49 protein-coding genes and 3 rRNA genes (2 of these 52 cut by a window edge) are annotated in these 57,362 nt (G+C 68.8%); 19 read left to right on the top strand and 33 right to left on the bottom strand.

Going from position 1 to position 57,362, the window contains the following annotated elements; translation table 11 throughout:
• The 3 genes from PKE84_RS08240 to PKE84_RS08230 all read right to left on the bottom strand — a co-directional run.
• Positions 1–301, bottom strand: partial view of a carbohydrate ABC transporter permease gene (locus PKE84_RS08240; RefSeq protein ID WP_271176746.1) — the 5' portion only. It extends 533 nt beyond the left edge of the window; only the first 301 of its 834 coding nucleotides appear in the window; the start codon lies at positions 299–301; its stop codon lies beyond the left edge, outside the window.
• Positions 298–1,242 (bottom strand): carbohydrate ABC transporter permease, encoded by a 945-nt coding sequence (locus PKE84_RS08235; protein ID WP_271176745.1) that lies wholly within the window; start codon positions 1,240–1,242, stop codon positions 298–300. The genes PKE84_RS08240 and PKE84_RS08235 overlap by 4 nt, the downstream gene beginning before the upstream one ends.
• Before the next feature lie 115 nt (positions 1,243–1,357).
• Positions 1,358–2,665 carry an ABC transporter substrate-binding protein gene (locus tag PKE84_RS08230; RefSeq protein WP_271176744.1) on the bottom strand — a complete coding sequence of 436 codons (1,308 nt, stop codon included), beginning with the start codon at positions 2,663–2,665 and terminating at the stop codon, positions 1,358–1,360.
• A gap of 318 nt (positions 2,666–2,983) precedes the next feature.
• On the opposite strand from PKE84_RS08230, the gene PKE84_RS08225 reads away from it, so the two are divergent.
• The 5 genes from PKE84_RS08225 (at position 2,984) to PKE84_RS08205 (ending at position 8,526) form a co-directional block, all read left to right on the top strand.
• Positions 2,984–4,003 carry a LacI family DNA-binding transcriptional regulator gene (locus PKE84_RS08225; protein ID WP_271176743.1) on the top strand — a complete coding sequence of 340 codons (1,020 nt, stop codon included), beginning with the start codon at positions 2,984–2,986 and terminating at the stop codon, positions 4,001–4,003.
• Positions 4,004–4,315: 312 nt separating this feature from the next.
• Complete coding sequence (locus PKE84_RS08220; protein WP_271176742.1) at positions 4,316–5,218, top strand: nucleotidyltransferase domain-containing protein; 903 nt, start codon at positions 4,316–4,318, stop codon at positions 5,216–5,218.
• Positions 5,219–5,285: 67 nt separating this feature from the next.
• Entirely contained in the window at positions 5,286–7,799 is a 2,514-nt protein-coding gene (locus tag PKE84_RS08215) for an alpha-L-rhamnosidase-related protein (protein WP_271176741.1), read from the top strand.
• 109 nt (positions 7,800–7,908) lie between these two features.
• Entirely contained in the window at positions 7,909–8,166 is a 258-nt protein-coding gene (locus PKE84_RS08210) for a glutaredoxin family protein (RefSeq protein ID WP_271176740.1), read from the top strand.
• A 72-nt stretch (positions 8,167–8,238) separates the two neighbouring features.
• Positions 8,239–8,526, top strand: a complete 288-nt coding sequence (locus tag PKE84_RS08205; RefSeq protein ID WP_271176739.1) for a hypothetical protein — start codon at positions 8,239–8,241, stop codon at positions 8,524–8,526.
• Positions 8,527–8,643: 117 nt separating this feature from the next.
• On the opposite strand, the gene PKE84_RS08200 is transcribed toward PKE84_RS08205, so the two are convergent.
• Complete coding sequence (locus tag PKE84_RS08200) at positions 8,644–9,276, bottom strand: MBL fold metallo-hydrolase (RefSeq protein ID WP_271176738.1); 633 nt, start codon at positions 9,274–9,276, stop codon at positions 8,644–8,646.
• Between the two features lie 166 nt (positions 9,277–9,442).
• On the opposite strand from PKE84_RS08200, the gene PKE84_RS08195 reads away from it, so the two are divergent.
• Together PKE84_RS08195 and PKE84_RS08190 are read left to right on the top strand one after the other, a co-directional pair.
• Positions 9,443–10,414, top strand: coding sequence for an aldo/keto reductase (locus PKE84_RS08195; RefSeq protein ID WP_271176737.1), 972 nt, complete (start codon positions 9,443–9,445; stop codon positions 10,412–10,414).
• A 26-nt stretch (positions 10,415–10,440) separates the two neighbouring features.
• Positions 10,441–11,301 carry an aldo/keto reductase gene (locus PKE84_RS08190; RefSeq protein WP_271177135.1) on the top strand — a complete coding sequence of 287 codons (861 nt, stop codon included), beginning with the start codon at positions 10,441–10,443 and terminating at the stop codon, positions 11,299–11,301.
• A 126-nt stretch (positions 11,302–11,427) separates the two neighbouring features.
• Here PKE84_RS08190 and PKE84_RS08185 read toward each other — a convergent pair whose 3' ends face one another.
• The 12 genes from PKE84_RS08185 to PKE84_RS08130 form a co-directional block, all read right to left on the bottom strand.
• Entirely contained in the window at positions 11,428–13,116 is a 1,689-nt protein-coding gene (locus PKE84_RS08185; protein ID WP_271176736.1) for a beta-N-acetylhexosaminidase, read from the bottom strand.
• Entirely contained in the window at positions 13,113–14,072 is a 960-nt protein-coding gene (locus tag PKE84_RS08180) for a MurR/RpiR family transcriptional regulator (protein WP_271176735.1), read from the bottom strand. The genes PKE84_RS08185 and PKE84_RS08180 overlap by 4 nt, the downstream gene beginning before the upstream one ends.
• Positions 14,062–15,033, bottom strand: a complete 972-nt coding sequence (murQ, locus tag PKE84_RS08175) for an N-acetylmuramic acid 6-phosphate etherase (RefSeq protein ID WP_271176734.1) — start codon at positions 15,031–15,033, stop codon at positions 14,062–14,064. Before murQ ends, PKE84_RS08180 begins: the two co-directional genes overlap by 11 nt.
• On the bottom strand, positions 15,026–15,955 hold the full coding sequence (locus tag PKE84_RS08170) for an N-acetylglucosamine kinase (RefSeq protein WP_271176733.1): 930 nt from the start codon (positions 15,953–15,955) through the stop codon (positions 15,026–15,028). The genes murQ and PKE84_RS08170 overlap by 8 nt, the downstream gene beginning before the upstream one ends.
• Positions 15,952–17,220, bottom strand: coding sequence for an anhydro-N-acetylmuramic acid kinase (locus tag PKE84_RS08165; protein ID WP_271176732.1), 1,269 nt, complete (start codon positions 17,218–17,220; stop codon positions 15,952–15,954). Before PKE84_RS08165 ends, PKE84_RS08170 begins: the two co-directional genes overlap by 4 nt.
• Positions 17,217–18,764, bottom strand: coding sequence for a glycoside hydrolase family 3 protein (locus PKE84_RS08160; protein WP_271176731.1), 1,548 nt, complete (start codon positions 18,762–18,764; stop codon positions 17,217–17,219). The genes PKE84_RS08165 and PKE84_RS08160 overlap by 4 nt, the downstream gene beginning before the upstream one ends.
• Entirely contained in the window at positions 18,761–19,588 is an 828-nt protein-coding gene (locus PKE84_RS08155; RefSeq protein ID WP_271176730.1) for a carbohydrate ABC transporter permease, read from the bottom strand. Before PKE84_RS08155 ends, PKE84_RS08160 begins: the two co-directional genes overlap by 4 nt.
• Positions 19,585–20,559 (bottom strand): carbohydrate ABC transporter permease, encoded by a 975-nt coding sequence (locus tag PKE84_RS08150; protein ID WP_271176729.1) that lies wholly within the window; start codon positions 20,557–20,559, stop codon positions 19,585–19,587. Before PKE84_RS08150 ends, PKE84_RS08155 begins: the two co-directional genes overlap by 4 nt.
• A gap of 3 nt (positions 20,560–20,562) precedes the next feature.
• Positions 20,563–21,852 carry a sugar ABC transporter substrate-binding protein gene (locus PKE84_RS08145; protein WP_271176728.1) on the bottom strand — a complete coding sequence of 430 codons (1,290 nt, stop codon included), beginning with the start codon at positions 21,850–21,852 and terminating at the stop codon, positions 20,563–20,565.
• 151 nt (positions 21,853–22,003) lie between these two features.
• Positions 22,004–22,873: a LysR family transcriptional regulator gene (locus PKE84_RS08140; protein WP_271176727.1), complete on the bottom strand. Its 870-nt coding sequence runs from the start codon at positions 22,871–22,873 to the stop codon at positions 22,004–22,006.
• A gap of 56 nt (positions 22,874–22,929) precedes the next feature.
• Positions 22,930–23,472 carry a hypothetical protein gene (locus PKE84_RS08135; protein ID WP_271176726.1) on the bottom strand — a complete coding sequence of 181 codons (543 nt, stop codon included), beginning with the start codon at positions 23,470–23,472 and terminating at the stop codon, positions 22,930–22,932.
• A 41-nt stretch (positions 23,473–23,513) separates the two neighbouring features.
• On the bottom strand, positions 23,514–24,191 hold the full coding sequence (locus tag PKE84_RS08130) for an MOSC domain-containing protein (protein WP_271176725.1): 678 nt from the start codon (positions 24,189–24,191) through the stop codon (positions 23,514–23,516).
• 106 nt (positions 24,192–24,297) lie between these two features.
• Between PKE84_RS08130 and PKE84_RS08125 the strand changes: the two genes are divergently transcribed.
• Positions 24,298–24,576: a DUF3072 domain-containing protein gene (locus tag PKE84_RS08125; protein ID WP_271176724.1), complete on the top strand. Its 279-nt coding sequence runs from the start codon at positions 24,298–24,300 to the stop codon at positions 24,574–24,576.
• Between the two features lie 12 nt (positions 24,577–24,588).
• Here the strand turns inward: PKE84_RS08125 and PKE84_RS08120 are convergent, their stop codons facing one another.
• From PKE84_RS08120 to ddaH, 3 genes are all read right to left on the bottom strand, one after another.
• Positions 24,589–26,067 carry a peptide MFS transporter gene (locus PKE84_RS08120; protein ID WP_271176723.1) on the bottom strand — a complete coding sequence of 493 codons (1,479 nt, stop codon included), beginning with the start codon at positions 26,065–26,067 and terminating at the stop codon, positions 24,589–24,591.
• Between the two features lie 173 nt (positions 26,068–26,240).
• Complete coding sequence (rocD, locus tag PKE84_RS08115) at positions 26,241–27,539, bottom strand: ornithine--oxo-acid transaminase (RefSeq protein ID WP_271176722.1); 1,299 nt, start codon at positions 27,537–27,539, stop codon at positions 26,241–26,243.
• 11 nt (positions 27,540–27,550) lie between these two features.
• Entirely contained in the window at positions 27,551–28,411 is an 861-nt protein-coding gene (gene ddaH, locus PKE84_RS08110; RefSeq protein ID WP_271176721.1) for a dimethylargininase, read from the bottom strand.
• A gap of 215 nt (positions 28,412–28,626) precedes the next feature.
• Between ddaH and PKE84_RS08105 the strand changes: the two genes are divergently transcribed.
• The 5 genes from PKE84_RS08105 to PKE84_RS08085 all read left to right on the top strand — a co-directional run bounded on the left by PKE84_RS08105 (position 28,627) and on the right by PKE84_RS08085 (position 32,250).
• Positions 28,627–29,064, top strand: a complete 438-nt coding sequence (locus PKE84_RS08105) for an Lrp/AsnC family transcriptional regulator (protein WP_271176720.1) — start codon at positions 28,627–28,629, stop codon at positions 29,062–29,064.
• Positions 29,065–29,139: 75 nt separating this feature from the next.
• Positions 29,140–29,571, top strand: coding sequence for an SRPBCC domain-containing protein (locus tag PKE84_RS08100; RefSeq protein ID WP_271176719.1), 432 nt, complete (start codon positions 29,140–29,142; stop codon positions 29,569–29,571).
• A 93-nt stretch (positions 29,572–29,664) separates the two neighbouring features.
• Positions 29,665–30,357 (top strand): response regulator transcription factor, encoded by a 693-nt coding sequence (locus PKE84_RS08095; protein WP_271176718.1) that lies wholly within the window; start codon positions 29,665–29,667, stop codon positions 30,355–30,357.
• A 7-nt stretch (positions 30,358–30,364) separates the two neighbouring features.
• On the top strand, positions 30,365–31,879 hold the full coding sequence (locus PKE84_RS08090) for a sensor histidine kinase (protein WP_271176717.1): 1,515 nt from the start codon (positions 30,365–30,367) through the stop codon (positions 31,877–31,879).
• Positions 31,876–32,250, top strand: coding sequence for a GntR family transcriptional regulator (locus tag PKE84_RS08085; protein WP_373877127.1), 375 nt, complete (start codon positions 31,876–31,878; stop codon positions 32,248–32,250). Before PKE84_RS08090 ends, PKE84_RS08085 begins: the two co-directional genes overlap by 4 nt.
• Before the next feature lie 6 nt (positions 32,251–32,256).
• Here PKE84_RS08085 and PKE84_RS08080 read toward each other — a convergent pair whose 3' ends face one another.
• Together PKE84_RS08080 and PKE84_RS08075 are read right to left on the bottom strand one after the other, a co-directional pair.
• Positions 32,257–33,084: an aldo/keto reductase gene (locus PKE84_RS08080; protein ID WP_271176716.1), complete on the bottom strand. Its 828-nt coding sequence runs from the start codon at positions 33,082–33,084 to the stop codon at positions 32,257–32,259.
• 35 nt (positions 33,085–33,119) lie between these two features.
• Positions 33,120–36,821: a proline dehydrogenase family protein gene (locus PKE84_RS08075; RefSeq protein WP_271176715.1), complete on the bottom strand. Its 3,702-nt coding sequence runs from the start codon at positions 36,819–36,821 to the stop codon at positions 33,120–33,122.
• Between the two features lie 177 nt (positions 36,822–36,998).
• Here PKE84_RS08075 and PKE84_RS08070 point away from each other — a divergent pair, with 177 nt between their 5' ends.
• From PKE84_RS08070 to PKE84_RS08060, 3 genes are all read left to right on the top strand, one after another.
• Positions 36,999–37,916, top strand: coding sequence for a LysR family transcriptional regulator (locus PKE84_RS08070; RefSeq protein ID WP_271176714.1), 918 nt, complete (start codon positions 36,999–37,001; stop codon positions 37,914–37,916).
• Positions 37,913–39,514, top strand: coding sequence for a phytoene desaturase family protein (locus PKE84_RS08065; protein ID WP_271176713.1), 1,602 nt, complete (start codon positions 37,913–37,915; stop codon positions 39,512–39,514). Before PKE84_RS08070 ends, PKE84_RS08065 begins: the two co-directional genes overlap by 4 nt.
• A 128-nt stretch (positions 39,515–39,642) precedes the next feature.
• The gene (locus PKE84_RS08060; RefSeq protein WP_271176712.1) at positions 39,643–40,209 is read left to right on the top strand and encodes an SRPBCC family protein; all 567 of its coding nucleotides are present in this window, start codon (positions 39,643–39,645) and stop codon (positions 40,207–40,209) included.
• A 105-nt stretch (positions 40,210–40,314) separates the two neighbouring features.
• On the opposite strand, the gene PKE84_RS08055 is transcribed toward PKE84_RS08060, so the two are convergent.
• Complete coding sequence (locus PKE84_RS08055) at positions 40,315–41,295, bottom strand: DNA-3-methyladenine glycosylase family protein (RefSeq protein WP_271176711.1); 981 nt, start codon at positions 41,293–41,295, stop codon at positions 40,315–40,317.
• Between the two features lie 77 nt (positions 41,296–41,372).
• On the opposite strand from PKE84_RS08055, the gene PKE84_RS08050 reads away from it, so the two are divergent.
• Positions 41,373–42,743, top strand: a complete 1,371-nt coding sequence (locus tag PKE84_RS08050) for an FAD-binding oxidoreductase (protein WP_271176710.1) — start codon at positions 41,373–41,375, stop codon at positions 42,741–42,743.
• 76 nt (positions 42,744–42,819) lie between these two features.
• Here PKE84_RS08050 and PKE84_RS08045 read toward each other — a convergent pair whose 3' ends face one another.
• The 3 genes from PKE84_RS08045 to PKE84_RS08035 all read right to left on the bottom strand — a co-directional run bounded on the left by PKE84_RS08045 (position 42,820) and on the right by PKE84_RS08035 (position 45,647).
• A complete protein-coding gene (locus PKE84_RS08045; RefSeq protein ID WP_271177133.1) occupies positions 42,820–43,365 on the bottom strand; it encodes a thioesterase family protein in 546 nt (181 codons plus the stop codon).
• Positions 43,366–43,483: 118 nt separating this feature from the next.
• On the bottom strand, positions 43,484–45,298 hold the full coding sequence (menD, locus tag PKE84_RS08040; protein WP_271176709.1) for a 2-succinyl-5-enolpyruvyl-6-hydroxy-3-cyclohexene-1-carboxylic-acid synthase: 1,815 nt from the start codon (positions 45,296–45,298) through the stop codon (positions 43,484–43,486).
• Positions 45,291–45,647 (bottom strand): PLD nuclease N-terminal domain-containing protein, encoded by a 357-nt coding sequence (locus PKE84_RS08035; RefSeq protein WP_271176708.1) that lies wholly within the window; start codon positions 45,645–45,647, stop codon positions 45,291–45,293. The genes menD and PKE84_RS08035 overlap by 8 nt, the downstream gene beginning before the upstream one ends.
• 42 nt (positions 45,648–45,689) lie before the next feature.
• Here PKE84_RS08035 and PKE84_RS08030 point away from each other — a divergent pair, with 42 nt between their 5' ends.
• The gene (locus PKE84_RS08030) at positions 45,690–45,995 is read left to right on the top strand and encodes a DUF4229 domain-containing protein (RefSeq protein WP_271176707.1); all 306 of its coding nucleotides are present in this window, start codon (positions 45,690–45,692) and stop codon (positions 45,993–45,995) included.
• 37 nt (positions 45,996–46,032) lie between these two features.
• Here the strand turns inward: PKE84_RS08030 and PKE84_RS08025 are convergent, their stop codons facing one another.
• From PKE84_RS08025 to PKE84_RS08015, 3 genes are all read right to left on the bottom strand, one after another.
• Complete coding sequence (locus PKE84_RS08025) at positions 46,033–47,010, bottom strand: 1,4-dihydroxy-2-naphthoate polyprenyltransferase (protein ID WP_271177132.1); 978 nt, start codon at positions 47,008–47,010, stop codon at positions 46,033–46,035.
• Between the two features lie 26 nt (positions 47,011–47,036).
• On the bottom strand, positions 47,037–48,212 hold the full coding sequence (locus tag PKE84_RS08020; RefSeq protein ID WP_271176706.1) for an AMP-binding protein: 1,176 nt from the start codon (positions 48,210–48,212) through the stop codon (positions 47,037–47,039).
• A 61-nt stretch (positions 48,213–48,273) separates the two neighbouring features.
• Positions 48,274–49,185 carry a 1,4-dihydroxy-2-naphthoyl-CoA synthase gene (locus PKE84_RS08015; protein ID WP_271176705.1) on the bottom strand — a complete coding sequence of 304 codons (912 nt, stop codon included), beginning with the start codon at positions 49,183–49,185 and terminating at the stop codon, positions 48,274–48,276.
• Between the two features lie 57 nt (positions 49,186–49,242).
• Here PKE84_RS08015 and PKE84_RS08010 point away from each other — a divergent pair, with 57 nt between their 5' ends.
• Positions 49,243–50,235 (top strand): o-succinylbenzoate synthase, encoded by a 993-nt coding sequence (locus tag PKE84_RS08010; protein WP_271176704.1) that lies wholly within the window; start codon positions 49,243–49,245, stop codon positions 50,233–50,235.
• Positions 50,236–50,245: 10 nt separating this feature from the next.
• On the opposite strand, the gene PKE84_RS08005 is transcribed toward PKE84_RS08010, so the two are convergent.
• The 5 genes from PKE84_RS08005 to PKE84_RS07985 all read right to left on the bottom strand — a co-directional run.
• Positions 50,246–51,268 carry an HAD-IIA family hydrolase gene (locus PKE84_RS08005; protein WP_271176703.1) on the bottom strand — a complete coding sequence of 341 codons (1,023 nt, stop codon included), beginning with the start codon at positions 51,266–51,268 and terminating at the stop codon, positions 50,246–50,248.
• Entirely contained in the window at positions 51,243–53,081 is a 1,839-nt protein-coding gene (locus PKE84_RS08000) for a hypothetical protein (RefSeq protein WP_271176702.1), read from the bottom strand. The genes PKE84_RS08005 and PKE84_RS08000 overlap by 26 nt, the downstream gene beginning before the upstream one ends.
• Positions 53,082–53,225: 144 nt before the next feature.
• Positions 53,226–53,342 (bottom strand): 5S ribosomal RNA (gene rrf, locus PKE84_RS07995).
• A gap of 135 nt (positions 53,343–53,477) precedes the next feature.
• A 23S ribosomal RNA gene (locus tag PKE84_RS07990) occupies positions 53,478–56,592 on the bottom strand.
• Between the two features lie 436 nt (positions 56,593–57,028).
• Positions 57,029–57,362, bottom strand: a 16S ribosomal RNA gene (locus PKE84_RS07985); it runs 1,188 nt beyond the window's last position.
• The 16S, 23S and 5S rRNA genes sit together here, the layout of an rRNA operon.

Raw genomic sequence — 57,362 nt, 5'->3', positions numbered from 1 at the left:
TGCGGGCCAGGATGTAGCCGGCCATGGCCGAGATGATCACCATCAGCAGAACCGAGAAGATCGTGAGCACAGCGCTGTTGATGATGGCGCGCCCGATGACTCCGTCGTTCGAGGTCAGGGTGTCCACCAGGTTCTGGAAGAACATGAACTGCTTCGGCCAGGAGAAGGCGAGGTCCGAGGCCTCCGACGGCGACTTGGCGGCCTGCAGCAGCACGAACGCGAACGGGACGAGGAAGACGACGATGGAAACGAGGATCGCGATGGTGCCGACGATCCAGGCCCTGGTGCGTTCGCGGGTCACAGTTCCACCTGCTTTCGGTTGAGGAAGTACGAGAGCGGGACCATGATCACCGTGACCACGAGGAACAGCACCACGTTGCCGGCGGTCGAGAGGCCGAAGAAGCCCGCCTGGTACTGCTTGTAGATCACGGAGGCGAGAACGTCGCTGGTGAAGCCGGGGCCGCCGCCGGTGGTCGCCCAGATGATGTCGAACGACCGGAGGCCGCCGATGAGCGACAGGATGATCACGGTCGCGGTCGCACCCCGGGAGAGCGGGATGGTGATCTGGCGCAGGATCTTCCAGTACCCGGCGCCGTCGATGCGCGCCGCCTCAAAGTACTCGGTCGGGATGGCGACGATGCCGGCCATGAAGATGAGCGTCGCGATTCCGACGCCCTTCCAGATGTCGACACCGGCGATCGTGTAGAGCGCGAGGTTCGGGTCGGTGAACCAGCCGGGCTGCGGGAGCCCGAAGAAGCCGAGCACCGCGTTCACCATTCCGTGGAACGGGTCGAGGAGCGACTTGAACATGATGCCGACGCCGATGGTCGAGATCAGCACCGGGAAGAAGACGACGGCGCGGAGGTAGCCGCGGCCGATGACGGGGCTCGTGAGGAGCAGCGCCAGGAAGAACCCGATGATCACCTTGGCGCCCGACGTGAGCACGGCGTAGATCAGGGTGTGGATGAAGCTCGTGTACAGCTGGGGGTCACTGAAGAACTGCACGAAGTTGTCGAACCCGATGAACGTCGAGTCGAATAGCGACCAGCGGGTCAGCGAGAAGTAGAACGACGAGAATGTCGGGAGAGCGAAGAAGACCACGTACAGCACCAGGGCCGGTATGAAGAACCAGGTCGGGTAGTACGACTTGATCGGTCGCCGCTTCTTGGGGCCGTGAGCGACGCGCCCCTCTGTGACGATGTCGGCCGCTTGGATGGCGGTCGCAGGTGTTGCCGTCGACATGTTTACTCCTCGTCGAGTATGGATCTGCGGTGCGTTGCACCATGGGCCACGGCCGGGTGGCCGTGGCCCCTGGTGCTCAGACGCTACGCCCGGAGGCGCTGCATCGGTGTGAGGCTTACCAGCCCTTGAGTCCGAGCTGCTGGGCCTGAGCCTTCACGTCGTTGTCGTAGAGGGCCGCACCCGCCTTACCGGTGGAGATGCCGGAGCCGACCTGGATGAGGATCTTCTCGAGGTTCGGTCCCTTGATCGGGGAGAGGAACTCGAGCGCCAGACCGGTCTTCTTGGCATCCTGGTACGCCAGCTCATCCTTCACGAGGCCCGGCGCGTCATCCGGGACCGTGCAGGTGCTGATCGCGAACGGACCGGCCGCTGTTGCGGCCTTGTTCTGGATGTCGCAGCCTGCGGGAGAGTTGATGAAGGCGACGAGCTTCTTCGCCGACGTCAGTTTGTCACCGGTCGTCGACTTCGGGACGTAGGCGCCGCCCGGCTCCCACACGGTCGCGCTCGGGTCGCCCGACTCGGTCGGCATGGCGAAGTAGCCGATGTCGTTGACCTGGTCGGGGTTGGACTGCAGCACGTTGCTGATCACCGCGGTGATCATCGGGTACTGGGCGCCAGCACCGGTCGCGAGCATCTTCAGTGCGTTCACGTTGGTGAGCGACGCGTAGTCCTTGTTCATCAGACCCTTGTCGAAGATCTCCTGCGTGTGCGTGAAGCCGGCCAGCGCGGGCGGGTTCGAGTACTTCGCCTTGTTGTTCGTGTAGTCGTCGGCCCAGTTCGGGTCGGCCGCACTGATGTTGGCGAAGTCGGCGAGCACGAAGAGCTGGCTGGTCCAGGTGTCTCCGTACGACTGGATCACCGGGGTGATTCCGGCGGCCTTGATCTTCTCGCTGTTGCTGATGAACTCGTCCCAGGTCTTGGGAACGGTGAGCCCGAGCTTCTCGTAGACCTTCTTGTTGTACATGACGCCGCCGTCGAAGGAGGTGCCCGTCGGTGCGCCGTAGGTGGCCTTGTCGGTGCTGACCGTCTTCTTGAAGTCGTCCGTGATCTTCTTCACCCAGGGCTCGTCGGTGAGCGGCTGAAGCTGGGTGTCGGGGTGCAGGGCCTGGAACAGCGAGCCCGAGTTGTACAGGAATACGTCGTCCATGGTGCCGGTGGACAGCCGGGTCTTGATCAGGTTGTCACCATCCGTACCGGCCGGACGCGTGTTCACCTTCACCTTGATCGAGGGGTTCTCCTTCATGAACCCCTTCGCCAGCGCGTTGGCGAACGATGTGGCGGCCGGATCGTTGCCTCCGGCCATCAGCGTGATCGAGGATGAGCCCGAGCCACCGCTCGATGAACACCCGACGAGGGTGAGGGCCGCGAGGGCCGCACCACCGAATATGGCGACAGCGCGCGCCGTCGTCTTACGAGAGAACATGAATACCTCCTTGTATTGGCGCCGCAGCTCCCGATGGGGGATTCGGGTTCGCATTGAAACGCTTCATTTGAAGATAGGTGCGCCCTGGATGTGCGTCAAGAGTGAATTGTAACGATTCAGCAACGGAGGAATTCTCCGTTTAGGGATGGTGCGGAAGGCCGCACCGCGTGGCGTGCGGGCCCGGCCAGGGCGGGCATCCGGCCGATAGGGTGTTCAATGAACGGATCGCCAATAGGTGCGCGCCACAACAAATGAAGTTCGCGGCCGTTAACGTTTCAATGCTCGGGCCACCTAGAATGCGAAGCGGAAAGGACGGCTATGGTTTCGCCCAGCGTCAAGGACGTCGCAGCACTCGCTCGCGTCTCGATCGGCACCGTCTCGAACGTGCTCAACCGTCCCGAGATCGTCTCCCCCGACACTGTCGAGCGCGTCACGCTCGCCATGGAGAAGCTCTCCTACGTGCGGAACGAGGCCGCCAGGCAGCTGCGCGTCGGCCACAGCAACGCGCTCGGCCTGATCACGCTCAGCGGCAGCAACCCGTTCTTCACCGAGCTCACGACGGCCGCGGAAGACAGCGCGGCCTCCGCAGGCTACTCGGTCATCGCCGGCAACAGCAACGAGAAGAAAGACAGGGAGTCGGGCTACCTCAACCTGTTCGAGGAGCTGCGCGTGCGCGGCGTGCTGATCTCGCCGGTCGGCAATGTGGTTCCACGATTGCGCCGGATGCGGCAGCGCGGCATCCCCGCCGTGCTCGTCGACCGCGTGAGCAACGACCTCTCCTTCAGTTCGGTCTCCGTCGACGACGTCGCGGGTGGCGCCCTCGCGGTCACGCACCTCATCGAGTCGGGGCGGCGGCGCATCGCGGTCGTCGGCGGCCCGACGGAGATCCGCCAGGTGAGCGACCGCCTGCAGGGCGCGCGACAGGCGGCCGCCGCGCATCCGGGCGTCACGCTCGAGGTCATCGTCGTGAACGGGTTGACGGTGCAGGAGGGCCGACGAGCAGGCGAGGCGATCGTGGAGCGCGCACCTTCAGCACGGCCCGACGGTATCTTCGCCGCGAACGACCTGCTTGCGATCGGCCTGCTCCAGGCGCTCAACATGCAGGGCGAGATCGCCATCCCCGACGAGATCGCGCTCGTCGGCTACGACGACATCCTGTTCGCCAGCGCTTCCGTGGTCCCGCTGACCTCGATCCGGCAGCCGAGCCGGCTGATCGGCGAGACGGCGGTGCAGATCCTGCTCGAAGAAGCGGAGGACCCCGACCTCGAGCCGCGGCAGATCCTGTACCAGCCGGAGCTCGTGGTGCGGGCGAGCAGCGCGAGCGCGCCGCCGGCGTAGAGCGGCCGGCGCGGTGCTGACGCGCACGGCGCGCGGCGCTTGCCTCTCGCGCGCGGCTGTTTCGTGGCAGCAGTCGACTCTGACCGCGCCATTCCCGTGCATTGCCACAAATCGTCGGCGCGGCTCGGGCGGCCGGGATCGTGCGCGCTAAAACGAATCAATCGCTCGGCCATACGCACGGGCGCGGCACGGGCGCTCGCAGCCCGAATCGCAGTGAATCCCTGGGAGCGCAGACACTTGACGTATGCGAACGACCCGGCTCGTTCGTCATCGCGATCATTTGAACGATTCAAATTCGCCACGATCTGCGCTATGGTGATCGCGCAACGATGCATCGAGCGGAAGGAACGTCGTGGTCGAACCGCTGCGACCGTCGAGGTCGGACACCTGCCGATGGGCCATGCGCCGACGACCGGAACGGGGTCGGCCGTGAAGCACCACGACGAAGCGCTCGACCGCTACGTGCGCCGCGTGGCGTCTGACCCCGGCACCCTCGGCGTCATCGTGACCGGCTCGCTCGCGCGCGGCACCGAGCGCCCGGACTCCGACGTCGACCTCTACCTGGTCGTGACCGAGGAGCGCTGGGACGAGGCCTACGGAGTGAACCGTCTGATGTTCACGGAGACAGACGGGATCGACTACCCCGACGGCTACTTCGACGTGAAGCTCGCGACGCTGTCGTACCTCGACGACGCCGCCGAGCGCGGCGACGATCCGGTGCGCGCCTCGTTCGCCACCTCCCGCATCGTCTTCAGCCGCGTCGACGATCTCGCCGAGCGCGTCGAGCGCATCCGGTTCGTCGCCGACGACGGCTGGGATGCGCGCGTCGCCTCGTTCGTCGCGCAGGCACGGCTGCACGGCGGCTACTTCCTCGATCAGGCGAGCGAGAGCGGGGACGCCTTCCTCCTCCACCACGCCGCGGTGCACCTCGCGCTGTCGGCCGGACGCGCCTTCCTCGCCCGCGAGCACACGTTCTTCGGCGGCCCGAAGCAACTCATGAAGCAGGTGCGCGAGCTGCGGGCTCAGCCGGAAGGGTTCGCCGCCGACCTCGTCGCGCTGGTCGAGCATCCGACCCGCCGAACTGCGGACCGGGTGCTCGCCGCGCTCGAAGACGCTGTCGGCGGCGCACTGCCCCGCGACGAGACGCTGTCGACGTTCATCCTCGACAACGAGCTGGCCTGGCGCTATCGCACCAAGACCCCCGAGTACTCCTGACCCCTCCTCCCGCCCCACCTTCGACGGTCAACCCCACCCTGACGTTCAACGCAGAAAGCAGGCCACCATGACAACCGAGACGCTGGAATCCACCCGCGCGACCATCGCCTCCCCTGCCTCCGCCTTCGGCGGGATCGGCTGGCGGGCGCACTGGATCGGCGCCGACCCGTCGGGCGGCGGCTCCGAGGTCGGCCTCGGCACGTCCGATGCCCGAGCGCCGTTCCACCGCTCGATCTTCCGGAGCACCGTCTCGCTCGACGCCGTACCGTCGACCGCGCCGGCGCGCCTCACCGCGGACTCCCGCTACGTGCTCTTCGTCAACGGCGCCGAGGTCGGGCGCGGGCCGGCGCGCTCCCAGCCCCGCCGGTTGCGGTACGACGAGTACGATCTCGCTCCGTTCCTGCGCCAGGGCACGAACACCATCGCGGTGCTGGTCACGTTCTACGGCGACGCGACGGCGTTCTGGCAGCCGGCTGCCGCCAACGGCGGGCTCGGGCTGGATGGCGTGCTCGTGTTCGAGGCAAGGCTCGGTGACGACCGGCTCATCTCCGACGACACGTGGCTCGTGCACCGCGCGACCGCGTGGACGGCGCCGTCGCTCGAAGGGCTCGACGGCGTTCCGGTCGAACTGGTGGATGCGCGGGCCCTCCCTGTGGACTGGGAACAGCCCGACTTCGACGACTCCGGCTGGCCGACCGCCCACCTCCGGCCCGCGAGCCACATCGGCGGCTTCGGCCGCACGCAGCCGCCGACCGACCCGTACGGGGCGCTCATCCCGCGCGGCACCGCTCCGGTCGGCGGGGCGCTCGTCACCCCGGCCGTGGTCCGGGTGAGCGCGGCCCTGCCGGTCACCGATGCCGCGGACGAGCATCCGGTGTCGCGGGTGCGTCGGGCTCTCGATGGCCGTGACGTCTCAGCCGACGCGACCGCGTCCCTCCCGGTGCCCGTGCCATCAGGGGCTGACACCGGCACGATCGTCAGCCTCGACTTCGGTCGCGTCGTCGTGGGTACCGTGCACGTGTCGCTGCGCGCGGCCGCCGGAACCACTGTCGACCTGCTGTACCGCGAGCGCCCGCACCGCTCGGACGAGGCGGAGAGCTTCTCGATCCCGAAAACGGGCGCCCGCTACATCGCGCGCGGGCACGACGACCGCTTCGACGCGTTCGAGGTCAACGGCATGCGCTTCGCACACCTCCTGGTGACCGGAGGCGACGCGGAGGCCGTGATCGACGGCATCGAGGTGCAGGAGCGCCTGTACCCGCAGGTCGGAGCGGCCTTCTTCCGCTCCGACGACCCGGAGATCGACGCACTCTACGCGGCGGGCATCCGTACGGTTCAGGCGAACGCGCAGGATGCGTTCACCGACTGCCCTACGCGGGAACAGCGTGCCTGGGTGGGCGACGGCGTGGTCCACCAACTCGTCCACCTCACGACGAACGACGACTGGCGGATGGCCCGCAACTACATCGCCCTCGGCAACTCGCCGCGCTACGACGGGATCCTGCCGATGAGCGTGGTCGGCGAGATCGAGTCGTCCGGCGGGTTCACGATCCCGGACTGGTCGATGCACTGGGTGCACGGCGTGCACAACCTCTACCGCTACATCGGCGACGAGCAGGAGATCCGCGCACTGCTGCCGACGGTGGAGCGCATCCTCCGCTGGTACCTCCCGTACGTGGACGAGCGCGGCACCATCGCCGACGTTCCGGAATGGAACCTCGTCGACTGGTCGAGCGTGCTCGTCACCGGGCGCAGCAGCCTCCTCACCGCACTGTGGGCCCGCGGGCTGCGCGAGTTCGCCGAGCTGAGCCGCTTCGTCGGCAACCAGGGGGCGGCGGCCTGGGCCGACGACCTGCACGCGCGGGCCGCCGGCGGTTTCGAGGACTTCTGGGATGAGGCGCGCGGGACGTACGTCGACCACATCGTCGACGGTGTCGTGCAGCCTGCCGCGTCGCAGGCGGCGGGAGCCACCGCGATCGTGTCCGGACTCGCGCCGCGTTCGCGCTGGAACCGCATCATCGACGCGGTCACCGACCCGGCGACGCTCATCGTGCGCTCCTGGATCGGCAACGAAGACGGCTCGTACGACCAGCAGAAGATCGCCGACCAGATGAAGGGCGTGCAGCGGATCGACTGGGATGCCGAGCACGAGGTGGTCATCGCGGAGCCGTTCTACAGCTATCTGGTGCACGACGCGGTCGCTGAAGCCGGCCGGGCCGGCGACCTCGTGACGCTCATCCGGCGCTGGTCGCAGTTCCTGGTCGACGGCTACGACACCTTCGGCGAATGCTGGGGCTGGGGCACTCCGGTGCACGGCTGGAGCAGCACCCCGACGAAAGACCTGGTGCAGTACGTGCTCGGCGTCACACCGGACGCTCCCGGATTCTCTACCGCGCGGGTGGAGCCGGCGCTCGGCACGCTCGGGTTCGCCGAGGGCTCGGTGCCGACACCGTTCGGGTCGATCCAGGTGCGCGTGGATGCGACATCGGTGACGATCGAGTCGCCGGTGCCGGTCGTCGCGGTGGCACCGGACGGGACGAAGACGAGCCTGCCCGCCGGCCGGCACGAGCTCGCCCGCTAGCCCGAGCGATCCACTTCTGCGAAATGTGCGGTCGGGCGCCGCTCGCACCGCACATTTCCCACAGGTCGCACGCGCCGAACTCTCAGCCGCGACGAAATAGGATCGAGGGATGACTTCGCCTGAGACTTTCGACCGCGTCACCGTGTTCGGCGCGGACTGGTGCCGCGACTGCATCCGCTCCAAGGCCCTCCTCGACCGGGTCGGCGCCGACTACGAGTACATCGACCTCGTCGCCCAGCCGGAGGCCGCCGACCGCGCCCTCGCGATCAGCGGACGCACGAACATCCCGGTGATCGTGTTCCCCGACGGCGCCCACCTCGTCGAGCCGTCCGACGCCGAACTCACCGAGGCGCTCGCCGCGCGCTGAGGCGCTTTGCCACCGCAGCGCCGCTCGGCCACGGGTCTGTCGGCGCTCCCCCGCGCTCACTAGGCTGACCGCATGGACACGAGCCCGCAGCCGGCGCCCGAACGGCCGGTGTGGTCGGGCGCGGCGGTGCTCGGTCTGGCTGCCGTCGTGCTCGGAACGATGCTGATCGCGGTCCCCGCGGTGTCCGGCGTGCTCGGAGCGATCGCGCTCGTGCTCGGCCTGCAGTCTCGCGGGCGGCTCCGGGCGGACGCCGCGCTGCGCGGAGCCGTTCCGTCGGCGATCGCCTTCTTCGGCGGCATCATCCTCATCGTGATCGGGGTGCTCCCGCTCGTGCTGTCGCTCGTCTTCGCGCTGGTCTAGCCGCGTCGCCGCGCCCCCGCGCCGCCGCGCCGCCGCGCCCCCGCATAGCGGTGCCGCCGAGCGGTGCCGAATGTCCGTCATCCCTGCGATTTGAGCGACATTTCGCACCACTCGCGGTCAGCGGGCGGCGAGCAGGCCCGGCGCGCCGTGACCGGGACAGACGAGCCGCGGGCGCATCCCGGCGATCAGGGCCGCCGTTTCCAACGCCTGGCCCGTGTCGCTGATCAGGAACGCCGGGAACTGCTCGAGCGCGCCCTTGGAGAGCCGGACGGCGTCGCCGGAGAACACCACACCGTGCCAGCGCACCACGTGGTGGCCGGGCGTGTGCCCGGGAGCCGGCACCGCGAACAGCTCCGGAACGACCTCGGTCTCCGCATCGTCGGGCAGCTCGGCGAGGCCGGCCGGCTCGTCCGCCTGACCGCGCAGGGCCAGGATGCGCCGGGAACGCGTCGGCGGCGGCGTCTCGCCGCGCAGGATGGCCGCGTCCGCGCGCCCGAGCCACACCTTCGCCCCCGTCTGCCGCTGCAGCGCGGCGGCCGCACCGGCGTGGTCGGGGTCGTAGTGGGTGAGCACGATGTCCGTCACGGGCGGGACCTCGTGGCGTGCGCCCGCCAACTCGGCGATGAGCCCGGGGCCGCCAGACCGGATGCCCGTGTCGATCACCACCGAGCGATCACCCGCCGCGACGAGATACGCGTTCGCGCCCCGCGCCTTCTGCAACTGGAAGACGCCGTCGGTGAGCTGCTTCATGGGTCCTCGTCTCCTGCGGTGCCGTCGGATGCGCGCTCAGGCTAAGCCTGCGGCGGGCACCGCGCAAACGACGCCGGAGACCCGAATCCCATTCAGCACTCGGGTTGCAGAATGCCATCCAGATCTCCTGTTGGACATCTGATTGGTGCGAGCGGATGCTGAGGCTATGGAGTACACAAACCTGGGCCGATCCGGCCTGAAAGTCTCACGGCTGGTTCTCGGAACGATGAACTTCGGGCCCCAGACCCCCGATGAGGACTCGCACGCCATCATGGATGCGGCCCACGAGTACGGCATCAACTATTTCGACACGGCCAACGTCTACGGCCAGCACCGCGGCAAGGGCGCCACCGAGTCGATCGTCGGCGACTGGTTCGCGAAGGGCGACGGCCGCCGCGAGCGCACGGTGCTCGCCACCAAGCTCTACGGCGACATGGGCGACTGGCCCAACGAGGGCAGGCTCTCGGCCCTGAACATCCGGCGCGCGCTGGATGCGAGCCTGAAGCGCCTGCAGACCGACCACATCGACATCTACCAGTTCCACCACGTCGACCGCGCGACGCCGTGGGACGAGATCTGGCAGGCAATGGAGACCGCCGTCGCGCAGGGCAAGATCCTGTACGCGGGGTCGAGCAACTTCGCCGGGTGGCACATCGCCACCGCGCAGGCCGAAGCCCGCCGCCGCAACTACACCGGCCTCGTCAGCGAGCAGTCGATCTACAACCTGCTGACCCGCGACGTCGAGCTCGAGGTGCTGCCCGCCGCCCAGGCCAACGGGGTCGGCGTGATCGCGTGGTCCCCGCTGCACGGTGGCCTGCTCGGCGGCGTCATCCGCAAGCAGAACGAGGGCAAGCGCCGACTCGAGGGGCGCGCGGCCGACACGCTGGCCACGCACCGCGAAGCGATCGAGGCGTACGAGGCCTTCGCCGACGAGCTCGGCCACGAGCCGGGCGACATCGCACTGGCCTGGCTGCTCGCACAGCCGGCCGTGACCGGTCCGATCATCGGACCGCGCACCCGCGAACAGCTGGATGCCGCGGTTCGAGCGCTCGAGGTGAAGCTCGACGACGCCGCGCTCGCCCGTCTCGACGAGATCTTCCCCGGCCACAAGACCGCACCTGAGGACTACGCCTGGTGAGCGCCGACAGCCTGGAGGGCACCACGATGAAGACACGCAGGATCGGCGACCTCGAGGTCAGCGCGATCGGCCTGGGCGGAATGCCGATGTCGATCGAGGGCCGCCCGGACGACGAGCGGTCGATCGCCACGATCCACGCAGCACTGGATGCCGGCGTCACCTTCTTCGACACCGCGGACGCGTACCACGTGCACGCTGACGAGGTCGGTCACAACGAGTCGCTGATCGCGGGCGCGATCCGCAGCTGGGGCGGGGACGCATCCGGCGTTCTCGTCGCGACGAAGGGCGGTCACCTGCGGCCGGGCGATGGCAGCTGGACCGTCAACGGACGACCGGAGTACCTGAAGGAGGCGGCGAAGGCCTCGCTCGCCCGACTCGGCGGCGACGCGATCGGCCTGTACCAGTTCCACCGTCCCGACCCCGACGTCGCGTACGAGGACTCCGTCGGCGCCATCCGCGACCTGCTGGACGAGGGCGTCATCCGCCTCGCGGGCATCTCGAACGCGGACCCGGCGCAGATCCGGCAGGCGCAGCAGATCCTGGGCGGCCGCCTGGCGTCGGTGCAGAACCAGTTCTCGCCGGCGTTCCGGTCGAGCGAGCCCGAGCTGGTGCTCGCGGACGAGCTGGGGATCGCCTTCCTTCCGTGGAGCCCACTGGGCGGCATCCAGTCGGCGGGCGCGCTCGGAGACCGGTTCGCGCCGTTCCAGCAGGTGGCGGATGCCCGCGGCGTGAGCCCGCAGGTGGTCGCACTCGCCTGGCACCTCGCGAAGAGCCCGCACGTGATCCCGATCCCCGGCGCCTCGCGTCCGGAGTCGATCCGCGACTCGGTCACGGCCGTCGACCTCGACCTCACCCCCGAGGAGTACGCCGCGCTCGACGCCGCCTGAGCGCCGCGCCCGTCCGCCCCCGCACCCATCCGGGCCGCACCCACAATCGAGTCCGAAGTTGTTGCCGCGACACGCCGACCGCGAAGCGCAACAACTTCGGACTCGATTGCGCGTGTGCGGGCGGAGCTACGCGGGGGCGATGTTGGCGGTGAGCGCGGCGACCTCGGCGGCGCGCGCATCCCGGCTGTCGATGCGGCCCCGGATGCCGGGTCGCGTCTGCCAGGGCAGCGGGCCGTCGGCGTGCCGGTACTCGACCCCGACAGCGTCGAGCCGTTCGAGGTGCGTGTCCAGCCGGACGGCGAAGGCGTCGTAGTCTCGCTCGCCCGCCGTCCACAGCGCCTCGGCGAGGGCGCACAGCCGCGGGAACGCGAAGTAGTCGAGCGTGCGCGGCGAGTCCATGTACTCGGTCCAGAGGTTGGCCTGCCCACCGAGCACGTGCGCACGCTCGTCCCCTGTGAGTGAAACCGGCACGGGGTCGAATCCGTAGACGTCGCGCACCGTGATCACGACGACGAGCGGAATGGGCTCGTCGGGCCGCTCGGACTGCCGGTAGTTGAGGTAGGCCGTCTGGTCGGGGCAGAGCACGACATCGTGGCCGGAGCGCGCCGCCGCGACTGCGCCCGTCTCGCCCCGCCACGACGCCACCGTGGCGCCCGGCGCGAGGCCGCCCTCCAGGATCTCGTCCCAGCCGAACAGCCGGCGGCCGCGAGCGGTGAGGTGGTCGTCGAGGCGGCGGATGAACCAGCTCTGCAGCGCATCCTCCGTCGTGACGCCGAGCTCGCGCATGCGTTGCTGGGTGCGCGGGTCGTCGCGCCATTGACCCTTCGGGCACTCGTCGCCACCGACGCCGATGAACTCCGACGGGAAGATGTCGAGCACCTCGTCGAGCACGTTCGTGAAGAACTCGACGGTGGCCTCCTCGGCGTTCAGCACGTTCGGGATGATCCCCCAGCGCGTGCTGACGTCGAGGCGCTCCCCCGTCACCCCGAGCTCCGGATACGCGGCGATCGCCGCCTGCACGTGGCCGGGCGACTCGATCTCGGGGACCACGGTGATCCCCCGCGCCGCCGCGTACGCGACGATCTCGCGCAGGTCCTGCTGCGTGTAATAGCCGCCGTGCGGGCGTCCGTCGCCCGGCGCATCCGCGCCGTAGCCGACCTGGGATTCCCGCCGCCACGCGCCGACCTCGGTGAGGCGGGGGTAGCGCAGAATCTGGATGCGCCAGCCCTGGTCGTCGGTCAGATGGAAGTGGAGCACGTTGAGCCGGTGCATCGCCATCAGGTCGATGAAGCGCAGCACATCGTGCTTCGGCAGGAAGTGCCGTGCGACGTCGAGCATGACGCCGCGCCAGCGGAAGGCGGGCTCGTCGGCGATCTCGCAGGCGGGCGCGGCCCAGTGGACAGCATCGCCGCCGTCGGCACCCCCGGCGAGCGCGGCGGGCGGGACGGGCGGGACGGGCGCGCGGCGGTACACCTCGGACGGCAGCAGCTGGAGGAACGCCTGCACACCGTTGCTGACCCCGGCGGCCGAGCCGCCCGTGATCCGGACCCCGGAGGCGTCGACGACGAGGTGGTAGCCCTCCGCCACGAGCGCAGGGTCCACGGCGAGCGCGATGACGGTCCCGGCCGGGCTGGCCGGCTCGGCCGGCTCACCGAGAGCGAAGCCGGTGGATGCGGTGAGCACCGATCGCAGGAGGGCGGCAGGTCGCGCGGTCGAGGCATCCGACAGGATGCGCGTGCGCGGCCCGACGACGAACTCGCCGTCGCGCTCCTCCAGGTGCCGTGGCTTCGGAAGGAGACGGCCGGCCGCGCTCACGCGCCGTGCCCGCCGGCGCCGTCGCCGCTTGAGCCGTGACCGCCGGAGCCGTGCCCGTTCCCGTTCCCGTTCCCGTTCCGGTGACGCTCCGGCGCCAGACGCTGGCTGCTGACCGCTTCGTAGGTGAGCCGGAGGGACTCGGTCATCTGGTCGTACATCTGCTGCGCGACGCGCACGAACAGGAAGTCGACCAGGGCGAGCTGGGCGATGCGGCTCGACATCGCACCCGACCGGTACAGACTCTCGCGGGCCTGCGTGGTGAGCACGTAGTCGCTCTCGGCCGCGATGCGCGAGTCGGGGAAGTTGGTGATGGCGACCGTCGTGGCGCCCGCGGCCCTGGCGACGGCCAGCGCGTGGTTGGTCTCGAGCGTGAGCCCGGAGTGCGAGACGCCGATCGCGACGTTGCCGGGCTTCTGCAACGCCGCGGAGGCGAGCGCGAGATGCGGGTCGACCGAGCAGAACGCCGTGATGCCGATGCGGGAGAGCTTCTGCTGCAGGTCCTGAGCGGTGAGGCTGCTGGAGCCGGCGCCGTAGAGGTCGACGCGCGGAGCGGTGACGATCGCCGCCACTACGCGGTCGAGCGTCTCGACGTCGAGCTCCTTGGCCGTGTTCTCGATCGCGAGGGTCTCCTGATAGGCGATCTTCGCCACGACCTCCTGCACCGTGTCGGTCGGGTCGATCTCGCTCTCGGTCAGCTCGAAGCGCTCCCGCGTCACCTGCTCACGGCTGGTCGACGACGCGACCGCGAGCCGGAACTCGCGATAGCCGGAGAAGCCGAGCCCCTGGCAGAAGCGGGCGATCGTGGCCTGGGAGGCGTCGCAGACGGCCGCCAGCTCGGTGATCGTGAGGTCGACGACGCGTGCCGGATCGTCCATGACGACCCGCGCGACGCGCGCCTCCGTCGCGCTCAGCTGCGGGAGCGCCTGACGGACCGCGGCGAGCACGTCAACCGACATGCGCCCTCCCGCCGTGCGCATCCGGAGCCGCGCCCGCGGCCGCCAGCGCATCGCGCAGCCGCCCGCCGTGCTCGGTGAGCATCCGCACCGCCGTGTCGGCGTCGAGGGAGGTCTCGCTCATCAGGATCGCCGCCTTTATCCAGCCACCGGTCGCATCGAGCGCCGCCGTCGCCGTCTGCGCGTCGACGCCCGTCGCCATCATAACGGTGCGCTCGGAGCGCGCCCGCAGCTTCGCGTTCGTGGCTCGCAGGTCGACCATCAGGTTGCCGTACACCTTGCCGAGCCTCACCATGGCGATCGTGCTGATCATGTTGAGCACGAGCTTCTGGGCGGTGCCCGATTTGAGCCGGGTCGAGCCGGTGAGGATCTCCGGGCCGACCACGACCTCGATGGCGACCTCCGCGGCGGAGCCCAGTTCGGACCCGGCGTTGCAGGCGAGCCCCACCGTGAACGCGCCGGCTTCCGTGGCGTAGTCGATCGCCCCGAGCACGTAGGGCGTGCGCCCGGATGCGGAGATCCCGATCACCGCGTCGAGCGGGCCGAGGTGGAGAGCTGCGAGCGCGGCGCGACCGGCGTCTTCGTCGTCCTCGGCGTTCTCGACGGCCGTGTGGATCGCCTCTTCACCGCCTGCGATCACCCCGACCACCAGCTCGGGAGGGGCCCCGAACGTCGGCGGGATCTCGCTGGCGTCGAGGATGCCCATCCGGCCGGCGGTACCGGCGCCGACATAGATGAGACGGCCGCCCGCGCGCATCCGCTCGGAGACGCCGTCAGCAGCCGCGACGATGCTTGCGCTCACCCGCGCGACCGCGGCGGGGACCTCGGCGTTGCTGGCGTTCATGGCGTCGACCAGCTCGCTCACCGACATCAGGTCGAGGTCGCGGGCGGTCTCGCCGACCGCCTCGGTGGCGAGCGTTCCGAGGGTCTCTCGGAGGTCGGCGATGGTCTGCGGCTCAGCCACGGGTGATCCTTTCCTCGTAGGGCAGCGATCGCTCGAGCGCGATCAATGCCGCGCCGGCGAGCGGGTCGCCCTTCGGCGCGGTCTCGCGCAGCCCGTGCGCGTCGAGTGCAGCCCGGACACGGGCCGCGAAGAACGGGTGGGATGCGAGTCCGCCGGCCACGCACACGGTCGGCAGCCCGGCGGCCGCGCAGGTGTCGGCGAGGTGCGCTGCCGCACGCTCGAGGATCTCGACGGCCACGGCGTCTCCCTCAGCGGCCCGGTCGATGACCGCGGGCGCGAAGGTGCCGAGCTGGCGGGCAGGGGTTCCGGACTCGGAGACCCAGTGCGGGAGCGACGCGAGGGCGCCGGTCAGTGCCGTCGCGTCGGCGAGCAGCGCGGTGCGCGGCCCACGTCCGTCGTGGGCGCGCAGTGCGGCGACCAGCCCGTGGCGCCCGAGCCACTGCCCGCTGCCCTCGTCGCCGAGCCACGGGCCCCAGCCGTCGACCTGCGCGACGGCTCCGCTCCCGTCGACGGCGAAGACGACCGCGCCCGTTCCGGCGATGAGCATCGTCCCGGGCGCACCCTCGAACGCTCCCGCGTGCGCTGCGAGCGCATCGTTGATGATCGCGACGGGGCCGTCGAACCGCTCGCGGACGAGCTCGATGAGCCGGCGTGCGGCGGCCGGAGCCGCCTCGCTGCCGGCCGCGCCGATCCCGACGGCCGTGCCGGTGGGGAGCGGTTGCTCGAGCCGGCCGACCGCCTCGGCGATCGCGCGGAAGGAGAGCTGCGCGCCGTCGGCCTCGGCGAGCCCCGGTGCACCGTGGGCGGTGGCCTCGCCGAGCATCCGGCCGCCCTGGGTGAGGCGCACCCGGCAGCTGGTCTTGCCGAGGTCGACGGCGAGCACGGATGCGGCAGTGGACGCGGCGGCTGGTCGCGCGGTCATGCGATCGTCGCTTCCGCCAGGGTGCCGGCCAGGCGGGTGTCAGCGAGGCGCAGCCCGGCGATCCCGTCTAGACGCCGGCCGAGGGTCGCGCCCGGTGTCAGCGTGAGCTGGCCGAGCACCCGGGCACGTCCGGCCGGGGTGGCCGGGAGCGCCGCCGGGACGCCGTGCCAGCTGAGGAATCCGATCAGCGCGAAGAGGAGCGACTCCTTGTCGTCGGGGTCGACACCCCACGCATCGCTCGTCGTCACGGCGATGCCATGCAGGCCGAGCACGGCAGTGAGCGCGCGCAGCATGGCCGGATTGTGCACCCCGCCGCCGGACACGACGACCCGGTTCGGGGCCGTCGGCGTCGCCGAACGCACCGCGTCGGCGACCGTTCTGGCGGTGAGGGCGGTGAGCGTCGCGACCAGGTCGGCGAGCGGAAGCTCAGGCCCCGAGCCGTTCACCGAGCCGGCACCGGAACCCGCCGAAGCCACGGCGCGGTCCACGACGCCGAGGTCGAAGGTCTCGCGGCCGGTGCTCTTGGGCGGTGTGGCGACGAAGTACGGGTGCGCGAGAAGGGCCGCGAGCACCGCTTCGTCGACCCGGCCCGCCTCGGCGAGCGCGCCGTCGGTGTCGCGGGTCTGGCGGCCTTCGGTCGCACGGGCGACGACAGCGTCGATCAGGCAGTTGGCGGGGCCGCTGTCGAACGCGACGAGCCCGCCTCCGGGAGAGACGATCTGCACGTTGGCGATGCCGCCCAGGTTCACCGTGGCGATCGGGCTCCCGCTGGCCTCCGCCTCCCCGGCGAGCCAGGCCCGGTCGAAGAGTCCCATCAGGGGCGCACCATCCCCGCCTGCGGCGATATCGGCCGATCGCACGTTCGACAGCACGGGCCGGTCGAGGGCCTCCGCTATCCACGACGCCTCGCCGATCTGCAGGGTGCCGCGGGCACGACCGCCGTCGACCCAGTGGTACAGGGTCTGTCCGTGGGAGACCGCGAGGTCGACGCCCCCGGGGATCTCGGCAGCGGCGGCGCGGGCGGCCGCTGCGAACTCCTGCCCGGCGCGCGTGTCGAGCTCGCAGAATTCGGCGGGAGTCAGGCTCTCGCCCGCGATCGCAGCGAGCAGTCGCGGCTGCAGCTCCTCCGACCAGTCCACAGTGCGAGCGAGCAACGGGCGCAGACTCAGCGCGGGTGTCGCGGACGCGTCGAGCGCCTCGATCTCGGCGACCGCGACATCGATACCGTCTGCGCTCGTGCCCGACTGCAACGACAGGATCCTCATGCGACCATCGCTCCGTTCAGCAGTCCGGCCACGACCTCCGCGGTCAGGCGACTGACCCCGAACGCGTCGACGGTGGCCAGGGGAAGCGGCTCCGAACCGGGAAGGCCGGCGTTCACCACGACGCTGCCCGGTCGCGCCGCGGCGAGCATCCCGACGGCTCGTCGCTGCGGGGATCCCGGCTGCACCGCGTCGACGAGGGCGACGATCGTGCGCTCCTGTTCGACGTGCGCGAGCGCGTCGGCCAGCACGGCGACCACGTCGCGGCCGCCGAGTGGCCCCACGCCGACGCGCACGCAGTCGTTGCCCGCACTGAGGGCGGCCGTGAACGGGTCGGCGGTCGACGCGACGGCGATCGTCGCGCGGTCGCGGAGGTCGAGCACGGCGAGCGGGCGTTCGCTGAGGTCGACCGTTCCGGAGACGGAGATCGCCTCGCGCACGATCCGCGCAGCGTCGAACCCAGCAGCGCGGTCGAAGCCCGCACCTGACCCGTCCGCCACGACCGACGCCGCACGACGCGACTCCACCCACTCCGACAGCGCAGACACCGCACCGGATGCGCGCTCGAGGTCGGCCACGGCGAGAGCGCCGTCGTCGAGGGCGCCGAGCAGAGCATCCCGCACTTCGAGGTAGTCGGCGAGGTCGTCGGTCGTGCCGCGCTTGGGACCGAGCGGCGACGGGTTGCCGATGCAGAGCAGGTCCGCGCCCGCCTGGAGTGCGAGCACCGCGCCCCGACCGGCACCGTACTCCGAGCGGATCGCCGCCATGTCGAGCGCGTCGGTCACGATCGCGCCGGTGAAACCACGTTCCCGCAGCGAGGCCAGGATGCGCGGGTTGAGAGTCGCCGGCAGCTCGCCGAACGACGGGAGCACCACGTGCGAGGTCATCACCGCGGCCACCCCCGCGTCGATGGCCGCCTGGAACGGCGGAAGATGGTCGGACTCGATCTCAGCGGGCGCCAGCTCGACGCGCGGCAGCCCGTGGTGCGAATCGACGGACGTGTCGCCGTGACCGGGGAAGTGCTTCACGCAGGCCGCGACGCCTCCGCTCTGAATCCCTTCGACGGACGCGACGACGTGGCGCGAGACCAGAGCAGCACTCGACCCGAACGAGCGCACGCCGATCACCGGGTTGCGGGGGTTGGTGTTGACGTCGGCGACCGGCGCGAGCACGACTGTCGCTCCGGATGCGCGCACCCGTCGCGCGAGCTCCGCACCGACCGCGCGCGTTGCGTCCACGTCGTCGACGCGCCCGAGCTGCGCTGCGCCGGGGAGCGTCGAGCCGTGCGCAGCCTCGAGGCGGGTGACGGTGCCGCCCTCCTCGTCGACGCCGAGGAGCACCCCGGCCCGCGCTTCCGAGAGCCGGCGGGACAGCGCCGGCAGCTGCTCCTCGTCGTCGTGGTCGATGTTGTGCCCGAAGTACACCGCGCCGGCGAGGCCGGCGTCGAGTTCGCGCAGCAGCCAGTCCGGCGCCGTGGTCCCGAGGAATCCGGGCCAGAGCACGCCGGCGACGAGTGCGCGCACCGCGGGATCGGTGCTGTGGTTCATCCCTTGACTGCTCCCGCTACGAGTCCGCTGGAGAGCTTGCGCTGCACCAGCACGAAGAAGATCATGACCGGGATCGTGATGATGGTCGACGCCGCCATCACGTAGCCCCACTCGTTGGTGTGCTCGCCGAAGAACTGCTTGAGGCCGATCGCGACGGTGTACTGATCGGATGCCCCGCCGAGCAGTGTCATCGCGAAGATGAACTCGTTCCAGGCCGTGATGAACGAGAACACGCTCGTCGCGACGAGACCCGGCATGACCAGCGGGAACAGCACCGAGCGGAACATCCGCCACCAGCTGGCTCCGTCGAGGTATGCCGCCTCCTCGAGTTCGACGGGGACCGCCGCGACGAAACCGCGCAGCATCCAGATCCCGAAGGGCAGCGACAGCGCGACGTAGACGATCACCAGGCCGAGCAGCTGGTTGAGCAGCCCCAGGTCGCGCACCTGCACGAACAGCGGGATGACCAGCGCTTCGAGCGGAACCATCTGCACCGTGAGCACGATGAACAGGATGGCCGTGCGGAACTTGAACTTGAACCTCGCGACGGCGACGGAGGCGAGCAGCGCGAACGCGGCGGAGAGCACGACCACCGCGATCGCCACGATGGCCGAGTTGCGCAGGAAGACGTCGAAGCCGCCCTTCGTGAGCACGTAGGCGAAGTTGTCGAGGGTGAACTCCTTCGGCACCAGCGACTGCCCGCCGCTCGACGCCTTCTTGTCGAAGGCGCTGGAGACCATCCAGTAGACGGGGAACAGGGTGAAGACGAGGAGGAGGGCGACCGCGATGCCCTTGCCGACATTGCCGCGGATGGACCGGGTCACAGCTTGTCCTCCTTCAGCATCGTTCGGACGTAGACGATCGTGATGGCGAGGAGCACTAGGGTCAGCAGCACGGCGATCGCCGAACCGAAGCCGTAGCGGTTCTGGCCGAACGACTCGACGTACGACCAGACACCGAGGTTGAGCACCTGGCGGTTGCTGCCGGAGCCTCCCGGCATCAGGTAGACCTGCGCGAACACCTTGAAGTCCCAGATGGTCGACAGGATGATCACCACGGCGAAGACCTGCTTGAGCGACGGCACGATGATGCTGAAGAAGCGGCGCGCCGCCCCGGCGCCGTCCACCTCCGCCGCCTCGAGCATCTCCTTGGGCACCCCGAGGAGCCCGGCCAGCACGGTGATCGCCACGAACGGGAAGCCGTGATGGATGATGTTCAGCAGCACGATCCCGTAGAAGCTGATGGGGTTGGTGAACCAGTTGTACGACTCGTGCATCAGGCCGAGGCCCTTCAACAACTGATTGACGATGCCGTTGTCGGCGTCGAAGATCCACACCCACCCGTAGGTGCCGGTCACCGCGGGCATCGCCCAGGCGACCATGATGGCACTGCCCACGATGGTGCGCCAGAACGTGCCGAGCGAGGCCATCAGCAGAGCGACGAGCGTGCCCAGGATGACCGTGCCCGAGACGGACAGGATGGCGAACACCACCGTGTTGGGCAGCGCCACGGTCCACAGCGTGGAGTTGCCGAAGATCTCGGCGTAGTTGGCGAGCCCGATGAAGTTCGTCTTGCCGCTGACGATCTCGCGCAGTCCGTAGTCCTGCAGCGAGAAGATCACGACGCGCACGAGCGGCCAGAGCAGCAGCACCGCGAGCACGACGAGTGCGGGCGCGAGCAGCAGCCACGGCCGGCCGGTCACGAAGAAGGGGCGTTTGCGGCGCCGCGGCGCCTCGCCGCCGGCCGGGTCCGTGCGGTGCACGGCCGGCGGCTGAGGACGAACGTCGACGGACATGGGCTACTTGTCGTTCAGGATCTGGGTCATCTCCTTGGCAGCGTCGGTCGTCGCCTGGTCGACCGACTTCTGCTTCGAGAGGATGGACTGGATCATGGAGTTGGTGGTCTGCTTGGCCTGCACCGCGCCGAACTGCGGCGTGACGGGCACCGAGGCCCCGCCGTCGACGAGCTGCGTCGCGAAGGGCTTCACCAGCGGGTCGTCCGACTTCATGGTGTCTTTGACCAGCGAGTTGAGGCCGGCGAAGTAGCCCGTCTGCGATGCCCACTCCTTGGCGAAGGTGCCGGTGGTCATCATCTTGACGAACGACCAGGCGAGATCCTTGTTCTTGGCCGTGTTGAAGATGCTGAGGTGCGAGCCACCGAGAACGGACGGGCTGATGCCGCCGTCCTTGCCCGGAATCGGCGTCGCCGCGATCTTCCCCTTGAGCTCAGGAGCCTTCTGCACGACGGTGGCCGGCGTCCACGAACCCTGGATGGCCATCGCGACCTTGCCCTGGTTGAAGTTGTCGAGCACGTCGGTCTCCTTCCAGGTGGTGGCACCGGAAGTGGAGAAGCCGTACTTGGTGGCCAGGTCGGTGTAGAACTGGATGCCCTCGCGCGACGCGTCGCTGTCGAGCTCCGAGGTCCACTTCTTGCCCTTCTCGGTGGCGACCTCGCCGCCGGCGCCCCAGACCCACGGGTACACGCCGAATTCGGCGTTGCCGGGGACGGCGAACGGGATCATGTCGGGCTTCGCCGCCTTGATCTTCTCGCCGGCGGCGACGATCTCCTTCCAGCTGGTGGGTGCCGCGATGCCGAGCTCCTTGAAGACGTCGGCGCGGTAGATGAGCGAGCGCACTCCGGCGTACCAGGGCATGCCGTACAGCTCGCCGTCGTAGGTGCCCGACTGCTTGAGCCCGGCGACCAGGTCGCTCTCGACGTCGGCCTTCTTCACGTAGTCGCCGATCGGCGCGAGCGCCCCGGCGTCCGCGAACTCCGCCGTCCACGTGGTGCCGGTCTCGGCGACGTCGGGCGTCGTATTGCCCGCGATCGACGTGACGAACCGGTCATGCGCATCCGCCCACTGCACGAACTGCACGTCGAGGGTGGCGCCGGTCTCCTTCTTGAACTCCGTGCCGACCTTGTCGAAGAAGGCGGTCGAGTCGGGGTTGGTGCCCTGCATGATCCACACGGTGAGCTTCTGGCCCTTCGCGTCGACCGATCCTCCGTCACCGCTCGTCCCGCTGGAGCAGGCGGTGAGCCCGAGTGCAGCGATGGCGAGTACAGCGATGGAGAGATAGCGCTTCTTCATGGTGCTGTCTCCTCTTCGAAACTGTCAGTGGGCGAGTGCCCGGAACATGATGGAAATAGTCTCCGTGATCGGAGAGCGGTCTGCAAGTTATTTCCACACAAGGCGTGTAAAGAGTTTGTTACAACCGCTTCGAGGCGCGCCCGCGCCGACGTCAGGCGGGCTGCAGCTGACGCAGGAAGGCCCCCGCGGCGGGGCTCGGTTCCTCGGCGACGGCGACCGCGACGTTCCACGCCGGCACGTCGCCGCTCAGTGCGACCGCCACCAATTGGTCGGGGCGCTTGCGGGCGAAACTCGCCGGAACGATCGCGACGCCCAGGTTGTAGCCGACCAGATCGAGCAGCGGATGCACGTCGTTGACCTCCATCGCGGCGCGGTAGTCGAACCCGGCCGACGCGAAGGCGCGGCGCGCAAGGGCCTGCGCGCCCCATCCTTCCTGGAAGCCGATCAGCGGCTCGCCGCGCAGGCTCTCCAACGGGATGCTCCGCTCGGCCGCGAACCGGTGATCCGGATGGCAGAGCACGAGCATCTCCTGCGTACTGAGCCGGCGCAGCTGCACACCGGCGGGGGTGTGACCGGTGTCGACGACGAGCGCGACGTCGACGCGACCGCCCGCCACGGCATCCACGAGCTCGATGGAACCGGAGTAGCGCAGCCGCACCTCGACGCCCGGGTTGGCCGTGCGGAAGGACGCGAGTTCCGCCGGGAGGTCGACGGACCCGAGGCACGGCTCGGCGCCGATCGTCAGGCGGCCGCGCACGAGGCCGCGCACCGCCGCGACCGCGTTGCGCGCGGCGGCCGCGCTGGCGAGGGTCCGCACGGAATCGGCGAGTAATGCCTGCCCGGCGGTCGTCAGTTCGACGCGACGGGTGCTGCGGATGAACAGCGAGGTGCCGAGCTCCTGCTCCAGCGAACGGATGGATGCGGAGAGACCCGACTGCGAGATCTGAAGCAGCTCGGCCGCGCGCGTGAAATGCCGTTCTTCAGCGACGGTGACGAAGTGCTCGAGTTGGCGCAGTTCCATTCAGCAATCGTACGACTGAATGGAGGGATGCGTGACCACTCCAGTCGATGCCCGACTCAGCGTCCGCAGCGCGACGGCGGGGCATCCGGGGTCGCGGTTGGCGCCGCCTCGGCAGCCGGATGGCGGCGTGGGTCGACGTCGTGCAGGCGCGCGACCCCGGCGATCGGCACGGTGACGAGGTCGCCGGCGCGCACGTCGCCCGGCAGTTCCAGCATGGCTGCGCCGATGCGCACGCGCGTGTTCCGGACCGTCGACACCCTGCCGATGAGCCGGGCTTCGGCGGTGACCGCCGCGACGAGGTCCAGGTCGCCGTCGATGCGCACCGCGAGGCCACCATCAGGCCGCGCCGAGACCGCTTCGACGCGCACCACGACGACCGACGTCAGCTCGGTCTCGCTCGGGCGCCCGCCCGTTCCCGGAATCACGGCGGCCGCGGTGTGCAGACATGGCGTGCTGCACCACTCGGCGAGGCGCAGCAGAGAGACGCCGGCGATGACGACATCCTGCGTTGTGGCTGTCGTGTACTCGGGCCAGCGGTCGCGGTCGAGCGGGTCGGGAAGGGTGAGGCGGAGGGTTGGCAGCAGGTTGGTGAGAGTCACGCTCTCAGGACTACGCCTGCGCGGCCACCCGGTGTGCGGTCCTAACGGTTCTCGGACGCCGGCGCACCGGATGCTGACGCGATCCGTACGCGCAGCTTCGCGATGGACTCGTGCATCTCGGGCACCAGCCTCACCGCGCCCGCACGCTCCGACGCTTCCAGGGCGTCGGCCTGCAGCTCGTCGGCCCCGGTGAACCAGGATGCGACGCTCACCCCGTGACCGGGACGGGACACCACGTCGACGGGGTCGCCCGCCGCGATCGTTCCCGCGTGGACGATGCGCAGGTAGGCGCCGGGAAGCCCCACGTCGGTGAACCGCTTGACCCACTGGGGTTCGGCCATGCGCCGCTGAAAGGTGGCGCACGGTGTGCGCGGGCACGTGACCTCGACCACGAGGCCGTCTCCGATGCTCCACCGCTCGCCGATCTCGGCGCCGTTCACGTCGAGCCCCGCCGTGCGGAGGTTCTCGCCGAACAATCCGGCCGGGATGTCGCGCCCCAGCTCACCCGCCCAGAAGCCCGCGTCTTCTTCGGCGTAGGCGTAGAGGGCCTTCGTCAGGCCGCCGTGGTGCTTGCGGTCGGCCTGCACATCGCCGTACAGACCGTACGGGCGCACCCGCAGCGGCTTCGTCGCCGGCCGCTTGTCGATCGCGGTGACACCGACGTTCCCGGCATCCGGGATCAGTTTCTCGACGCGGCACACCGCCAGCAGCTCAGCCATGCCCTCCATCCTGCCTCACGCGCGCCATCGACGGCGCGGGGGAACCTCCTGGGAGCCCGTCGCGCAGGGGTCGAGGTCTGAGTACGGACGGGGTACCGTCCACGCAATGAGTGATGAACAGCGCGACCCGCAGGTGCCCGACGTTTCGTCCCCGACGCCCGACGACGACGACATCCTGGGCGCATCCGGGCCCGAGGCGGCCAACCCCGCGAGCAAGGATCCGAGCGACTGGGTGACCGGCGACGAGGCCATGACGGCGCCGCAGCGGAGCTATCTCGACACGCTCGCCCGGGAAGCCGGCGAGGAGCTGCCCGCCGACCTCACCAAGGCCGAGGCGTCGGAGCAGATCGACCGCCTGCAGGCGAAGACCGGCCGCGGCCAGTAGCGCGACCGGTGCTCAGCGCACACCTCGCATCAGCTTGAGCACCCAGGGGCTCATCAGCCCGAGGACGACACCGATCGCGATCGCCACGGCGCCGATGATGCCGAAGTAGATGCCTTCTGTTGCGGGCGAGTAGAGCTTGGCGAGCTGGCCGGCCATGGCCGTGCCGAGCGCGACCGACAGGAAGTACAGCGCCACCATCTGCGCCTCGAACGCGTGTGGGGCGAGCTTGGTCGACGCCGACAGGCCCACCGGAGAGATCAGCAGCTCCGCGATGGTGAACACGAGCAGGATGCCGACCATCGCCAGCAGCGGAGTGCTGTTCTTGCCGCCGCCCGCCCAGAACAGGAAGAGCAGGAACGCGAGCCCCATCACCACCGTTCCCGCCGCGAATTTCAGCGGCGTCGAGGGCTGCTTGTCGCCCCATTTGGTCCAGATCGCCGCGAAGACGCCCGACAGGATGATGATGAAGATCGGGTTGATCGACTGCACCCACGACACCGGGAACTCCCAGCCGAACAGGTTGCGATCGAGACGCTCGTCCGAGTAGATCGTCACCACCGTGAACTGCTGCTGATACAACGTCCAGAACGCCGCGTTCGTGATGAACAGCGGGATGAACGCGAAGATCCGGCTGCGCTCCACGCCGCTCAGCAGCTTCGAGCTCAGGATGACCACGAAGTAGGCGATCGCGGCGATGATCACGAGCCCGATGACGATCAGTGCGAGATTCTGAGCGGTGATCACGTGCGCCAGCACGAGCACCACCACGACCGCGACGGCGACGAGCGCGATGACGATGAGCAGTGGCCGGCGCGACGCCGGCAGCGGGTTCGGCACCTCGCGCGCCTCGTCGGGCAGACGCTTGCGGCCGAACGAGTATTGGATCAGGCCGATCGCCATTCCGACCGCAGCGAGTCCGAAGCCCCAGTGGAACCCGAGCGTCGTCTGCAGCAGGCCGGTCAGCAGAGGGCCGAAGAAGGCACCGAGGTTGATGCCGAGGTAGAAGATCGAGAAGCCGGCGTCGCGACGGCTGTCGTGCTCGTCGTACAGAGAGCCGACGATCCGGGTGGCGTTGGCCTTCAGGCCGCCGCTGCCCAGCGCGACGAACAGCAGGCCCGCGATCACACCGCCCACGCCGGGGATCAGCGCCAGGGCGAGGTGCCCCGCCATGATCACGACGGCGCTCCAGAACAGCACGCGCTCTGACCCGAACACCCGGTCGGCGAGCCACGCGCCCAGGATGGTCGACAGATAGACCGCACCGCCGTAGGCACCGACGACACCGGCAGCGGTCGGCTGGTCGATCCCGAGACCGCCCTGCGCCGCCGTGTAGTAGAGGTAGATGAGCAGGATGCCCTGCATGCCGTAGAACGAGAAGCGCTCCCACATCTCCACGCCGAAGATGTTCGCCAGCGAACGCGGCTGCCCGAAGAAGGTCCTGCCCTTCTCCGGAGGCTGTTGCGGGCCGGTCCGCGTTGGAGCGCTACTCATGGGTGACATGCTCCCACTCCCCCCGCTCGAGGGGAAGAACGGGTTGTCCGCGAGCGGCGGCCGCCGGCGCCGAATCCCGGGGCGGAACAGCCGGGACTACGCGGAGCGGCGAACGAGATAAGCGGATGCGCCGCCTTCGGGTCGGCCGCGCATCCGCTCGCTGTCCGGGGGCGTCAGCGCCCGGCGGACAGGTCTTGCAGCACGGCCTCGAGCTGATCGACAGCCCAGTCGAGGTCGGCGGGATCGACGACGATCGGCGGCGCGAGCCGGATCGTCGAACCGTGGGTGTCCTTCGCGAGCAGGCCGCGCTCCATCAGCAGCTCGCAGACCTCGCGACCGGTGGCGAGCTCGGGATCGATGTCGATCCCCGCCCACAGCCCGGCGCCGCGCACCTCGAGCACGCCGTGACCGACGAGCCGTGAGAGCCCGGTGTGCAGTCGGGTGCCGAGGAGGGCGGCGCGTTCCTGCGGTTCGCCGGTGGCGAGCATCCCGACGACGGCGCGACCGACCGCGGCCGCGAGGGGGTTGCCTCCGAATGTCGAGCCGTGCTCGCCCGGCTGCAGTACGCCCAGCACGTCGGCGTTGCCGACGACGGCCGAGACGGGCACGATGCCGCCGCCGAGCGCCTTGCCGAGCAGGTAGAGGTCGGGCACGACGCCGACCAGGTCGCAGGCGAACGTCGCGCCGGTGCGGCCGAGACCCGACTGGATCTCGTCGGCGATGAAGAGCACGCGGCGCTCGTCGCAGAGGGCGCGCACGGCGGGAAGGTAGTCGGCGGGCGGAACGAGGATGCCCGCCTCGCCCTGGATCGGCTCGATGAGCACGGCGACCGTATTGTCGTCGATCGCGTCCGCGAGGGCATCCGCGTCGCCGTACGGAACGGTGCGGAAGCCCGGCGTGAACGGACCGAAGCCATCGCGCGCGCTCGGGTCGTCGGAGAATCCGACGATGGTGGTCGTGCGGCCGTGGAAGTTGCCCGACATCACGATGATGTTGGCGAGACCATCCGGAACGCCCTTCACCCGGTAGCCCCAGGCACGGGCGACCTTGATGCCCGACTCCACCGCCTCGGCGCCGGTGTTCATCGGGAGCACCATGTCTTTGCCGGAGAGCTGCGCGAGGCCCTCGACGAACGGGCCGAGCTGGTCGTTGTGGAAGGCACGACTCGTCAGCGTGATGCGGTCGAGCTGCGCGCGGGCCGCATCCAGGAGCACGGGGTTCGAGTGCCCGAAGTTCACGGCCGAGTAGGCAGCGAGGCAGTCGAGGTAGCGCCGGCCGTCGACGTCGGTGACCCAGGCGCCCTCGCCTTCGGCGACCACGACGGGCAGCGGATGGTAGTTGTGCGCGGTGTGCGCTTCTTCGCGCTCGATGGCCTCGGCCTGGCGGGAGGTCGCCGCCGGAGTCTCGGGATGCAGGTGGTGCGCGACGGTCTCGGTCACGCCGGTGTCGAGAGTGTCGGTCTCGCGTGTCATGCGCGGTCCTTTCAGCGCCGGAGTTCGAGGGTGCAGCATTTGACCCCGCCGCCGCCCAGGAGCAGCTCGGAGAGGTCGACGCCGATCGGGTTGTAGCCGTGCTCGCGCAGTTGCCGGTCGTAATCGGCGGCGCGGGAGGCGATGACGACGTTGTAGCCGTCGGAGAACGAGTTCAGACCGAGCACCGCGGCATCGTCGTCGTTGACGATGATCGCGTCGGGGTAGCGCTCGCGCAGGAGGGCGAGACTCGCGTCGTCGAAGGCGGACGGCAGATATGAGATGTGCTCCTGGCCCGGGGTGCCGTCGAGCACCGCGAGCGCCGTGTCGAGGTGGTAGAAGCTCGGGTCGACGAGGGTGAGGGATACGACATCGCGGCCGTAGATGCGGGCCAGCTCTGTGTGGCTCGTGCTGGCGCTGCGGAACCCGGTGCCGGCCAGGATCGTGTCGCCGACCAGCAGGAAGTCGCCTTCGCCTTCGTTCACGCTCTCGGGCTGCGCGACCTCGTACCCGTTGTCGGCGAACCAGCGCATATACGCGGGGCCCTCCGACTGCCGTTCGGGAAACGTGAAGCTCGCGCCGTAGGCGATGTTGTCGATCACGAAGCCGCCGTTGGCCGCGTAGACCATGTCGGGCAGACCTTCGATCGGATCGATCAGCTGCACGTCGAAGCCCAGGTCGAGGTATGTGCGGTAGAGCTGCTCCCACTGGGCCACCGCGCGGCTCGTGTCGGTGGGCAGCTGCGGGTCCATCCACGGGTTGATGCGGTAGACGACCGTGAAGTGCTCGGGCCGGCACATCAGCACCGACCGGCTGGTCGCCGTGCGGTCGGGGCGGACCGTGCAGGCTTCCGCATCCTCGTGGGTGATCGACATGGGGATAGTGTCACACACGGATGTGCTCACATGTCCGCCTTTTCGCGCACGAAATCACCGCTCTTCGAGGTCGCGACGGCACTTTCGTGCGCGACCGGCGGCCGGGACGGCTCCGCCGACGCTCACGCGCGCGCGTGACGGCGCACGGAAACGTCGCGCAGGAATTCTGCGTGAATCGCTGGGTGGACGCAACGATCCACCGTATGCTTGCGCCCGTGGACAACCTTGATCGCAGCATCCTCGACCTGCTCCGCCAGAACGCGCGCGCGGGCTATGGAGACATCGGCTCCGTGGTCGGCCTGTCGGCCTCCGCCGTCAAGCGCCGAGTGGATCGGCTGGTGGCCGACGGGGTGATCCGCGGGTTCACGATCCAGGTCGACCCGACGATCGACGGGATGAGCACGGAGGCGTACGTCGAGCTGTTCTGTCGTGGCACCGTCGCTCCCGACGAGCTACTGCGCATCCTGTCGGCGGTGCCGGAGGTCGTGGATGCCGGGACCGTCACGGGCAGCGCGGATGCGATCGTGCACATCCGTTCGCGCGACATCCCGAGCCTCGAGGCCGCTCTCGAGCGCGTACGGCTGGCGCCGAACGTGGACCACACCCGCAGCGCGATCGTGCTCTCGCGGCTCATCCATCGCGGCCACGACTGACCCGGGCGCCGGCCATCGCCGTCGGCCGTCGCATTTGTTCAAGCCCTTCCGGCCGGATGCGCGCAGCATGGTGACATGACCGAGACAGCAGAAGCCCGCATCCGCATCGATGCCGCCCCGGACACCGTGTGGCATGCGGTGACCGACCCCGCGACCATCGCCGAGTATCTCTACGGAACGCAGGTTGAGACGGACTGGCGGCAGGGCAGCCCGATCGTCTACCGCGGCGAGTGGGAGGGCAAGCCCTACGAGGACAAGGGCGTGATCCTCGAGATCACTCCCCCGACCCGGCTCGTCACGAGCTACTACAGCCCGCTGAGCGGCAAGCCGGACGAGCCGGCCAGCTATCAGAACGTCACGTACGCCCTGGCGCCCGACGGCGACGGGACCGCCGTGACCATCACGCAGGACGGCTGCGCCGACGCGGCCGAGGCCGAGCGGATGTCCACCAACTGGTCGACGACACTCGAGGGGATGCGCACGGTGGTCGAGGGCGACGCCCGCTGAGCCACCGCCACCCTGCGAGAAGGTTCAGCAAGCACCCAGCGCGTACTCACCGACTTCAAGCGCGGCCACGGCAAACGGTGGCACGATGATCCCATGAAGCTGCTGGTTGTTGAAGACGATCCGGACATGGGAGGCCTCGTCGAGCGCGGCCTGACCGCCGAGGGCTACGAGGTGACCCTCGTCACCAACGGAGTGGACGCGCTGATCGCCCTGCGCGCCGACAGCTTCTCCGCCGCCGCGATCGATGTCATGCTGCCCGGGATGAGCGGCTTCGAACTGTGCCGCCACATCCGTGAGGCGACGAACCCGATGCCGATCCTGCTGCTGACCGCGCGCGACGCCATCGAAGACCGCGTGCACGGTCTCGACTCGGGTGCCGACGACTACCTGACCAAACCGTTCGCGTTCGCCGAGCTGGCCGCGCGCATCCGGGCGCTGCTGCGTCGCGAGCCGAGCGGTATGCGACCGCAGGTCGTCGTGGGCAAGCTCACGATCGACTCGCACGAGCACCGCGCGCTCGTCGCCGGGCACGAGATGCCCCTCAGCCGGCGCGAGTTCACGCTGCTCCGGTTGTTCGCCACGAACCCCGACAAGACCCTGGCCCGTTCCGACATCCTGGAGACCGTCTGGGGAACCAGCGAGAACATCGGCACCAACGTGATCGACCAGTACGTCTCGTACCTCCGCAAAAAGCTCGAACTGGCGGACGCGGGGCTGGCCATCATCACCGAACGCGGCCGGGGCTACCGCCTCGACGCCAAGAACGCCGCGACCGCGACCCCGTGAGCCGCCGATGAAGTGGCTGCGCCGGCTCTCGATCACGGCACGCATCACGATCGGGAGTCTCATCGTGGCCACGCTGTTCGGCCTCGTCGCGGTGGAGGTCGTGCGCCTCGGCGTCGCGGCCATCCTGCACAACGCCACGGTGACGCTGCTCGACAACGACGTCGCCGCGCCCGCTGCGGCACTCAAGAACAATCCGGCCGGTCCCTTCGACCTGCCGGGCGGGGGTCAGGAGCTGGCGATCGTCGGCCCGGGCAACGTGATGCTCGCCTCGACCCTTCCTGAGGCCCTCGAGGACCGGGTCTCGCGGCTCGTCGCACTGGGAGACGACCCGAAGACGGTGCAGGTCGGCGACGAGGAGTACCTCGTGCTGGTGCGCGAGGTCGAGACGAGCGCGGGAACGATCCACGTGATCGCTGCCCGCAACTCGGAGACGACGAACCTCATCCTCGACCGGCTGACCGGTGCGCTGCTCGTCGGCGCCGGGATCCTCGTCGTCGGTTTCGGCGCGGCCTCGTGGCTGCTGGCGCGCACGGCGCTGCGTCCGGTCAGCCGGATGCGGGAGCAGGCCGAGCGCATCGCCGACGTCTCCTCGACGGGTCTCCTGCCGGTCGGGCCGGCCCGCGACGAACTCGCTGAGCTCGCGACGACCCTCAACGACCTGATCCGGCGGCTGCGCGCCTCCGCCGATCGCGAGCGCCAGATGGTCTCGGATGCCAGCCACGAGCTGCGCACGCCGCTCGCCGTGCTGCGAGGTCAGCTGGAGCTGGCCGAGCTCGACGTCGGCGACCCGGATGCCCTGCTCACCGACATTCGGGCGTCGCACGCGACCGCGCTGCGCCTCGGCCGGCTCGCCAACAACCTGCTCGCGCTGTCCCGCATCGAGGCGGGGCCGTCGAGCGGGCGAACAGACTGGCGCACCCTCACCGACGAGCTCGCGGACGCGATCGACCGGGCGCGGCTGATCGCCTCGCGCTCGAGCGACGACGACGCGCATCAGATCTCGATCGACTTCGACTACACGCCGCGCGGGCGATCGACCGCCGATCTCGTGGTGGCGCTCTCCCCCACCGATGTCGGGCGCATCCTCGACAACCTGCTGGGCAACGCGATCCGGGCCATCACCGAGGCCCAGGAGGCGGGGGCGGAAGACGCGGCGACGCCAGAGGGCAAGGCGCACGACGGCGAGGCGCACGACGGCGAGGCGCACGACGCGGCGGCGGATGCCGAGGGCTGGGTCACCGCCGAGCTCACGACGACGGCCACGACGGTCGTGCTGACGGTGCGCGACAGCGGTCCCGGGATGCCGGAGGAGTTCATCCCCGTCGCGCTCGACCGGTTCACGCGGGCGGAGGCCTCGCGCACCGGTCATTCGGGCGGCGGGCTCGGCCTCGCGATCGTGGGGGCGCTGGCGGGCTCCGCCGGCGGCTCGGTCGCGCTGGCGAACGGGGATGGTGGTGCGACGGGGCTGGTGGTGACGGTGGTACTGCCACTGGTCGGCGCGGAGACGGGAGCGGACGAGTGATCGAGGGTCTGGAGTTCACGGTGGACGCGGCGTCGTCCGTTCCACCGTTCGAACAGCTCAAGCGCGGGATCGCGGGCGGCGCCCGCTCGGGGAGCCTGCCGGTCGGGTCCCGACTTCCGCCGGTGCGCGCGCTGGCGGAGTCGCTGGGACTCGCGGCGAACACGGTGGCGCGCGCGTATCGCGAGCTGGAGCACGACGGGGTGGTGGTCACGCGCGGGCGCGCGGGGACGTTCGTCGCGGCCACCTCGGATGCGGAACGCGAGGGCGCCGAGGCCGCCGCAGCGTTCGCGGAACGCGCCGCGAGCCTGGGACTGTCGACGGACGCCGCGCTCGCGCTGGCCCGGGCCGCGCTCGACGCCCGAGGCCTTTAGCGCGGGTCAGTGACCGGAGCGGTCGGAGTCGACGCCCGCATCCGGGCCCTGGTCGAGCGTGTCGAGGGCGGCGAGATCGTCGGCGTCGAGCGCGAAATCGAAAACATCGATGTTCTGCGCGAGCCGCTGCGGGTTGGCGCTGCGCGGGATGGCGACGAGGCCGTTGTCGAGGTGCCAGCGGAGCACTACCTGGCCGGGGCTCTTGTCGTACTTGCGCCCGATCTCGGCGAGCACGGGCGACGCGAGCAGGTCCGTTCCGGAACCGAGGGGGCTCCACGACTCGGTGACGATGCCGTGCTCGGCGTTGTACTGCCGCTGCTCCCGGCGGGTGATCGCCGGACTCAGCTGGATCTGGTTGACCGCGGGGGTCGTTCCGGTCTCGCCGATCAGCCGGTCGAGGTGGGCCGGCTTGAAGTTGGACACCCCGATCGCCCGTGCCTTGCCGTCGGCTGCGAGCTTCTCGAATGTGCGCCACGTCGAAACGAACTCTCCGCGTGCGGGCAGCGGCCAGTGGATGAGGAGCAGGTCGACGTACTCGAGCCCGAGGCGCTCGAGGGAGGCGTCGAGACCGGCGATGGCCCGGTCTTCGCCCTGGTACGGCCCGTCGAGCTTCGTCGTGACGAAGACGTCCCCGCGCGCGATGCCGCTGTTGCGCAGGCCGCGCCCGACGCCGACCTCGTTGCCGTACTTGGCGGCGGTGTCGACGTGACGGTAGCCGATCTCGACGGCCTCGATGATGACGCGCTCGACATCCGTGTCGTCGAGCGGGGAGGTTCCGAGCCCGAGCTGCGGGATGCTGGTGCCGTTGTTGAGCGGAAGCGTGGGGATCGTCATGGCACCAGGCTACGCGCGCGCCTCGTGGCGTTTCATCAGATGACGCCGTCGCTCAGCTGCGAGGGGTTGCCGAAACGGTGGGCCGTGATCGAGATCGCCTGCTCGTGCAGGAAGGGCAGCACCTCGACGCGTCCGGACGGCGTGACGGGGTTGGCGTAGATCGCGACATCCGGAGTGCCGCCCAGGGCGGCGGCGAGCGCCTTCGCGTCGCCTCCGATCAACCGGATGCGATGCGTGCGCAGCGACCCGGCCGCCGCGCGTGCGAGCCAGGCCGCATCGTTCTCGATCACGATCTCCACCCCTCGCTCCCGGAGCAGGTGGTGGGTCGCCCGCGGGAGCTTGATGGCGCTGCTCACGGTGAACGGCGAGCGGGCGACCGTGCCAGCGGCGACGAGTCGCAGCAGCGGCGCCAGCCCCGACCCTTCGCTGAGCCGGATGGTCACCGGAACCGGTCGATAGCGGAACAGGTTGCGTTCCACTCCGACACCGGAGACGTCTTTGACGACGTGGAACTCGGTGGCGGCGGCGATCGCGTCGCTCAGAGCGGACCGGCGCACGAGGTCGAACGCCGTGTAGTCCATCGCGGGCTGTCCGGACTCGATCAGGTCGGATACCCGCGGGTCGAGGCCGCGCAGATGAAGGCTCGCACTCGAATTGCCCGTCTCCGCCTCCCACGAGCCGAGGCCGATCAGGTAGTTCGGGCCACCGGCCTTCGTGCCGGCGCCGACAGAGGACCGCTTCCAGCCACCGAACGGCTGGCGCCGAACGATGGCGCCCGTGATTCCACGGTTGACATAGAGGTTTCCCGCCTCGACTCCGTCGAGCCAGTGCGCCAGTTCCTCGGAGTCCAGCGAGTGGAGGCCTGAGGTGAGGCCGTACTCGATGGCGTTCTGGTACCGGATCGCCTCATCGAGCGTGCGGGCCGTCATGATGCCGAGCACCGGGCCGAAGAACTCCGTGAGGTGGAAGTACGATCCCGGCTGCACGCCCGCGCGCACGCCGGGTGACCACAGCCGCCCGGTGTCGTCGAGCTGGCGCGGCTGCACCAGCCACTCCTCGGATGCGCCGAGCGTGGTGAGAGCGTGGAGCAGCTTTCCCGACGCCGGTTCGACGAGCGGACCCATCTGCGAGGTGGGGTCGGCCGGGTAGCCCACGCGGAGACTGGTCACGGCGTCGATCAACTGGTGCCGGAAGCGATCGGACTTCGCGACCGAGCCGACGAGGATCACCAGGCTGGCCGCGGAGCACTTCTGCCCGGCATGGCCGAAGGCGCTCTTGACGATGTCGGACACCGCGAGGTCGTAGTCGGCGCTCGGGGTGACGATGATCGCGTTCTTGCCGCTCGTCTCGGCGAGCAGCGGAAGGTCGGGCCGCCAGGATCGGAAGAGCTTCGCGGTCTCGTACGCACCGGTGAGGATCACCCGGTCGACCCGCGGGTCGGCGATGAGGCGCTGGCCGAGATCGTCCTCGGCGACGTCGACGAGGGCGAGGAGCTCGCGCGGGATCCCTGCCTCCCACAGCGCCTCGACCATCACCGCGCCCGAGCGCCTGGCCTGCGGCGCGGGCTTGATGATCACGCCGCTGCCCGCGGCGAGCGCGGAGAGCACCGATCCGGCCGGGATCGCCACCGGGAAGTTCCACGGAGGCGTGACGACGGTGAGCTTGGACGGCACGAAGCGCGCGCCCTGCACGGTGTCGAGTTCGCGCGCCAGCGTCGCGTAGTAGTGCGCGAAGTCGACGGCCTCGCTGACCTCCGGATCGGCCTCGGCGATGGTCTTGCCGGTCTCGGCAGCCATTATCTCGATGAGGCGATCACGGTTGGCCGCGAGCGCGAGGCCCGCCCTGTCGAGGATCGCGGCACGGTCGGCCCCGCTGCGACGCCCCCAGGCGTCTCCGTTGGACTGGACGGTGCTGATGACGGTCTCGAGTTGTTCCGGATGGGTCACCGACGCTGCGGCAATCGTCGCCGAGCCCAGATCGGAGTTCGTCGAACGGGCGAGGATCTTGCGCCCCCAGGCACGGTTCGCCGCCAGCGACGGGTCGGTGTCGGCCGCGTTGTGGAAGGCGGCTCCCCCGGTCACGGGCGCCTCGCCGGCGGCGGGCGCCTCGCCACCGAGACTCTGCTCGACGGCGCCGTCACCGCGCGAACCGCGCTGCAACCCGAGCACGACGCTCGTCAGTCCGTCGTCGCCCGTCGCCGGCGCTTCCGCGGGAGCCGGCGGACGGGTGAGGCCGTCGACACTCAGGTCCTCCCACTCGCGCGCCCGATCCTGCCGCCGATTCGGCAGCGGCGCGATCCCGCGTGGTGCCTGCGCCTGCTCGGCCTCGAGGTCGGCCACCGACGCGAGGAAGCGCTGCTTCTCCCGCTCGAACAGCGCGGCGTTCGAATCGAGTTCGAACACGGCCGACATGAAGTTCTCCTGGCTGGCGTTCTCTTCGAGCCGTCGGATCAGGTACGAGATGGCGACGTCGAACTCCGCCGGGTTGACCACGGGTGTGTAGAGCAGCAGGCTGCCGACCGTCTTCTTGACCGCCTCGGCCTGCGCCGTCGCCATGCCGAGCAGCATCTCGAAGTCGATGCGGTCGGTCACGCCGCGACTCGACGCGAGGATCCACGCGTACGCCACGTCGAACAGATTGTGCCCGGCGACGCCGATCCTGACCGCGTTCGTGTGCTCGGGAGTGAGCGCCCAGTCGAGCACTCGCTTGTAGTTGGTGTCGGTGTTCTGCTTGCTCGGGTAGGTCGCCAGCGGCCAGTCGTGGATCGCCGCGTCGACGCGCTCCATCGCGAGGTTCGCCCCCTTGACGACGCGAACCTTGATGGCGGCACCGCCCTTCGCGCGCCGCGCCGTCGCCCACTCGGTGAGCGTCTGCAGCGCATCCAGGGCATCCGGCAGATAGGCCTGCAGCACGATGCCGGCCTCGAGCCCGGCGAACTGCGGCTTGTTCAGGATGCCCGTGAAGACGGCGACCGTCAGGTCGAGATCGCGGTACTCCTCCATGTCGAGATTGATGAACTTCGGCTTCGGCGACGATGCGGCGAGCTGGTAGAGCGGGGTGAGCCGCTCGACGACGCGCGCCACGGTCTCATCGAACGACCACATGGACAGCTGCGAGGCGATCGAGGACACCTTGATAGAGACGTAGTCGACATCGTCGCGCGCGAGGAGCGCGTGCGTGCCCTCGAGTCGCCGAGCCGCCTCCTGCTCGCCGAGCACCGCCTCGCCGAGAAGGTTGAGGTTCAGGCGCGCTCCGTGGCCCGTCGGGTCGGTCGGTCGGCGGAGATGCTCGATCGCCGGTCCGAGCTTCTGCGGGGTGGCGTCGACCACGAGATGCCCGACCATTCCGCGCAGTACGCGACGGGCGACCGGGATGACGATCCACGGCAGCACGGGGCCGAACACTCCGCCGAGCCAGATGGCGAAGCGCATGTACCAGGGCAGGAACGCCGGGATGTGCTTGGCGACGCGCTGCAGGTTGTACCCGGCGACGAACAGGTCTTGCGGGCGCGCGACGCCGTCGACGAAGCCGACCGCGAAGTCCAGGCCTTTCGGGTCTTTCAGCACGCCGGCCAGCCGCTGCGCCGCCGGGTCTTCTTTTCCGGAGGAGCCGGCGCCCGCCGTACCGTCGCCCGCACCGGCTGCGCTGCTCTGCTGCAGCCAGGTGCGAACCAGCTCGACGGCCTCTGCCGCAACCTGCGACGGGCGCGTCTCGACGCCATCCGTGTGATCGACCATGCTCACGACTGTATTCCTCGCTGTCCGGGTATCCCTGAGGTGAGGCCGACACGGGGATGAATCCGGCCTGTGGAGAACAGTGTGCGGGTTGGATCGGATAAGCAGAAGCGAAGGTTGTCGAACGATATCGTTTGGCTCAGCCGAACAATCGTTGGTGAGCCGGACAAGGGAGTACCGATGCTGGATGTGCGCAAACTGCGGCTGCTGCTCGAACTCGATGCCCGCGGCACGGTGACCGCCGTCGCCCAGGCGCTCTCCTACAGCCCGTCATCGGTGTCGCAGCAGCTCTCCGCGCTCGAGAAGGAGTGCGGCGTCCAGCTCCTGCAGAAGGTCGGCCGCCGCGTGCAGCTCACTCCGCAGGCAGAGATCCTCGTGCGGCACACCGCCGACGTCCTGGATCTTCTCGACGAGGCCGAATCGGAGCTCACGACGTCGCTCACCACTGTGACCGGCGTCGTGCGGATCGCCGTCTTCCAGTCGGCGGCGCACGCCATCGTGCCGCGCGCGCTGAGCATCCTGGCCGGCGCGTACCCCGACCTCCGCGTCGAGGTCACCGAGCGGGAGCCGGAGCAGGGTCTATTCGAGGTCGCGGCCCGCGACTTCGACCTGGTGATCGCCGAGCAGTACCCGGGGAGCACGCGCGGACTGCGCACCGGGCTCGACCGGGTCGACCTGGCGACCGACCCCATCCGGCTCGCGAGCAGCGCGGAGCCGAAGGCGCGCATCCGGGCATCGTCGCTGGCCGAGGCGGCAGACCTGCCGTGGGTGATGGAGCCGCTGGGGACGGCGGCACGCACGTGGGCGGTCCAACGCTGCCGTGAGGCCGGATTCGAGCCGGATGTGCGCTACGAGACCGCCGATCTGGTCGCGCACATCCGGCTCATCCGGTCGGGTAACGCGGTCGGTCTCCTGCCGGATCTCGTGTGGGCGGACGAGCGCCCGAGCGTCGAGCTCGTCGAGCTCCCCGGCAACCCGCACCGCACGGTCTTCACCGCTGCCCGGCGCTCCTCCGCCGGCCGTCCCGGTGTCGTCGCCTGCCGCGACGCGCTCGCCCGCGCGGTTCCGGCCGGTTCCCCTTTAAGCTCTGAAGCATGACCGACGCCGACGCCACCGCACCCGAGGAGACTCCGGAACCCACGCACGACGTGGTGATCGTGGGAGGCGGGCACAACGGCCTCACCGCCGCCGCCTATCTCGCCAAGGCGGGGCTGAGCGTGATCGTGCTCGAACGGCTGCAGAACACCGGTGGGGCGGCCGTGAGCGCACAGGCGTTCGACGGCGTCGGCGCGTGGCTCTCCCGCTACTCCTACCTCGTCAGCCTGCTGCCGCAGCGGATCATCGACGATCTCGGCCTGCGCATCTCCCTCGCGCGCCGCCGCTACTCCTCCTACACGCCGGTACCGGGCGCGCGCGACGGCTCCGGCCTGCTGATCGACAACACGGATGCCGAAGCGACCGCCCGCTCGTTCGCGAGCATCGGCGCCGCCGACGACACGGATGCGTTCGCCTCGGTCTACGAGTCCACCGGCGAACTCGCGCGCGCCCTCTGGCCGACGGTCACCGAACCGCTCCTCACCCGGAGCGAGGCGAAGGCGCTGGTCGGCGACGACGAGCTGTGGAACGCCATCATCGAGCGCCCGATCGGCGAGTTCATCGAGTCCAGGGTGTCGAACGACCTGGTGCGCGGCGTCGTCGCCACGGATGCCCTCATCGGCACCTTCGCGAGCGTCGACGACCCCGGGCTCGGCCAGAACCGCTGCTTCCTCTATCACGTGATCGGCGGCGGCACCGGCGCATGGGACGTGCCGATCGGCGGCATGGGCAGCGTCACCACCGAACTCGCGCGGGCCGCCCGCGAGGCCGGCGCGCGCATCGTGACCGGCGCCGAGGTGACGGCGATCGACCCGGACGGCACCGTGGATTATCGGCGCAAGAAGCACGAGCGGCGGGTGATCGGCCGCCACGTGCTGGCCAACGTCGCGCCCGAGGTGCTCGACGCGCTGCTCGGCGACGAGCGGGAGCCCGGGCGGCCGCACGCCGAGGGCGCCCAGGTGAAGGTGAATCTGCTTCTCGAGCGCCTCCCGCGTCTGCGGGACGAATCGGTCGATCCGGCCGCCGCATTCGGCGGAACCTTCCACATCAACGAGACCTACACACAGCTCGAGACCGCGTACGCGGGAGCGGTCCGCGGCGTGATGCCCGAGCTCATCCCGTGCGAGATCTACTGCCACTCGCTGACCGACCCGAGCATCCTGGACCCGGAGCTGGCCGCCGGCGGCGCGCAGACGATCACGGTGTTCGGGCTGCACACGCCGGACCGCTGGCTGAACGACGAGAACAACGACGCCACGCGCGAGCGGCTGCAGGCCGCCGTGCTGGCCTCGCTCAACTCCGTGCTCGCGGAACCGATCGAGGAGCTGCTGCTCACCGACGCCGACGGCAACCCTTGCATCGAGACCAAGACGACGCGCGACATCGAGCAGACGCTCAACATGCCGGGCGGCAACATCTTCCACGGCCCGCTGTCGTGGCCGTTCGCCGAGGACGACGACGAGCTGTCGACGCCGGCCCAGCGCTGGGGCGTCGCGACGCGGCACGAGCGCATCCTGCTCTGCGGATCCGGTGCGCGACGGGGCGGCGCGGTCAGCGGCATCGGCGGGCACAACGCGGCCATGGCGGTGCTCGAATCCTGAGCGCGAGGCGCTCCGAATCCTGAGCGCGAGGTCAGTGCGGGCCATCCGCCCCTGAGAACCCTCGCACGCCCTCTGCCCTTATCGCGGAGACGTGACTAGTGTGAGGATTCAGCGGGAGGTTCATCATGATGCCGCAACCAACAGGTCGCCTCGTTCGCAAAGACGACGGGGTCTACGTGGTCCTCGACAGGATCTTCAAGGCGCCGATCGAAGACGTGTGGTCGTACTTCACCCGTTCTCCGCGACTCGCCGAATGGGTGGGCGAGTACACCGGGCTCCCCTCCACCGGAGCCGTGCGGTTCCGGATGACCGCCGAAGGCGACGACGCTCCGTGGGAGAACGTCTCCATCCTCGAGTGCGTCGCGCCGCACAAGTTCGCGGCCGACGTCGGTCCGGCCGGCGACTCGTGGCGGATGTACTGGCACCTCACCGAGTCGAGCGGTCACACGACGCTGACCTTCGCGCAGCGACTCCGGTCGCTCACCGAGGAGGCGGACGTCGGCGTCGGCTGGGACTACTACCTCGACCGGCTGATCGCCGCGCGCGCCGGCCGCCCGATGCCGGACTGGAACGACTACCACCCGGCGATGCTCGAGCACTACCAGAACCTGTGCCGCGAGCTCGACAAGGACATCCGGGTCGAGCACGCGACCCTGCACGCGGTGGAGCAGGAACGGAACGGCACCGCGGGCTGACCCGCCCGCCCGCCACCACCTACGATCGAGTCCGAACTTGTCGCACTCGTAAGCGGCGTGTCGCACGCAACAAGTTCGGACTCGATCGCGGGTGGGGAACTCCGGTCAGTGCCAGCGGTGGTCCTGCAGCGTCACCCGCGGCCCGCGTCGCGTGAAGCGATGCCCGCTCGCCAGGATCAGCCGGATCACCCGCTGCCGCTGTCCCGTCCAGGGTTCGAGCAGTTCGAGCATCCCGTCGTCGTCGACGCGGCGGCCGATCAGCGCCTCCCCCACGTAGTGCGCGAGATGGTAGTCGCCGACGCTCACCGCATCCGGGTCGGCGTGCGTGCGTTGCAGCGTCTCCGCGGCCGTCCAGACGCCGATGCCCGTCACCGTGCGCAGCGCTCGGGCGGCATCCGGCAGCGTGGCCGCGCGATCCGCCGCCCGCTCCAGTGACCCCGCCACGGCGAGCACCGACATCACGGTGCGCGCGCGGCCGGGGTCGACGCCCGCCCGGTGCCACTCCCACGACGGGATGCCCCGCCACTGCGCCACGGTCGGCACCACGCGGAGCTCGGCTGGAGCCGGTCCGGGCGCGGGCTCGCCGTACCAGCGGATCAGCCGCGCCCATGAGTTGTACGCCTCGAGGCTGGTCACGCGCTGTTCGATGATCGCCGGGATGAGCGCCTCGATCAGGCGCCCGGTGCGCGTGAGACGCAGACCCGGGTTGCGACGGCGGCTGTCGTGCAGCAACGGCGTGCCCCGCACGTCCAGCGAGCTCCAGTCGTCGTCGCGGCCGAGCAGTCCGGGCACCGCGTCGATCGCCCACTCCGCGCCGTCACCCCAGGCTGCCGCCGCGATGGAACCGTCGGCCGCCGGGTACCGGATGCGCACCGTCGCCGACCCCGCCGGCGTGCGGAAGGTGCGCCACACCCCGAGCGCATCCCAGATGGTCGTCGGATCGTAGGGGCCGCGGCCGATGATGCCAAGGGTCGCCCGCACGTCCACCGGATCGCGCGGCGCGTAGACGGTGGACGCATCCGGAGGCTCCGGCGTCGCTGACGACGTCGCCCGGAACCCGGGAGAGGACGGCGTCACGGTGGTCATGCTGGAATCGTACGTCAGCCGACCGACCGCGCCCTGGGCTCTTCCGCCATGTCGGTGCCCTCCTCTACCCTCGCCCCATGGGGAAATCACTGACACAGGAATCGATCGCGCAGCTGCGCGACGCCATCGGGGGCACTGTCTATCTGCGCGGGGACGAGGGCCTCGCGGCCGAAGTGGCCTGCTTCAACCCGGTCATCCGGCATGATCCGGATGTCGTGGTCGCGGTCACGTCCGACGCCGACGTCGCCGAGGCTCTGCGTTTCGCGCGCGAGCACGGGCTCGGCGTGCGCATCCAGGCCACCGGGCACGGCGCGGAGACGCCGATCACCGACGGACTCATCATCTCGACCCGCGCACTCGACTCGCTCGAGATCGATCCGGATGCGCGGCTCGCCCGCATCGGCGCCGGCGTGCGCTGGGCTCCGGTCATCACTGCCGCGGCCGAGTTCGGCCTGGTGCCGGTCACGGGATCGTCCACGAGCGTGGGAGCGGTCGGCTACACGCTCGGTGGCGGCCTCGGGCCGCTCGCCCGCAGCCACGGTTTCACCGCCGACTGGGTGCGCGCGTTCCGCGTGGTCACCGCCGACGGCGAGGTCGTCACGGCCGATGGCGCGACCAACCCGGAGCTGTTCTGGGCGCTCCGCGGGGGCAAGGGCGGCCTGGGGGTCGTCACGGAGATGACGCTCGAGCTCGTTCCCCTGCGCACGCTTTACGGGGGCAGCCTCTTCTTCGACGGCGACGCGGTCGAGCAGGCCTTCCAGTCGTGGATCGACTGGTCAGCGGCGCTGCCCGTCGAGGCGACGACCTCGGCGGTCTTCCTTCACGTGCCCGACATAGAAGGCCCGCCCCCGCCCCTGCGCGGGCACTTCGTGTTCAGCGTGCGGTTCGCGTATCCGGGCGACCCGGCCGAAGGCGAGCGGCTCATCGCTCCGCTGCGTGCGGCGGCACCCGTGTACCTCGACTTCGTGGCCGAGATGCCGACCACCGCGATCGCGACCATCCACAACGACCCCGAGGCGGGTGCGCCCAGCTGGATCCGCGGCCTGATGCTGGACTCCTTCGATCAGGACGCCGGCCGGGCCCTCTTCGAGCTGGTCACTCCGGCCTCGGGCTCGCCGTTCCTCGCGGTGGAGATCCGCCAGCTGGGCGGAGCGACCAGTCGCGACCCGGAGGAAGGCACCGCCGTCGGCGGCCGCGACAGCCTCTACACGCTGTCGACGCTCGCGGCGGATCCCGGCACCTTCGCCGAGCTCGCTCCCGAGCGCGCCGCCCTGATCACGGAGGCCGTGAGCGACCGGGTCTCCGCCATCACCAACGTGAATTGGTCGGCGGGGCTCGTGGACAGGGCGGCGTTCGAGAAGACCTGGCCACCGGCAGTGCTCGACCGTCTGGCGGAGGTGCGCGCGGAGTGGGATCCGCAGGGCGTGTTCGCCTTCGAACCGCGGTAGCCGACCCTTCGGGACCGGCGTTCGCTTCCGGGCCGGCGTCCGCTTCGGGGCCGGCGTCCGCTAGCGGGCGCCGGTCTCAGTCCGCCCAGACGCTGGGCGCTTCGGCGCGCGTCGACGGGAGCGCCGCACGGCCGCCCCATTCGAGCAGCCACGCGGGAACGCTGACGTCCGTCGGTGCCGTGCCCACGGCCTCCAACAGTTCCTCGTTCGTGACGATGCCGCCGCCGCGCTTGAGGAATCGGCCCCGGATGAACGCCTGCGTGTAGATCTCGCCATCGACGGTGAACCGCTGCTCGACGTAGACCGCCCGCTCGTCGAAGCCGAGGATGCGCGACTCGACGACGAACGGCTGCCACAGCTCCAGCGACTTGCGGAACGAGATCGTCTCCGACGCCACGACGGGGTACCAGCCGCGCTTCTTGAAGATCGCCCACACCCCGTTGCGGGTGAGCAGGTCGAACCGTCCGATGTCGGCGATGGAGAGATATACGCCGTTGTTCATGTGCTTCAGGATGTCGAGATCGGTCGGCAGTACGCGGAACTTCGTACGCGCGACGTCCCAGTGTCCCAGTCGTGCGCCGAACCGCGAGATCAGCGCGTGAAGCATCGTTCGAAAGATCATATGCACGCGGTCATGCTAGCCAGCCGCCAACGGACTCTCACTTCCGTTGTGGACAGCCTCCAATCCGAGCGGCGCGGGGCCGCGAGCCGGTTGTAGCTCCGGAGACGTGGCGCACGACCTAGCGCGCGAGTGGCACCTCGACGATGCTGACGCCGGCGGGCGGCGCGGAGAGCGCCTGGTCGAGCTCGCCCTTGGTGCGCACGACGCGGTGGTCCCAGCCGTACGCCGCGGCGAGCGCGGCGACATCCACGTGTTGCGGCGTGTACAGCACCCGCTCGAAGGCTGTGGCGGGCGCGCTCTTCGCGACCTCGAGCCCGTCGAAGATCGTTCCGCCACCGTCGTTGCCCACGACCACCTGCAGGTGCGGGCGCCACTCGCCCTCGCCGATGAGCAGGGCACCGACGTCGTGCAGCAGCGTCAGGTCCCCCATCAGCACGCGTGTCACGCCCGAGGGGGTCCCCGTCTGTTCTGCAGACGCCTGGCTTGCGATCGCCACGCCGAGTGCGGTGGCGATCGTGCCGTCGATCCCGGCGAGCCCACGGTTCGCGTGCACCCGCAGCTTCTTGCCGAGGACGATCCGGTCGGCATCCCGGATGAGGCGGGATGCCCCGAAGACGAGACGGTCGTGCGGCCAGGTGTAGCGCCACAGGGCCTCGGCGAGCAGCGGACGCGTGATGGGCACGCGCACCGCCGCGAGCTCGGCCTTGGCGAAGGCGAGCGCGTCGGAAGGATCGAACGAGCGCGCCTTGTCGACGTCGGGCGCGGCGGCTCCCGGATCCGCCGCGAGCTCGGCGGCCTCGATCAGCCGTCTGCTCGCGAACACCCAGCTGCCCACCCAGGCACGCGCCTCCGGCGATCGCGGGTCGGCCGTCGGAGGAACGGTCACACCGCCGACGATCTGCGCGCGGTGCGCCGGGTTGTACGCCTGCTCGCCGCGCGGCGCGACGACGACGACCTCGACGTCGTCGCGCATGAGCAGTGCCGGAACCTCACGGCTGAGGGTCGGATGCCCGAAGACGACGGCGCGCTCGACGCGGTCGCCGAAGCCCTCCTCGCGAAGCAGCTCCCGGTAGGCCACGACGAGGTTCGGTCCGAAGTGGGCGCCGCTCGAGACCTCCGCGATCAGCGGGTAGCCGCCCGCGCGCGCGAACGACTCCGCGACCTCGCCGGCGTCGGCCCCGGCCACGACGACCGTGAGCGGACCGTCGGCAAGAGGCAGGATGTCCCGGCCGAGCGCATCCGGGCCCGCCGTCGACGGCACGGTTCCCGGTTGCGCGATGTCGATCGATGGAACCGCGACCGAGAGCGGGTCGCGCAGCGCGAGGTTGATGTGCACGGGCCCCGGATCGGCGGAATCGGCACCGACCGCGGTGCTCACGGCGGTTCGCGCGAGAGCCTCCGCCGTCGCGCGCTCGTCGGCGCTCCCCTCCGGCGCGGGGACGTCGATCTCCCAGCGCGCGGCGTCCGCGTAGATTCCGGGCTGCTGTGTCGTCTGATTGGCCCGGATGCCGCGGAGCTCCGCGGGCCTGTCGGACGTCAGGACGATCAGCGGGATGCCGGACTCGTGCGCCTCGAGCACCGCCGGATGCAGGTTCGCGGTCGCGGTGCCGCTCGTGGTGATCACGACGGCGGGCGCGCCGCTCTCCCGCGCGAGGCCGAGCGCGAGGAAGCCGGAGACACGTTCATCAATCCGCACGTGCAGTCGGATCGCCCCGGAGTGCTCCAGCTCGGCGGCGGTGAGAGCCAGCGCCTGGGAGCGGGAGCCCGGGCTGACGACGATGTCGCGCACGCCGGCAGTCACCAGCGCACTCAACAGGGCGATCGAATAGTCGGTGGCCGGGTTGCCCGTCAGGGGAAGGCCGTCGTCCACCTGCGCTCCGGGACGTCCCGTCGCCGCTGTCGTGTCAGACGTCTCGGTGTCGGCCTCAGCCATCCCGGCGGCCGGTTTGGTCGTTGTCGGGTCCGTTGTCGTCGAGGTCAGCGAGTTCCTTCTCGAGCTGCCGGATGCGCTCCTCCTGGTCGCGGTCCTGCGCGAGGCGCTTCAGGAACTGCGGGTCGTCATCCGGCGCGACGATGCGTCGACCGCCGGAACTGCTGCGGCGCCCCCGGCCGACCAGGAACCACAGGGCTCCGCCGATCACTGGGAACAGGATGATGATGAGAAGCCACACGGGCTTGGGAAGGCCACGCACTCGAGAGCGGTCGAAAAAGGCGCAGTCTGCCACGGAATAGATGTAAAACACCGCGGCGGCGACGCCGAGGACTATCCAGAGGCGAACCATGTGTCAATCGTAACTCTCAGAGAGTGTCTCTAAGCTGGGAGGGTGAAAGGCATTCCCTCGTGGATCACATACTCAGTGCTCCGTCTACTGCTGTTCGTGGTCCCGCTCGTGATTCTCCTGGTGCTGCGCATCGAGGCGTGGATCGCCGTCGTCGCGGCGGCGCTGATCGGGCTCTGCCTCTCGTACATCTTCCTGCGTAAGTCGCGCAACGCGGTAGCGACCGATCTGTACGCCGCCCGTCACCGCGACAAGCCCGCGACGACGGTCGACGACGACGTCGAGGATGCGGCGATCGACTCCTCCGAAGCGGCGACCCCGCGCACGAAGCCGCACGACACCACGGCCTGATCGCCGCGTCTCCGGCCTGCGCCGGCGCCTCGCAGGGCTAGAACGCGAAGGCGCAGCCGAGCGCGATCGCGACGAGCAGCCCGGTGAGGCTGGTCAGCTGCAGCGCCGTCACGAGCTCGCGCGGGGTCTTGGCGAACAGCGTGATCGCGCACGCCGGCAGCGCCGCGAGCAGGGCGAAGAAGCCCAGCCAGGCGATCGGGTACAGCAGCGCGAGCACGGCCAGGATCGCGAACGGCACCAGCAGGAACACGCAGAACACGATGCGCGAGGCCATGTTTCCGAGCACGACCGCGAGCGTGTGCTTGCCGGCCTGCTTGTCGGGCTCGATGTCGCGGATGTTGTTGACCATCAGCACCGCACAGGCGATGAGACCGGCGATGACCGCTCCGAACCACGCCTCCTGGTTGACGACGCCCGCGAGGAGGAAGGTCGTACCCGCCGTCGCGACCAGCCCGAAGAAGACGAACACGAAGACCTCGCCGAGGCCGTAATAGCCGTAGGGCCGCTTGCCTCCGGTGTAGAACCACGCGGCCGCGATGGCCGCTGCGCCCACGAGGAGCAGCCACCACTGCTGAGTGAGGATCACCAGGATGAGGCCGGCGACGGCACCGAGACCGAAGAAGACGAGCGCCACGGTGAGCACACGCTTGGGCGTGGCGCGGCCCGATCCGGTGAGCCGGCTCGGGCCGACACGGAACGCGTCGGTACCGCGGACGCCGTCCGAGTAGTCGTTGGCGTAGTTGACGCCGATCTGCAGGAAGACCGCGACCGCCAGGCAGAGCAGCCCGCGCACAGGGTGCCAGATGCCCGGCCCGTCGGCGAGCTTGGCCGCGCCGACACCGATGATGACGGGTGCGATCGCGAGCGGCAGGGTGCGCAGGCGGGCGCCAGCGATCCAATCGGATGCGGTGGCCGGCTTGACCTTCGTCTTGGACGCGCCGGGACGGCCGCTCCTGCCCTTCGAGCGCTTCTGGGCAGCAGACATCCTCTGCATCTTCGGCTTGTTCTGGCTCATCACACTGCGAATTGTAACGACATCCGCTATGCCTTCCCGTCCATGGCGAGCGCCACGGCGGCTCGTGCGATGGCGACGCGATCGGGCTTGCCGCTGCTGAGGTGCGGCAGCTCCCCGAGTTCGACGATGCCCGCCGGGGCGGCAGCTCGTCCCATCCTCGCGGAGACGAACGCGCGCAGCTGTGCCAGCGTCGTCGTGGGGAGGCTGCCGACGGCGACCAACGGCACCTGTCCCCACTCCGCATCGGGCGCGGCCACGACGACCGCGTGCTCGAATCCTTCGACCGAGCGAACAGCCCGTTCCACCGCGTCGAGCAACACCTTCTCACCGCCGGAGATGATCACATTGTCGGCGCGGCCGAGCACCGTCACCCGGCCGTCGGACCCGACCCGCCCGAGGTCTCCCGTGCGATACCACCGGTGTCCGTCCGCCTCGTGGAAGGCCGTGGCCGTGCGGGCCTGGTCGCCGAGATAGCCTTCGGACAGCACCGGGCCGCCGATCTCGAGCGCGCCCTCGACCTCGCGCACGACCGTGGAACCGATCGGCACGCCGTCGTAGACGCAGCCGCCGGCTGTCTCGCTCGACCCGTAGGTCCCGATCACGCGTGCTCCCACGGCGACGGCCCGCTCGCGCAGCGTCTCGCTGAGCGCTTGGCCACCGACCAGGATGCCGTCGAACCGTCGGACCGCGTCCGCCACCTCGCGGTCACCAGCTTCGGCGGCCTCGATCAGGCGGCCGAGCTGCACGGGCACGAGGGACACGAACCGCCGGTCGTGCGTCATCGCAGCGGCGAGCGCCGCGAATCGCCGCGGATCGAAGTGCCCACTTCCGTAGACGATCGGCTCCGTCTCGGCAGCGATCGAGCGCACGAGCACCTGGGCACCGGCCACGTAGTGCGCCGGCAGCGCGAGCAGCCACTGCCCCTGGCCTCCCATCGCGCCCGCCGAGGCCGCCGCACTGGCGAGCAGTGCGTCCGCCGACAGTGCGACCCGCTTGGGAACCCCCGTGGACCCGGACGTCTCGATCACCAGCGCAACGTTCTGCGGGACGGTCTCCCCGGGAGCCGGCCACGACTCCGTGGTACCGGCCGACGCCGCATCGCGCGGAACCACCGCCGGCCCTCCGCCGCCCAGCGCCTCGCGCAGCGCACGGAAGATCTCATCGGGACGGTCGGACGGAAGCGCCAGGAGCGGCCGCGTCATCGGAGCGCCGCTGCGTCTACTACGGCTCCGCTCACGACGGCCGAGCTCAGTACGGCCGAGCTCAGTACTGCCACGGGAACGCCGACCAGTCCGGTTCGCGCTTCTCGAGGAAGGCGTCGCGACCCTCCACCGCCTCGTCCGATGCGTATGCCAGGCGCGTCGCCTCGCCCGCGAACACCTGCTGCCCGACCATCCCGTCGTCGACGGCGTTGAACGCGAACTTGAGCATGCGGATCGCCGTGGGCGACTTGGTGAGGATCTCGTTCGCCCAGGCGAGCGCCGTCGACTCGAGCTCGGCGTGCGGCACGACCGCGTTCACTGCGCCCATCTCGTACGCCCGCTGGGCCGAGTACTCCTGGGCAAGGAAGAAGACCTCGCGTGCGAGCTTCTGCCCGATCTGACGCGCGAAGTAGGCGCTGCCGTACCCGCCGTCGAACGAACCGACGTCGGCATCCGTCTGCTTGAACCTGCCGTGCTCCGCGCTCGCGATCGTGAGATCGCAGACCACGTGCAGCGAGTGACCGCCGCCGGCAGCCCACCCGGGCACCACCGCGATCACGACCTTGGGCATGAAGCGGATGAGACGCTGCACCTCCAGGATGTGCAGCCGCCCGCTCCGTGCGGCGTCGATACCCGTGGCCGTCTCCCCCTCGGCGTACTTGTAGCCGTCACGGCCGCGGATGCGCTGATCGCCGCCCGAGCAGAACGCCCAACCGCCGTCTTTCGGGCTGGGCCCGTTTCCCGTGAGCAGCACCACGCCGATGCGCGGATTGGTGCGGGCGTCTTCGAGTGCGGCATACAACTCGTCGACCGTATGGGGCCGGAACGCATTGCGCACCTCCGGCCGGTTGAAGGCCACACGCGCCACCCGTCCCGCGAGATCGTGGTGATACGTGACGTCGGTGAGCGCCTCGAAGCCGGGGACCTCACGCCACGCGCTCGCGTCGAAGATGTCTGATACTGCCTGTGCCATGCGTCCAGACTACGGTTCGGCGCCGGACACCGGATCGGAGCGTGCCACACTTGTGGAATGTTGCCCGACCTGGCCGACCTGTTGAGGACCGCACGCGTCGTCTCGCTTCCGATGAACTTCCGTTTCCGCGGCATCACCGTCCGCGAGGCGGTCCTCTTCGAGGGCCCGCAGGGCTGGACCGAGTTCTCGCCCTTCGTCGAGTACGGCGACGCCGAGGCCGCCGCCTGGCTTCACGCCGCGATCGACTTCGGCTGGCATCCCGCTCCCGCTCCGCTGCGCTCCGCGATCCCGGTCAACGCGACGGTTCCCGCGGTCCCCGCGCGCGAGGTGGCCGCCGTCCTCGGCCGCTACCCGGGCGCACGCACGGCGAAGGTGAAGGTGGCCGAGCCCGGCCAGACACTCGCCGACGACGTCGAGCGCGTGCGAGCGGTGCGCGAGCTCCTCGGCCCGGAGGGACGCATCCGGATCGACGCGAACGCCCTCTGGAACGTCGACGAGGCCGAGCACGCCATCCACGCGCTGGCCCCGTTCGACCTCGAGTACGTCGAGCAGCCGTGCGCCACCGTCGACGAACTGGCCGACATCCGGCGTCGCACCAAGTACATGGGGGTGCCGATCGCCGCCGACGAGAGCGTGCGCAAGGCGAGCGATCCCCTCGCCGTCGCGCGGGCCGGCGCCGCCGACCTCCTGATCGTGAAGGCCCAGCCGCTCGGCGGCATCCACGCAGCACTCCGGATCATCGCCGACGCCGGCCTGCCGGTGGTCGTCTCCAGCGCGATCGACACCTCCGTCGGCATCGCCATGGGCGCCCACCTGGCGGCAGCGATCCCCGAGCTGGAGTTCGACTGCGGGCTCGGCACGGTCGCGATGTTCGTGCAGGACGTCGCCGACGAACCCCTGCTCCCGGTCGACGGCGCTATCCCGGTGACACGACCGACGGTCTCGGATGCGCGCCTCGACGCCCTCGCCGCAGACGAAGACCGCCGCGAGTGGTGGCTGGACCGCATCCGGCGTTGCTACCGCGTCGTGGAGCACGCCACCGCGCTCTGAGACCGCCGGCTCAGGAGTACAGGCGCTCCGGGACCTCGAGCCCGTAGATCGCCCGGCCGGAGTTCCAGATCACGGCGCAGGCAGCGCGCAGCAGGTCGAGCTCGGAGTCCCCATCGCTGACGATCTGCACGTCGTTGCCGGCGATGCGGACGGTTGATGAGCCGACCGTGGCCGACGAGCCGTCCTTCGAGAACGTCGTCTCCGGATACGGCTCGGAGAGTCCACGCAGATCGGCCAGGATGTAACGCGGCCGTGATCCGGCATCGGCGGCGATCAGCTGCTTGGCACCGTCGACGCCCGTCAGCACGAGCACCGAGTCGATCTCGGCCCGGTTCGCGCCCAGGATGTCGGTGTCCAGACGGTCCCCGATGAAGAGCGGCTTGCTCGCCCCGAAGCGAGCGATCGCCTCGTCGAAGATCGCCACCTCCGGCTTGCCGGCGACGAGCGGGAGCCTGCCGACCGCAGTGTGGACGGCCGAGACGAGCGTTCCGTTGCCGGGGGCGATCCCGCGCGCGACGGGGATCGTCCAGTCGGTGTTGGTCGCGACCCAGGGCCGCTGCTCCTCCGTGCGATCCTGCAGGGCGAACGCGGCTTCCGCGAGCTGGTTCCAGCCGACCTCCGGCGCGAATCCCTGGATGACCGCGGCAGGATCGTCGTCGGCCGAGCGGGTGACCGTGAAACCGCCCTTCTGCACCTCGTCGACCAGCCCGTCGCCGCCGATGACCAGGATGCGCGACCCCGGCTCCACATGCTGCGCCAGCAGGCGCACCGCGGCCTGCGGGGACGTCACGACGTCCGAGGGCTCGACGTGAAGGCCGAGGTCGGTGAGGTGCCCGGCGACCGAAGCGTCGGTGCGCGAGGCGTTGTTCGTGATGTAGCCGACGCGAACGAACTCCGCGGCCGCGTTCAGGCTCTCGACCGCGTGCGGGATGGCGTGCGGACCTTTGTACACGACGCCGTCGAGGTCCGCCAGCACCAGGTCGACTCCGTCGAGCGGGGTCATCGTCTTAGCGCTCCGTCGGAACAGTGCCATCGTCGGTGTCGTCCTCGTCCTCGTTCTGGTTCTCGTTCGCGTCTTCGTCCGCGGCGCCCTCGGCGTCGAGGTCGGCTTCGGTCTCCACTTCGACATCCGCGTCGAGCTCTGCTTCGACGTCCGCATCCAGGTCAGCGTCGTCTTCGAGCTCGACGATGACGTCGGCATCGTGATCGATCGTGTCGGCGTCGCCGATGGAGACCCTGTCTTCGCCATCGACGTCGAACTCGTACTCCTCCTCGACGATGTCGATCGTCTCGTGCTCGTCGACGGTGAGCGCCGCGCCGATCGCCTCGTCGGCACGGGCGGCACGCTCGCGCCACGACTCCGCCTGCTCTGCGCGACCGAGCTCGTCGAGCACATCGGCGTAGGCATGGAAGAGATCCGGACTCCAGCTGAACGCCCGGTTCGGGTCCAGCTGCGGGATCTCGAGCTCGGCGAGGGCCGCATCGGTCTGGCCGAGGTCGAGCCGCGCACCGGACATCGCGATCGCGAGCGACACCTGCACGTCGTTCGGGAGGGTCGAGCGGTCCACGCTGCGGCCGAGCTCCAGCGCGCGGTCTGCGCGGCCCACACCACGCTCGCTGTCGACCATCAGCGGAAGCTGGTCGTTCGACCCGGAGATCCGGCGATAGGTGCGCAGCTCCCGCAGGGCGAGAGCGAAGTCGCCGGTCGCGTATGCCGTGATCGCGAGCGTCTCCCGCACGACGCCGATGCGACCGGCGCGACGTGCGGCCGACATGGCATGCGCGTGCGCCTGCTCCGGGTCGTCCTCGATGAGGCGGGCGGCCATCACGAGGTGCTGCGCGACCCAGTCGGCGTTCTCCTTGCTCAGCGACTTCAGTTCGACGCGAGCACCCTTGTCGAGATCGCGGGGCTCCACGCCCTCCGGGATCTCGGGATCGTCGTGGCGGGCCCGTACCGAACGCAGCTCGCGAGCCAGGCGCTCTTCCTCGGTCAGCTCGTACTCGGTGTCGCGAGCGTCCCGGTCGTTGCGTGCCGGCTTTCCGCCGCGCGTCCACAACTTCTCGTCGCGCGTACCCCGATTGCCCGGATGCCCGCCGCCCTGCCTCGAAGCCGGCTTGCTGTCCCGCGACCACTCGCGCTTCGCGCCGTCACGGTTCGCGCCATCGCGGTCTCCGCTGCGCGCGGCGCCACCGCGACTGCCGGTTCCGCCGCGGCGATCGCCGTCGCGTGAGGATCCACCCGCCGCGTACCCGCGCCGCTCGGCGCCGCCACTGGACTGGCCATCGCGACCATTGCCGCGCGACTGACCGCCGCCGGCGCCCTGCCCATCGCGGCCGTACCCACGTGACTGACCCTGCCCGGAGCCCTGGCCGTCGCGAGCGTAACCCCGCGACTGACTGCCGCCTTGGCCATCGCGGCTGTACCCCGACCGTGCGGGTCCACCGCGCTGGTCGTCGCGGCTGTATCCGCCGCGACCGCCGGATGCGCCCCCGGTCCTACCCGCACCGCCGGCGCCGTTCGCGCTGTTCCCGCGGTAGCCGCCGCTCTTGCCGTCACGAGCTCCGTCTCTACCGCTGTCGCGACTGCTGCCTCGACCGTCGTCGCGTCGAGGGCGCCCGCTCGAACCGTCGCGGCCACCCTTGTCCGACCGCTCGCCGCTGCGCGGAGCGCCGTCGTTGCGCGCGGGACGTCCATCGTTGCGCGGGGGACGTCCGTCGTTGCGCGGGGGCCGACGCTCTCCGTCGTTCCGTGGAGGACGACGGTCGCCGTCGTTGCGGCCGGCCGCGCCGTCCGGGCGCTGCGACGCGCGCCGTTCTTCGTGGTCGTCTGCCGGTGTTTCGCTCACGACTTCTCCTGTTGGGTGGCGGGCACAGCGTGCTCAGCCTACGACGTTGCTCTTCATGGATGTTCGGCGGGCCGCAGATCGCGGCACCCGAGCCGTTAAACGCGAAATGGCCACCCAACAATGGGTGGCCATTTCACAAAAGAAGTCCGGCGGTGTCCTACTCTCCCACAGGGTCCCCCCTGCAGTACCATCGGCGCAGAGAGTCTTAGCTTCCGGGTTCGGAATGTAACCGGGCGTTTCCCTCTCGCTATGGCCGCCGAAACACTATTGATGTATCAAAGTGAACGAACAATCATCACGATTGTTTCAGTTCTCGACCGTACATCGAGAACCACATAGTGGACGCAAGCAATCTCAGGCTCCTCATACCAGCCTTACAACAGTATGAAGATAGTGATTATCAAATTATCGGCTTATTAGTACCGGTCAGCTCCATGGGTCTTTAGTCCCCACTTCCACATCCGGCCTATCAACCCAGTAGTCTAGCTGGGAGCCTCTCGCCCGAAGGCATGGAAATCTCATCTCAAGGCCGGCTTCCCGCTTAGATGCTTTCAGCGGTTATCCATCCCGAACGTAGCTAATCAGCGGTGCTCTTGGCAGAACAACTGACACACCAGAGGTTCGTCCAACCCGGTCCTCTCGTACTAGGGTCAGATCCTTTCAAATTTCCTACGCGCGCAGCGGATAGGGACCGAACTGTCTCACGACGTTCTAAACCCAGCTCGCGTACCGCTTTAATGGGCGAACAGCCCAACCCTTGGGACCTACTCCAGCCCCAGGATGCGACGAGCCGACATCGAGGTGCCAAACCATGCCGTCGATATGGACTCTTGGGCAAGATCAGCCTGTTATCCCCGAGGTACCTTTTATCCGTTGAGCGACAGCGCTTCCACAAGCCACTGCCGGATCACTAGTCCCGACTTTCGTCCCTGCTCGACTTGTCAGTCTCACAGTCAAGCTCCCTTGTGCACTTACACTCGACACCTGATTGCCAACCAGGTTGAGGGAACCTTTGGGCGCCTCCGTTACTTTTTGGGAGGCAACCGCCCCAGTTAAACTACCCACCAGGCACTGTCCCTGAACCGGATTACGGTTCTAAGTTAGATATCCAGAGTGACCAGAGTGGTATTTCAACAATGACTCCACCTGAACTAGCGTCCAAGCTTCAAAGTCTCCCACCTATCCTACACAAGCCACACCGAACACCAATACCAAGCTGTAGTAAAGGTCACGGGGTCTTTCCGTCCTGCTGCGCGTAACGAGCATCTTTACTCGTAGTGCAATTTCGCCGAGTTCGCGGTTGAGACAGCTGGGAAGTCGTTACGCCATTCGTGCAGGTCGGAACTTACCCGACAAGGAATTTCGCTACCTTAGGATGGTTATAGTTACCACCGCCGTTTACTGGGGCTTAAATTCTGAGCTTCGCCGAAGCTAACCCTTCCTCTTAACCTTCCAGCACCGGGCAGGCGTCAGTCCGTATACATCGTCTTGCGACTTAGCACGGACCTGTGTTTTTAGTAAACAGTCGCTTCCCACTGGTCTCTGCGGCCTTCAAACGCTTCAGGAGTAAATCCCTACACGCCTCAGGCCCCCCTTCTCCCGAAGTTACGGGGGCATTTTGCCGAGTTCCTTAACCACGATTCTCTCGATCTCCTTGGTATTCTCTACCTGACCACCTGAGTCGGTTTGGGGTACGGGCGGCTGGAACCTCGCGTCGATGCTTTTCTTGGCAGCATAGGATCACCGATTTCGTCAATTAAGACTACCCATCGTGCCTGGCCCTATATGAGAGACGGATTTGCCTATCTCTCGGGTTACACACTTAGACCGGGACAACCATCGCCCGGCTCGGCTACCTTCCTGCGTCACACCTGTTAATACGCTAGCCGCACCAGCATAGGGTCGTGTGCTAGGCCCACTCGTCTAGGCCCGAAGGCTTCGATCAAGGGGATTCAGACACTTAGCATTACTGGATTAGCTTGGGCGGTTCTTCGCCGGTACGGGAATATCAACCCGTTGTCCATCGACTACGCCTGTCGGCCTCGCCTTAGGTCCCGACTTACCCAGGGCGGATTAGCCTGGCCCTGGAACCCTTGGTCTTTCGGAGGACGGGTTTCTCACCCGTCTTTCGCTACTCATGCCTGCATTCTCACTCGTGTGGCCTCCACGGCTGGTTTACACCGCCGCTTCGCTGGCCACACGACGCTCTCCTACCCATCAACACGGCTGGACCACGAAGGCCTACCAATAATGTCAATGCCACAACTTCGGTGGCGTGCTTGAGCCCCGTTACATTGTCGGCGCGGAATCACTTGACCAGTGAGCTATTACGCACTCTTTCAAGGGTGGCTGCTTCTAAGCCAACCTCCTGGTTGTCTGTGCAACTCCACATCCTTTCCCACTTAGCACGCGCTTTGGGACCTTAGTTGGTGGTCTGGGTTGTTTCCCTCTCGACGATGAAGCTTATCCCCCACCGTCTCACTGCTGCGCTCTCACTTACCGGCATTCGGAGTTTGGCTGACGTCAGTAACCTTTTGGGGCCCATCGGCCATCCAGTAGCTCTACCTCCGGCAAGAAACACGCAACGCTGCACCTAAATGCATTTCGGAGAGAACCAGCTATCACGAAGTTTGATTGGCCTTTCACCCCTATCCACAGCTCATCCCCTCAGTTTTCAACCTAAGTGGGTTCGGTCCTCCACGACGTCTTACCGTCGCTTCAACCTGGCCATGGATAGATCACTTCGCTTCGGGTCTAGGACATGCGACTGAATCGCCCTATTCAGACTCGCTTTCGCTACGGCTACCCCTCACGGGTTAACCTCGCCACATATCGCTAACTCGCAGGCTCATTCTTCAAAAGGCACGCTGTCACCCCTACAAGGAGGCTCCAACGGTTTGTAAGCAAACGGTTTCAGGTACTATTTCACTCCCCTCCCGGGGTACTTTTCACCTTTCCCTCACGGTACTTGTCCGCTATCGGTCATCTGGGAGTATTTAGGCTTATCAGGTGGTCCTGACAGATTCACACGGGATTTCTCGGGCCCCGTGCTACTTGGGATACTCTTCGCGCCATTGGAACATTTCGACTACGGGGTTGGCACCCTCTATGACTGGCCTTTCAATGCCATTCGTCTATATTCCTTTGTAACGCTCGCTGTTCGGCAGAATCAGCAGAAAAGTCCCGCAACCCCGACCATGCAACGCCTGCCGGCTATCACACATGATCGGTTTAGCCTCTTCCGGTTTCGCTCGCCACTACTAACGGAATCGCTTTTGCTTTCTCTTCCTGTGGGTACTGAGATGTTTCACTTCCCCACGTTCCCTCTACCCGCCCTATATATTCAGGCGGGAGTCACTGGGTCACCTTACGGGCCCAGCGGGGTTTCCCCATTCGGAAATCCTCGGATCAAAGTTCGTTTATCAACTCCCCGAGGCTTATCGCAGATTACTACGTCCTTCTTCGGCTCCAGATGCCAAGGCATCCACCGTTTGCTCTTAGAAATTTGAAATCACATGAGTTTGAATCGATTCTTCGCACCTCTAAAAGAGGTGCAGGAAAAATTGACCAATGATCTAAATAAATCAGATCTTTGTGATCCGAGACTCGCCAGCCGAAACCGGCTCGACTCGAATCTAAGATGCTCGCGTCCACTGTGTAGTTCTCAAAGTACGGGCGGTACCTTTTCTGCCGGCTCGAGTTATGAGCGACAAGAAAAGGTCCAGAGGTCCAGTTCTCATCCGAGTGGATGAGGTCCGGTCCCTCAGGACCCAACAGCGTGCACGTGCGGTTCTTAGTTGCTCGATGCTTTCCAACTCCGAAGAGCGTACTGACGTCGAGCCTTTCAGCTCCGCACCAATGTCAATGTTCCACCCATGAGCTACCGGCGAGAACGTGTGTCTCGATCCGGCGCCTGGACACTCCGAAGAGTGCCAGATGCTCCTTAGAAAGGAGGTGATCCAGCCGCACCTTCCGGTACGGCTACCTTGTTACGACTTAGTCCTAATCACCGATCCCACCTTCGACGGCTCCTTCCACAAGGGTTAGGCCACCGGCTTCGGGTGTTACCGACTTTCATGACTTGACGGGCGGTGTGTACAAGGCCCGGGAACGTATTCACCGCAGCGTTGCTGATCTGCGATTACTAGCGACTCCGACTTCATGAGGTCGAGTTGCAGACCTCAATCCGAACTGAGACCGGCTTTTTGGGATTCGCTCCACCTTACGGTATTGCAGCCCTTTGTACCGGCCATTGTAGCATGCGTGAAGCCCAAGACATAA

It is taken from the genome of Leifsonia poae (assembly GCF_027921845.1).
GTDB lineage: Bacteria > Actinomycetota > Actinomycetes > Actinomycetales > Microbacteriaceae > Leifsonia > Leifsonia poae.
The sequence above is the reverse complement of the archived record's forward strand: the minus strand, read 5'-3'. Positions and strand labels throughout refer to the sequence as shown.

Coding starts and splice junctions, on each gene's coding strand:
- PKE84_RS08235 (WP_271176745.1), bottom strand. CDS start 1,242: ATGTCGACGGCAACACCTGCGACCGCCATCCAAGCGGCCGACATCGTC.
- PKE84_RS08230 (WP_271176744.1), bottom strand. CDS start 2,665: ATGTTCTCTCGTAAGACGACGGCGCGCGCTGTCGCCATATTCGGTGGT.
- PKE84_RS08225 (WP_271176743.1), top strand. CDS start 2,984: ATGGTTTCGCCCAGCGTCAAGGACGTCGCAGCACTCGCTCGCGTCTCG.
- PKE84_RS08220 (WP_271176742.1), top strand. CDS start 4,316: ATGGTGATCGCGCAACGATGCATCGAGCGGAAGGAACGTCGTGGTCGA.
- PKE84_RS08215 (WP_271176741.1), top strand. CDS start 5,286: ATGACAACCGAGACGCTGGAATCCACCCGCGCGACCATCGCCTCCCCT.
- PKE84_RS08210 (WP_271176740.1), top strand. CDS start 7,909: ATGACTTCGCCTGAGACTTTCGACCGCGTCACCGTGTTCGGCGCGGAC.
- PKE84_RS08205 (WP_271176739.1), top strand. CDS start 8,239: ATGGACACGAGCCCGCAGCCGGCGCCCGAACGGCCGGTGTGGTCGGGC.
- PKE84_RS08200 (WP_271176738.1), bottom strand. CDS start 9,276: ATGAAGCAGCTCACCGACGGCGTCTTCCAGTTGCAGAAGGCGCGGGGC.
- PKE84_RS08195 (WP_271176737.1), top strand. CDS start 9,443: ATGGAGTACACAAACCTGGGCCGATCCGGCCTGAAAGTCTCACGGCTG.
- PKE84_RS08190 (WP_271177135.1), top strand. CDS start 10,441: ATGAAGACACGCAGGATCGGCGACCTCGAGGTCAGCGCGATCGGCCTG.
- PKE84_RS08180 (WP_271176735.1), bottom strand. CDS start 14,072: ATGTCGGTTGACGTGCTCGCCGCGGTCCGTCAGGCGCTCCCGCAGCTG.
- PKE84_RS08170 (WP_271176733.1), bottom strand. CDS start 15,955: ATGACCGCGCGACCAGCCGCCGCGTCCACTGCCGCATCCGTGCTCGCC.
- PKE84_RS08165 (WP_271176732.1), bottom strand. CDS start 17,220: ATGAGGATCCTGTCGTTGCAGTCGGGCACGAGCGCAGACGGTATCGAT.
- PKE84_RS08160 (WP_271176731.1), bottom strand. CDS start 18,764: ATGAACCACAGCACCGATCCCGCGGTGCGCGCACTCGTCGCCGGCGTG.
- PKE84_RS08150 (WP_271176729.1), bottom strand. CDS start 20,559: ATGTCCGTCGACGTTCGTCCTCAGCCGCCGGCCGTGCACCGCACGGAC.
- PKE84_RS08145 (WP_271176728.1), bottom strand. CDS start 21,852: ATGAAGAAGCGCTATCTCTCCATCGCTGTACTCGCCATCGCTGCACTC.
- PKE84_RS08140 (WP_271176727.1), bottom strand. CDS start 22,873: ATGGAACTGCGCCAACTCGAGCACTTCGTCACCGTCGCTGAAGAACGG.
- PKE84_RS08130 (WP_271176725.1), bottom strand. CDS start 24,191: ATGGCTGAGCTGCTGGCGGTGTGCCGCGTCGAGAAACTGATCCCGGAT.
- PKE84_RS08125 (WP_271176724.1), top strand. CDS start 24,298: ATGAGTGATGAACAGCGCGACCCGCAGGTGCCCGACGTTTCGTCCCCG.
- PKE84_RS08120 (WP_271176723.1), bottom strand. CDS start 26,067: ATGAGTAGCGCTCCAACGCGGACCGGCCCGCAACAGCCTCCGGAGAAG.
- rocD (WP_271176722.1), bottom strand. CDS start 27,539: ATGACACGCGAGACCGACACTCTCGACACCGGCGTGACCGAGACCGTC.
- ddaH (WP_271176721.1), bottom strand. CDS start 28,411: ATGTCGATCACCCACGAGGATGCGGAAGCCTGCACGGTCCGCCCCGAC.
- PKE84_RS08100 (WP_271176719.1), top strand. CDS start 29,140: ATGACCGAGACAGCAGAAGCCCGCATCCGCATCGATGCCGCCCCGGAC.
- PKE84_RS08095 (WP_271176718.1), top strand. CDS start 29,665: ATGAAGCTGCTGGTTGTTGAAGACGATCCGGACATGGGAGGCCTCGTC.
- PKE84_RS08090 (WP_271176717.1), top strand. CDS start 30,365: ATGAAGTGGCTGCGCCGGCTCTCGATCACGGCACGCATCACGATCGGG.
- PKE84_RS08080 (WP_271176716.1), bottom strand. CDS start 33,084: ATGACGATCCCCACGCTTCCGCTCAACAACGGCACCAGCATCCCGCAG.
- PKE84_RS08075 (WP_271176715.1), bottom strand. CDS start 36,821: ATGGTCGATCACACGGATGGCGTCGAGACGCGCCCGTCGCAGGTTGCG.
- PKE84_RS08070 (WP_271176714.1), top strand. CDS start 36,999: ATGCTGGATGTGCGCAAACTGCGGCTGCTGCTCGAACTCGATGCCCGC.
- PKE84_RS08065 (WP_271176713.1), top strand. CDS start 37,913: ATGACCGACGCCGACGCCACCGCACCCGAGGAGACTCCGGAACCCACG.
- PKE84_RS08060 (WP_271176712.1), top strand. CDS start 39,643: ATGCCGCAACCAACAGGTCGCCTCGTTCGCAAAGACGACGGGGTCTAC.
- PKE84_RS08055 (WP_271176711.1), bottom strand. CDS start 41,295: ATGACCACCGTGACGCCGTCCTCTCCCGGGTTCCGGGCGACGTCGTCA.
- PKE84_RS08050 (WP_271176710.1), top strand. CDS start 41,373: ATGGGGAAATCACTGACACAGGAATCGATCGCGCAGCTGCGCGACGCC.
- PKE84_RS08045 (WP_271177133.1), bottom strand. CDS start 43,365: ATGATCTTTCGAACGATGCTTCACGCGCTGATCTCGCGGTTCGGCGCA.
- menD (WP_271176709.1), bottom strand. CDS start 45,298: ATGGCTGAGGCCGACACCGAGACGTCTGACACGACAGCGGCGACGGGA.
- PKE84_RS08035 (WP_271176708.1), bottom strand. CDS start 45,647: ATGGTTCGCCTCTGGATAGTCCTCGGCGTCGCCGCCGCGGTGTTTTAC.
- PKE84_RS08025 (WP_271177132.1), bottom strand. CDS start 47,010: ATGAGCCAGAACAAGCCGAAGATGCAGAGGATGTCTGCTGCCCAGAAG.
- PKE84_RS08020 (WP_271176706.1), bottom strand. CDS start 48,212: ATGACGCGGCCGCTCCTGGCGCTTCCGTCCGACCGTCCCGATGAGATC.
- PKE84_RS08015 (WP_271176705.1), bottom strand. CDS start 49,185: ATGGCACAGGCAGTATCAGACATCTTCGACGCGAGCGCGTGGCGTGAG.
- PKE84_RS08010 (WP_271176704.1), top strand. CDS start 49,243: ATGTTGCCCGACCTGGCCGACCTGTTGAGGACCGCACGCGTCGTCTCG.
- PKE84_RS08005 (WP_271176703.1), bottom strand. CDS start 51,268: ATGGCACTGTTCCGACGGAGCGCTAAGACGATGACCCCGCTCGACGGA.